This window comes from Candidatus Parcubacteria bacterium, from assembly GCA_023131895.1.
Taxonomy (GTDB): Bacteria; Patescibacteriota; Minisyncoccia; order Minisyncoccales; family JAGMDC01; genus JAGLYZ01.
Genome location: JAGLYZ010000002.1, coordinates 286,275 through 329,936, shown reverse-complemented (window position 1 = coordinate 329,936; position 43,662 = coordinate 286,275). Strand labels below are relative to the sequence as shown.

The window sequence follows — 43,662 nt, the reverse complement described above, 5'->3', positions numbered from 1 at the left end:
GGTAAACAAATTAGGCTATCCAAGAAGAGCAATCTTGAGATATCCGTTGAATAGAAAGGAGGAAAAAATTATGGAAACAAAGAATGAAGCCACTATGGCTAAGTTTAGCGTCTTAAAAGAAGTTCATCCCAAAGTAGAGCCGATGCAATTGCATTCGATGAAATGTCAAGGCCAGTGCACCTGTCGTTGTTGTAAGTGAATAGAGCGGAGAGTGAAATGTAGATTTTCACTCTCCTAAATTTTTAGGAGGATATAAAATGAATGAATTGATAGCATTAAAGTCTCCCTTATCTGTAAATTTTGAAGTGACGCCCGTATGTGATTTGAACTGCGAATTTTGTTTCAATGCTGAAGTGGAATGCAAAAGAATGGAGCATCCCTCATTGAATCAAGTTAAATCTATTTTAGATGCACTTGCCAAAGCAGAGGTTTTTGAAGTTAGGCTTTTTGGAGGAGAATTTTTTATCTACCCTTATTGGAAAGAAGTGTTGGAATATGCAGATTCTCTTGGTTTTTTTCTGTCGTTTGTATCTAATGGCACACATATAAACAAAGATGTAGTAAAAAAGATGTTATTACATAGAATAGTTTGCGGTGCTATTTCATTACACGGCAAAAAAAGTATCCATGAGAAAATAACAGGGGTGGATGGTTCATTTGAGGCAACACTGAAAGGCATAAAGTCCTGCATTGATTGTGGATTGGGAATTTCTATTTTATATACCTTAACGAAAGATAACCATCGATTTATTTTTGAGACCTGCGAATGGTTAAAGATGAACGGTATCAATATAGACGAAATAAATGTGGGACGCTTGACTCCTTACGGTAGAGCAAAATCTGACTGGGATAAAGCCAAACTTTCTCTTAAAGATTACTTGATTGTTTTTTCTCAGATAGAGAAAGTTAGAAAGGAATTGGATATTTTAGCCAATTTTGGCGATGCTTTTCCTTTGTGTTTATTGCCCCAGAAATATCACGATTTTGTGGTTGGTTGTTGGCAAGGTACAGGTTTTGGGCATATTGATTACATGGGAAATGTTCGTTCCTGTTCTATCGCCAAAGGGAGTTACGGTAACATTTTAGAGACTCCGCTGATTGAAATATGGACTAATCGCCTAGCTCATTTTAGATCTTTGAAGTGGTTGCCTGCCAAGTGTCGCGAATGCGATAATTTCTGCGGTGGCGGATGTTCTGCTTCTCGTTATAATGGCGGTATGTATGCTCCGGACGAATTCATCTCACAAAATGAGGAGGTCAAAAATGAATGAAAAATTTGTGCCTAAAATAAACTGTCGGTTTAAAATTAGGCAAGATATTGATGGCTATATCGGATTTTTTCAGACAAAGGGTGTTTTGACTTTCAATGAAGTTGGAGCGTTCATCGTGAGTCAAATGACGGGAGATAAAAATATCCAAGAAATTGGGAAATTAGTCGGGGATAATTTTCCAAAAATGAAAAATCCTGCGAGTGAGGTTGTGTCTATCGCTAAGCAATTACAAGATTCAGGATTTTTCTGAGTGCGAACTGGCCAAGGGAGTAAACTAAAATTACTTTGGCCATTTTTTTATACAATCTTAAATCACAAAATAGCCAAAATTTTAATAATAGAGTAAAATAGTAATATAAAAGAATTTAAGAATTTTGTCCTATGACGATACAATTTATATATTCAAAAAAAAGAGAAAAAGAGAAATTATTACATATTCATTCGGAATATCAATGGTTTGTTGATAATAATTTTCCTATTATATTACCTAAATTTTATAAAAAACTATACCAAAGAACAAAAGGGGATAAGAAACTATTCAAAAAAGAATTAGATAAAAGGTTGGATAATATTTATGATAAAAATGTTTATAAAAAGAGAAAAGAAATAATAAGAAAAAATTGGAAAAGAAATGGAAAAGAATTTTTTAATATTTTAAGAAATTTCAATGTTAAAATAAAAGATAAATATATTTGCTATATTACTTTATATGGGCCACAAGGACAATTTGAATATCCTAATATTATTGACTTGCGAAGTAATAGAAAAATGGATATCAAAGAAGCTGATATAACGATTGCCCATGAATTGATGCATTTAATATTTTTTGATAAATTCAAAAAATTAGGATTGAATTATAAGAAGACAGAAAGTGTAATTGATATGTTTTTTTTGGAAACAAAACTAAAAACTATCTTCTCTGGATACAAATTACAAAGTATAGCTGTTCATGATAAAAGACTATTCAAAAAAATAAAAGATAGCCCTAAATAATAATTTTGCCGACAGGCAAGATAATAGTATCCAATTTCGATATCGACATCCGATGTTGACATTGTAAAATATTAATAGAAAAAAAGAAATTTAAAAAATTTTTTATATAATTATGGCTTTGCCAAAAATATACTTTATTAACATCCCGTTGCCAATAGAAGTGGATTGTATCCATGGTTTTTTATTTAAAAATAAGTGGGGATGGGGTAAGTATATTACTAAAAAACATCCTAAGATTGAAAAAGTTTATTCAATAAATGAAGAAAAAAATCAGGTTGAATTTTTGAAAAAATATATTGTTAATTACAAAAAATCCAATAAAACAATCATTATTGCTAACAAGAAAAAATATCAAAAAGCATGGGATAAGATAGAAAAGGATTATTTTGAGTTGTTGCAACAAATTATGTCTACTGAATGGCCCAAAAACAAAGAAAAGATTAAAGCTATGATTTCTATAAATCCAATCTGCCCACGTTTCTTAAATGATTGGAGTTTCTCTATATTCTATAAATACAAGAAAGTTGAAGATGCTATTGAAGTAATTATGCATGAATGTTGTCATTTTTTGTATTTTAAGAAATGGAAAGAAGTTTTCCCAAATGCTAAAAGTAAAACTTTTGAATGTCCTTATATTGAATGGCATTTAAGTGAAATTTTGGCTCCTGTGATATTAAATGATTTAAGAATTCAAAAATTACTTAAAAAGAAAGCAGATTTTTATGACGAATATAAAAAAATATATATTGGAAAGAAAAATTTGCCGAAATATTTTAAGTTATTGTATAAAAAACACACAAAGCAGCATTCCAATTTTGATGATTTTCTTCGAAAGGCGTATTTAGAAATTAAAAATCACAGAGATAAATTTAAAAATGTATAGAAAAATGAAAAAGAACAGTCAGATAATTAAAATAAAAAAGGCAACCCACAAGGATATTGGTCTGTTTTGGGATTTATTTAAGGTTAGTGTAAAAAAACAATTCCCAGAATATCCTATTAAAGCAAGAAATCTTTTTCTAAAAAAATATTATACGAAGAATAATTTAAAACAATTGGTCAAAAATAAAACAATTACCCTTCTTATTGCTATAGATAATAACGAAATTATTGGTTATCTTATAGCTAACTCTCCTTACGGTGGTGTCTCTTCTATTATATGGCTTGCTGTTAAAGATTCATCTCAAAATAAAGGTATCGGCAGTAACCTCCTGAAAAAATATGAAGCTATTGCTAAAAAACAGGGGATTCATAAAATTCTCCTTTTAATAACAGACAAACAGAGATCTAAATTTTATAAGAAAAATGGATATAAATTAGTAGGATATATTCCTCAAAGCTACTTTGGGGTAGATGATTGGTGGTTCTATAAAGAAATTCAAACTCCAAAATATTAATAGATAAATTTTAATTCTCAAAAATCGTATTTTCATTGATAAATTTTTGATAATCTCAAAAAGTAAAAAACCAATCCTGCGGTAAATCGTTGGATTTTTTTGAAAAGCTATTGACAAGGATTGTTGGGTTTGATAGAAAAAGAATAGAACCTTTTCAATGATATATAGGAATATAGAGGAAAGGTTGCATTGAAGGATTGAAAAAAATTAGGAGGTGATATAAAATGGGTGGAAAAAACCATCAGCCTTGTAGAAAATACATCCCGGAGTCCACTATGCTTTCGAAAGTAACGTCAGACATCTTAGTAGAACTTGAAATGGCAAATTCGCTTTTAGAAGATGCTCTACTTACAGAAATTCATGGCAATGGAGATTCACAACAAGAAAAATATTATATGGAAGGAGCTATAGAGCATTTAATCGCTACTGACAACAGGTTAGGGAAAGCTATTGATTGTATTGACCATCTTTTGGCAAAAATGGAAAGATTAAATTTCCAAGATACAGCAGAACTTGACCAAATGATAGAACTTGAAAATGCTTTTTTAGCACAGCGAATAATCCCAGAAAGATGTTCTGCATGGAAAGGAGCAATTACTACAATCGAAGAAGGAGGATTCAGGAAAATTTTCTATCAATTCCACAGTTCTCTTGAAGAAATAAAAGAAGATTTAGGGGTGCTGATAGAAGTTTTCTATGAATGTCAAAAGTACGCTACAGAAGGTAGTCTTCTACAAGCAATTGAGTCTAACGAAATTCCTCTAAGGCAAAACTTTGTCAGAGTATATGTAGCTTATCTAAATTTTTCTGCAACTTTTGCCTGCTCCAGTATAATTTCTACTGAACTCTATCTGAAAACCCAGGGTTATCCGTCGCTAGCCGAATCTCTAATTTCTTCAAAAGAGAAGCTGCTAAAAGCATCTTCAGGGATATACTGAGTTTTACAAAAACTCTTTAGCCAACCAACAATAAAATAAAAATTACCCCGAATTTAATTTTACATTCGGGACTTTTTTTATTTTTAGAAAAATGTGTTAGAATTAAATAAATCTATGAACCAAAAAACTAAAAAAATAAAAATTGCCTTCTCATTAGATGAAAGGGTTTTTTGTCTTTTTTGTGCTTTGATTTTATGTAATGTTCATCAAAAATTTAAAGAAAAATTGCCAAAAAGTTCTTTCTATAAAAATGTCCAGAACTATCTTCAATCCTTAAACATAAGTAATATAAAAATGATGGAACAATTTTTTGATCGTGGTCATTATGTTCAATATCTTTGCTGGACTCTTCGTCAATCAGATTTTCCTGAATTTAAGCTGAAAACAAAAAATAAAGATTCTCTTCAAAAACCAAATATATGGTTTCAAGGCTTTAATCAAGTATTAAGAAAATTTTATAAAGAGGCAGAAATAAAAAAACTTTGGCAAAAATCAAAGCCGAATTATCAAAAAGTTATTTCTTTTTATAAAAGAAAAACGAATAGTCAAATCTTACAAATAATTAAGCATTTGGAAAAAGAAAATATAGAGTGGCACTTTAATGAAATTATATTAATTCCTAATCTCTTAGAAACGACTGGAGCGGGCTCTGCTCCATTGATTACTCCTCGGGCCTATATAGTTTTTGGTCCTTCTTTTGAAAAAGTGGATACGTATCTAATCATTCATGAATTCTTGCATCATTTAATAAATCCCATACTTGAAGAAAAAAAGATAAAGAAAAAATCCGAAATTTTTAAAAAATTATATCCTTTACTTACTAATTCAATATCAAGAAAATTTTATCCAAAATGGCAATGGATTATTTCTGAATATTTTGTTCGAGGACTTCAAGCAAGTTTTATCCAAAACAAAACCAAACAAGAGAAATTTTTTGCAGAAGAAAAAAAACAGGGTTTTTCTAAGATTAAATGGTTTACTTATTGCTTTTTTAAATTGAAAAACAAATATTCGCTTAAAGAAAAAATAATTGAAATTCTTAATGAACTTCAAAATATCTCTGACAAGTAGAAATAAATTTTGTGCAAATAATAAAACAAAATATTTCCTGGTTTAAAACTGATTATCAAAAGAAAAGAAATTGGATGGTGAGAAAATCTCCTCATTATGTTTTTCATTATTTCCAAAATTCTTTAGCAGAAAAAGAGATTAAAAAAATAATTGAGGTTCAAGAAGGGTGTTATAAAAAGATAATAAAAACTCTAAAATTAAAAAATAAAAAAAAGATAAATTATTATTTATACCCCTCGAAAAAAACTAAACAAAATTTAATGGGAGATGATGGGCATGGTAATGCCATTTGGTTGGAAATTAAAAAAAGAAAAGTTTGGGTTCCCAAAAAATTTGAAGTTCACTCTCTCTATGATAATAAAATTCAATGTATAGGACCTCATGAAGATACTCATTTGCTTTCTTTGCCTTTGGGAGTTTCTATATTTTTATTTTCTGAGGGTTTAGCTGAATTTATGGATGAAAGGTGGTATGGCAAAGATATAGATATTTGGGCAAAAAAATACTTAAAAGAAAATAAACTTTATCCCATTGAATTTTTAGTGGAAAATAAAAACTGGGATAAAGTCAATGATATGATTGCTTATCCCCAAGTAGGTTCTTTTGTGAGATTTCTAATTAACACTTATGGAATAGAAAAATTCAAAAAAGTATATAAAAGAACTTCACGTCAAAAGATACTAAAAGAGAATATTGAGATAATAGAAATCATTTATCCAAGACCAATAGAAAAACTGGAGAAGATATGGAGGGAATATTTAAGGCATAAAAACAGAAACTAAATTTTTTTCATTGATAAATTTTTGATAATCTCAAAAAGTAAAAAACCAATCCTGCGGTAAATCGTTGGATTTTTTTGAAAAGCTATTAACAAGGTTTATCGGGTTTGATAGGTTGAAAATAGAACCTTTTCAATGATATATTGGAATACAGAGGGAAGGTTTGAGCAAAGAAACAGGAGGTGAAAAGAATGGGTAAGAAAGAGAATGAAAAAGGACAAGGAGAAAATATGCCGAGATTAGTTACAGTTGAAGAACGGAAAGGAGTTTTGGGTACTCTACAAAAGATTTCTAATGGCGAGGGAATTGATTGCGTGCACTGTCCCTGCTATACATCGTGTACTCGATGCTGACATTAAAGTAATAGTGGGCTTGTTAAATAATGAAAGTCCACTTATTTTTTTCTAAGAAAGAAAAAGGAGGTGACTCTTATGAAAAAATACAGAATTTCTCGTTTTGTGAAGACTTTTCAGCGTGGTGCGGTAGTCGCAGTATATCATTCCACCAACATGGAATTTTTGTTTCTCGATCAAATATCAGCAAAGAAAATCATCAAGTACTTCAAATATCCCAATGATACTAAGAACCACATTTTTCAAACCTTAAAGGGGACAATATCTCAAGATATAATTTCCTTTCTTATTAAGGAACGGTTCTTAGTTCCTCAGGATTACAATGAGATTGATGTCTTCCAGAAACAAGTACAGAAACTTCAAAGAGAGCGTTTTATCCGAGTGATGTATTTGATACTTACAGATGACTGTAATTTCCAATGCACATACTGTTTTCAGAACAAAGATGAAATACAAGACCTTCAAGCAACCAGAATGAGAAAAGATGTCTGTCAGGCAGCTATAGAACTTTTATCTCGAATGAACCAGAAATATCCTATTAATCCGAAAAGAGAGATAACTATTGAACTTTATGGCGGAGAACCCTTGTTAAACTTTCCTGCTTTAGTTGTAGCTACACTATACACAGAGTACCTTATTAAAAAAAATCGTCTACCGGTAAATACAAAACTTGCAATGGTAACTAACGGATCTTTGATAACTCCTGAGATAGCCAAGTTTATTGCTGAACATCAAATTTCTATAGGAGTTTCTATTGATGGACCAGGAGAGATTCACGATGTTTATCGTATTTCTAAAAATGGAAAGGGAACATCTCAACAAGTGATTACTGCATATCGAATACTTCAAAAAGCTGGTGCCGAGGTAGGGATATCATGTACACTAACTCCTTTAGTGGTGGAACATTTTACAGAAGTACTTGATTTCTTTGAGTACGAACTCGGACTGCAAAATGGATTAGCGTTTAACATTCTTCACTACAATCCAAGGATACCAGTAGACAAAACTTACTACAAGAAAGCTGCTGAATGTTTGCTTGAGTCATTCTCGCGATTTCGAGATAAAGGAATATGGGAAGAACGGATGATGAGAAAAGCACAATCATTTGCTTATCGGAAAATTATGTTTGCTGATTGTGCTGCAATTGGACACCAATTAGTTATTTCTCCTGATGGCAAGATAGGAATTTGTCCAGATTTTATCAAATCTCGTCGATTTTTTAACAATTCGGTGTTCGATAAATCTTTTGACCCCTACCAAAACAAGGACTTTCAAGAATGGTTAAGACGTTCTCCTTTGAATATGCCACAATGTTTAGATTGCGAAGCAATCGCTATCTGTGGTGGAGGCTGTCCGGCAAGTGCAGAGGCTCGCTACGGAAGCATGTGGGATGTTGATCAAAGAATCTGTCCTCATTCCAAAAAAGGATTAGAATGGCTCATTTGGGATACCTACCAACGAGTGAAATAATTCTTTACAGAACAGTTTTTAATGGATAGAATAAAAACATCTATCCCATTTTTTATTTTATGAAGCAATCTAAACATCCTAATGTAAAATTTCTTATTGAGCCAGAAGAAGATATTTCTGTTTATTTTGCTTTTGAAAAAGAAGCTAAAATATTTGATAGGTGGTCTATTATGGAGGACTATTTTTTTAAAAAACATCTCAAAATTAAATCATTGAAGAGAATGAAAAATAAGAAAGCAAAAAAGAAATTTCTAAAAAATTATGTGATAAATTGTTATAAACATCGCAATATATTAATTAAAAAAAGAGTGAAAGAAGCCGAAAAGAGATGGAAAAAAGTTGAACAGAAATTCTTTTATCTTACTGATAAATTATTTCAAAAATATCCTTGGCCTAAGAGTGATTATAGAGCATTTGTGACAATTTGGAATATTTTTCCAAGAGATATCTCTAAGAAAACATTTCAATTTCCTTACAAAGGTAGAATTTTCAAAAAAGTTGAGGCAATCATTGCTCATGAAATACTTCATTTTTTATTTTATGATTATCTTTTTAAATACTTTCCTAAATATAAAAAATCTCAATATTCTTATTCTGTTTGGGCTCTCTCTGAGGCCTTCAACGAAGCTATAATGACAGAGCCAGAATGGAGAAAGATTTTCCATTTACAACTACAACCTTATCCAGAAACTGTAATTGTAAGAAAAAAGATTAGAGAATTAAGAAAAAATAAAAAAACCGTAAAAGAAATTTTAGAAAAATTACTTCCATTTGTAATTCAAAAATATATAAAACCACCTTCAGAATAAAAATTCCAAACTTTTAGTTTTTATTTTGAGGTAGTTATATGATTTTCATTGACAAATCTTTGATAATCTGAAAAAGAAAACAACCAATCCTGCGGTAAATCGTGGGATTTTCATTGTTATTTCAGATAAAATTTAGTAGAATTAAAGAATGAAATCAAAACCCAAAAATTATGGCAATTGAGAAAATCCTAAAATTTATCTGGAATGAATTTATTTATACAGGACATTTTCTTTCTTTAGGAGCTGTGAGTATTGTTTTCACATCGGCTATTTTATTAGGAATTAAAATAACTTGGGATTGTTTATTAGTTGTTTATTTAGGTATACATTCAGCATATCTTTTTAATCGTTATAAAGAATTAAAGATAGATCTTTCTACAAATCCAGAGAGAACCCTATATTTGCAAAAACACATTAAATATATCCCCTTTATTATTTCTTTCTATGCTCTTTTGATGACAGTTATTCTAGTATTCTTTAATAAAACATCGGTTATAATCTTCGGACTTGTACTGTTTTTAATTGGCTTGCTTTATAGTATATTTTTAAAAGAATGTACTAAAAAAATAATTGGTTTTAAAAATTACTTTGTTTCTCTAATGTGGACATTATTAATAATATTTTTAGCTTTTTATTATTTTTATCCTCTAAACCTGACCCTAATATTGATTCTGATTTTTGTTTATTTACGATGTTTTATGGATACAAATTTTTATGATATTAAAGATATTGAAAGCGATAAAAAAGAAAATTTATTAACCTTAGCTATTGTTTTTGGAAGAAAAGGATTACTTAGATTTTTGAACTTAATTAATGTTATTGCATTGTTGCCAATTATTCTTGGAGTCTATTTGGAATTATTCCCCATGTTTTCACTAATACTTCTTTTTGTTATTCCTATTACGTTTTATTTATTAAAGAAATTAGAGATAGAGAAAATAAATATTGCTTACTTATCTGAGATTGCAATTGGTACAGAAAAGATTTCATGGTCTTTCCTTGTTTTATTTGGCAAATTTTTATTATGATAAATTTTTCTTTTATTAACCAAATTTTTATTTTTTTAACTATCAGTATTGGTATTTGGATGGCTTTTTGGGTATATTTTGCCAATCGGAAAGCAAAAGTAAATAAGATGTTTTTTTTGATGACAATTTCTATCCTTCTGTGGGTTACTTTCGCCTACTTTGCTCACTTATCGAGTCAATTTCATCATGCATTGTCATTGAGAAAGTTGGCTTTCGGAGCATCATCATTTTTTTTCGTACCTGCTTATTTTTTTACAATGCATTTTCCTATAGAGGGAAAAAGATTTTTGATTTTAGACAAAATTGTTATAGGTATCGGAATATTTTTTTGTTTATGTTCTGTTTTTACTAATTTAATTGTCGAAAATATTCAAGTCAAAGAATGGGGAACCGACATTATTTTAGGCAAAGGGATAATCTATCTATATGGAGCAATGACTTTCTTAACATTTATAATTATTGCCCATCTTATAAAAAAATATTTCAAAGTTTCCAAGCAACAAAAACTTAAGGTTCAATATTTTTTAATAGGAATTCTCTTTTTTGCCTTAATGAATCTTATTTTTAATGTATTTTTACCTTTCTGGCGTGGGAGCGTTCAGTATTATCAGTTCGGTGATTATTCAACTATTTTTTTCCTCGGATTTACTGCTTTTGCTATTGCAAAACGAGAGTTATTTGAGATGAAGGTTGTTGTAACTTCGATTTTTGTGGCTTTAATTACTATTTTGTTGGCCTTGGATGCCTTGTTGTTCACTGAAGTATTTACTATTCAAGCTTTAAAAGGAATAGCTTTGGCAATTTTTCTCATTTTTGGCTATATGCTTATTAAAAGTGTTTTTGGGGAAGTTAAAAGGAGAAAAGAGTTAGAAAAATTGAGCCGGGCAAAATCAGAATTTATTTCTATGGCTTCGCATCAATTAAGAACTCCATTAACAGCCATTAAAGGTTATAGTTCATTGATATTAGAAGGCACTTATGGAAAAGCTAACGAGAAACAGAAAAAAGTTTTCAAAAATATTTTTACCTCTTCTGAAAGATTGATTAAAATCGTTAATGATTTATTAAGTATTTCTAAGATTGAGTTGGGAAAAGTAATATTAGAAAAAGAGCCAGTCAGAATTGAGAAGCTAATTGACAGCGTATATCAAGAAATGAAGCCCCTGGCCCAAGAAAAGGACCTTAAACTTATTTGGCAAAAGCCAAAAAAACCTTTACCGGAAATTAATATAGATTCTTTGAAAATAAGACAGGCCATTTTTAATATTATTGATAATGCCATTAAATACACTGAAAAAGGAAATATAACTATTAAAATCCAAAACCTAACATCTCTCAAAGGAAAGCTTTTGGCTTCCTACGGGGCAGACAAAATCCAAATTGTAATTTCTGATACTGGTAGAGGATTTACCAAAGAAGAAAAAAATCGTGTTTTTGAATTATTTGTCAGGGGTCGAGCAGGTATAGATACTTTTGTTGAGGGGACAGGGATTGGTATTAATGTTGCCAGAAAATTTGTTGAACTTCACAGTGGCAAAATCCGCGCAGAATCCCAAGGCGAAGGCAAAGGCGCCACTTTCTACATTGAACTGCCTATTACATCAAAATCAGATAATAATTTTATAAAAAGCATTTAGATATAAAAAAATGAGAATACCATATCAAGTCTTAGTACTTCCCTTTATAAGAGAAGGAGAAAAATATTATTACGCAATATTCAAAAGGAAAGATTTAAATATATGGCAAGGTATTGCGGGAGGAGGTGATGGGAATGAAAGACCCATTAAAACTATGAGGAGAGAGGCATTTGAGGAAGCATCTATTGATAGAAAGTCACGTTATATCAGGTTGGCATCTATCACTGCCATACCGGCTGTAAATATTTGTGGATTAAAATGGGGAAAAGAAATTATTATGATTCCGGAATTTGCATTTGGCATTGAGGTATCTTCAAAGAAGCTAAAAATTAGTAGCGAACATACTCAATATATATGGCTTAGTTGCAAAGATGCCATAAACAAACTAAAATACGACAGCAATAAATCAGCGCTTTGGGAATTAGACTACCGGTTGAAAAACAGGAATTTTGATGGCATAGAAAAAAATGTCCAAGCCATAAAAAGGTTTTTATAGCGGCAATTTCTCAGATATATGGGAAAGAGGTATTGCTTTTTTCACCCCAATAGAGCTAAATTGTTTTCTGACCGGTTTAGAACCCAAAAAGGGCGTTTCAAAAAATGAGCGCCCGTTTTTTTATATAGTTAATTAGCAGGCTTTTTTTACTTGTTTTTTGAGTAAAAAGATGATATTTCTAAATTAGTGAATTATGGAAGCAAAAAAATTATATCAAATTTTAGATAAGGAATTTGATTTAACACATTGTAAAGATGATTGGAGCGAAATAGACTTTAATGATTTTATAGTGATAATTTTAGAAAAAGATTTATGGGATTGGTGTTGAATAATACTCAAGATGTAAAGAAAGTTTATACTGCTGTTTTTCCGACAGACGATGTCTTGAATAAAATTTTAAATTCAGGAGAAACGAATATTTTATTATTTACTCATCATCCGATGATTTGGGATATTACTAAAATTCCTTCATTTATAAATATTAATCCAGATTTACTTCCAAAACTTAAAGAAAAAAGAATATCTCTTTATACTCTACATGTTCCATTAGATAAGAACGGAGAATATTCAACTACAACAAATTTAGCGAGAGCGTTAGGTATTATTTTGAAAAGCGAATTTTGTGAATATTTTGGAGTTAATGTCGGAATTATTGGAAAAACTAATTTTCAGACCGTAGAGGAATTAGCTAACAAAGTAAAACAGGCAGTAGGGCATAAAGTAAAATTATATAAATATGGAGCAAAAAAAATTAGAAATGGAAAAGTGGCTTTGATTGCAGGAGGTGGGAATGATCCAGAAACAATACCTCAAATTGCAAAATTTGGAATCAATGTTTTTGTGACAGGAATAACTAAGCTAAGCAGAAATTATCCACCTTCAATGAAAGCGCACGCTTTATTGAAAAGATTTAAAATAAATCTTATTGGCGCAACTCATTATTCAACAGAAAAATTTGCCTGCATTGCTATGACTAATTATTTTAGAAACCTTGGACTTGCTTGTGAGTTTATTGAGGGGAAACCCGATTTTCAAGATATGTAACAATAGATATAGAGTAATTCAAAATTAAGGACAATTAAAGATATGTGATTATACTGTTGAACAGCAGTTTTTATTTTTTTAACTTGTTTTTCAGGCAAAAAAATGATAATTTAAAATTAGTGAATCATGAAAAATAAAGAATTTGAAATTTGTGTCAGGGTTGTGATTCAACATCAGGGGAAAATTTTAGTTTGCAAACATAAAAAAAGAAATTATTATTTTTTTCTTGGCGGCCATGTTGATTTTGGCGAAAGCGTGAAAGACGCACTTTTTCGAGAATTAAAAGAAGAGTTGGATTTATCAATTAAAAATTGTAGATTTATTGGTACAGTAGAAAATATTTTTATTGAAGATGGCGAAGAACATCATGAAATTAATTTAATTTTTGATGTAGATGTTAATAAGATAATTACTAAAAGTCAGGAGGATCATATAGATTTTGTTTTAATAGATAAAGATAGGTTTATTAAAGAGAATATTCTTCCTGTTGTTTTAAAGAAAGCTGTTTTAAAATGGTTAGATGACAAAAAGATATTCTGGGCAAGCCAGATTTATGATAAATCTATTCTGTAAATTTTATGGAAAAGCAATATAAGGCAGAGAAAATTGAAGAAAAGATTTATAAGCTTTGGGAAAAAGGCGGTTTTTTTAATCCGGATAAATTACCCGGCAAAAGAAAAAAAACTTATACTATTGTTATTCCACCGCCAAATGTTACGGGCGAGCTTCATATGGGTCATGCGCTTCAAGATGTTGTGCATGATATTTTAGTGCGGCAGAAGAGAATGCAGGGTTATCGAGCTCTTTGGCTTCCGGGTACTGACCATGGTGGTATAGCTACTCAAAATAGAGTAGAGAAAGAGCTGAAGAAAAAAGGTAAAACAAGATTTGACTTGGGCAGAGAAAAATTTATAAAGCGAGTTTGGCAGTGGAAAGAAGAATACGGAAATATTATTTTAGATCAGCTAAAAAAATTGGGTTGTTCTTGCGATTGGTCAAGGAATAGATTCACTATGGATAAAGATTATGTTCGGGCAGTAGAAAAAGCATTCCTGTATTATTATAAAAAAGGTTGGATTTACCGAGGTAAAAGGGTAATTAACTGGTGCCCAAGATGCCAGACAAGTTTATCTGATTTAGAGCTTGAGTATAAAGAAAAAAAAGGAAATTTATGGTTTATAAAATACAGATTGTCTGAAAAAAAGAATAAATATGTTATTGTAGCGACTACTCGTCCGGAAACAATGCTTGGAGATACAGCAGTGTCTGTTAACCCAAAAGATAAGAGATATAAAAATTTAATTGGTAAAAAAGTTATTTTACCAATAGTTGATAGAGAAATTCCAATTATTGCCGATAGAATTATTGATACAAAATTTGGAACCGGTGCTGTAAAAGTTACTCCTGCTCACGATTTAACCGATTATGAGATTGGTCTTAGGCATAATCTAGAAAGCATTCAGGTCATTGATGAGAATGGAAAAATTACTGAAAATGCCCCTCGTTTATATCAGGGCTTAACGGTTTTGGAAGCTCGTGAGAAAATACTCACAGAGTTAGAAAAACTTGGTCTCTTGAAGAAAGTTGAAGATTATACTCATCAAATCCCAAAGTGCTACAGGTGCGGTGCTACAATAGAACTGATTCCTTCTTGGCAATGGTTTCTAAAAATGGACGACTTGGCGAAATTGTCAATTCAGGCGGTTAAAACCGGTAAGGTAAAATTTCAATCAAAAAGATGGGAAAAACCCTATCTTGAATGGCTAAAAAACATTAAGGATTGGTGCATATCAAGGCAGATTTGGTGGGGGCACAAGATTCCTTTGAAAGGGGAAACAGATGTTTTAGACACTTGGTTTTCTTCTGCTCTTTGGCCGTTTGCTGCTTTGGGATGGCCTAAAAAAACAAAAGACCTTAAAAAATTTTATCCAACTGATGTTTTAATTACAGACAGGGGAATTATAAATTTGTGGGTGACTAGAATGATTTTTTCAGGAATGGAATTTATGAAAAAACCGCCTTTTAGAAAAGTTTATATTCACGCTACAGTACTTACCAAAGCAGGAGAAAGGATGTCAAAATCATTAGGCACCGGAATAGATCCTATCAATCTTATTGAAAAATATGGAGCTGATGCTACCCGATTTGGAATTGCCTGGCAAATTACAGACCTGCAGGACATACGATTTGGAGAGGAAAATATAATAATGGGGAGGAAGTTTTGCAACAAGCTCTGGAACGCCAGCAGGTTTGTTTTGCAGCAAATCTCAAAACCAAAAGACAAGGTTCAATCCTATTGGCATCTTGCTAAGCTTGGGCGATTTAGAACTCAAAACTTAACCGAGGCAGATAAAAAAATATTAAAACAGCTAAACAGAACAATAAAATCAGTAAATAAGGATTTGGACAATTTTCAGTTCGGTCAGGCCGCTCATAAATTTTATGATTTTTTCTGGCACGATTTCTGCGATAAATATATTGAGACATCAAAGAAACAAACCACTTCTGAAACTCAGCAAGTTTTAGTTTATGTTTTAGTTAGTTCTCTTAAGTTGCTTCATCCATTTATGCCTTTTATCACTGAAGAAATTTATCAAACTCTTCCTTTAAAAGAGAAAAAGGCCTTGATTATTGAAAAATGGCCGGGATAATGTTATTTTAAAACAATAAGCTTATGGCTAAGATACTTCTTATTGAAGATGAAGAAATTTTGTCAGAGATGTATAAAGATAAATTTTCTGAAGCAAAATTTAAAGTAATTTCAGCTTTTAACGCGGAAGACGGTTTAAGATTGGCTCACAAAGAAAAACCGGATTTAATTATTCTAGATATCATTTTGCCAAGGGGCGATGGTATTTCTTTTTTGAAAGAAATGGAAAAGGACGAAGACATCTCTTCAATTACAGTTGTTGTATTGTCTAATTACGACAATCCTAAAACAAGAAAAGAAGCAAGAAAATTAGGAGCAATTGATTATTTAATAAAAACTGATTTTACACCTACTAGCTTAACAAAGAAAATAAAAGAATATTTACCCTGTTAAATCCCCGATTTATCGGGGAATTTCGCCAAAGGCGAAATTATTTAACAGGGTGAACCCAATTAGATTTATCTATTAAGCGGCAAACAAGATTTTGCCTTTTTTTAATTTAAATTTTAAGGTAGTATAAAAATATGACCAAGGAATTTATTAAAAAATTTATTCCATCATTTTTACTTGATTTTTATCATCTTTCTTTGGCTGGTTTAGGCGCTTTTTTATATGGTTTTCCATCTAAAAAAATTAAAGTTATTGGTGTTACAGGCACTAATGGAAAAACAACAGTGGTTCATTTTGCTTCCAATATCTTAGAACGAACTGGATTTAAAGTTGCCTCAATTTCTTCAATAAAATTCAAGCTTGGCGATAAAGAATGGAAAAACACCTTAAAAATGACAATGCCTGGCCGTTTGAAATTACAAAAGTTTTTGAGGCGGGCTGTAAATACTGGATGCCAGTATGTTGTTTTAGAGGTAACTTCTGAAGGTATAAAGCAGTATCGCCATCGCTTTATCGATTTTGATACGGCCGTTTTTACTAATTTAACGCCAGAGCATATAGAAAGTCATGGGTCCTTTGAAAAATACAAAGAGGCAAAAGGAAAGCTTTTTCAGGCAACCAAAGGAATACATATTATTAATTTAGATGATGAGAATGCTGAATACTTTTTAAAGTTTCCGGCTAACAAAAAATATACTTTTGGATTTGATAAAGGAGACATCAATCTTAATAATACTTCTATCAAACTCGGTTTAACAGGAGAGTTTAATAAATACAATGCTTTGGCAGCAATTTCTGTAGGATTAAGCCAGGGGATTGATTTGGAAGTTTGCCAAAAAGCCGTAGAAGAAATTAAAGGAATTCCTGGCAGAATGGAAAAAATAGTTGATAAAACATTTATAGTTATAGTGGATTATGCCCATACGCCGGACGCTTTAAAAAATGTTTATAAAACTATTCAAGAATCAATGGTAAATAGTCAACAGTCAAAAGTTATATGTGTTCTCGGTTCTGCTGGTGGTGGCAGAGATAAATGGAAAAGACTAGAAATGGGGAAAATTGCTGGCAAGTATTGCGATGAAATTATTTTAACCAACGAAGACCCTTATGATGAAAATCCAAATCAGATTTTATCGGAGATAAAATCTGGTGTTACAAGCTACAAATTACAAGTTGTAAGAATAATATTAGACAGAAGAGAAGCAATCAAAAAAGCCATGACCTTGGCGAAGTCCGATGATATAGTAATTATCACTGGCAAGGGTTGCGAGCCATGGATGTGTATCTCTAAAGGCAAAAAAATCCCTTGGGATGATCGCGAAGTTGTTAGAGAAGAGCTAAAGCACATAAATAAAAATTTATGTGCTCTGATTTAAAAAATTAAATTATGATTTCAAAAAAAGATTTTATAAAAATTCACCCTGTTAAATCTTTTGCCTTTGGCAAAAGAAAATCAAAGATTTTATTTAACAGGGTAAACAACTACTTATGGGAGATTCCAAAATCTTTTCGCAAAGATATGCGAGTGCCGGCTAGAATTTATTCTTCAGAAAAGATGCTGGAAGATATATTTAGAGATGAATCAATTAATCAGCTTATCAATGGAGCGACTTTGCCAGGGATTGTAAAATATGGAATTGCTATGCCGGATTGCCATGAAGGATATAGTGTTCCAATAGGATTTGTAGGCGCAATTAGAACTTCAAACGGTGTTATTTCGCCAGGCGCTTGTGGTTTTGACATTAACTGTGGAATGAGGGTGCTAAAATCAGAACACACAGAAAACGAAATCAAGCCGCATTTAGAAAAATTAGCAGAAGAAATTCAAAAACAAGTTCCTTCTGGTTTGGGAAGGGGAAGGAAAATTAAACTTTCTATTCAAGAAATTGATAAGATTTTAGAAAAAGGAGCGCCGGGACTAGTAGAAAAGGGATACGGAGAAAGAGAAGATGCTTTTTATTGTGAATCTAACGGAAGATTAGATTGGGCAGATGCTTCAATAGTTTCTAATCATGCTAAAGAGAGAGGAAGGGATCAAGTAGGAACGCTTGGTTCTGGAAATCATTTTTTGGAAATTCAGAAAGTGGATGAAATTTTTGATAAGGATGCAGCAGAAAAATTCGGCTTGTTTGAAAATCAAATTTTAGTAATGATTCATACAGGAAGCCGGGGGCTTGGCCATCAAGTTTGCACTGATTACTTAAAAACAATGATTCCAGCTATGGAAAGATATAATATTAAAGTTCCAGATAAAGAATTTGTCTGTGTGCCTTTTAACTCGTCAGAAGGCCAAAATTATTTTAAAGCAATGGCAAGCGCGGCAAATTATGCCTGGGCAAACAGGCAGATGATTGCTTATTATGTCCGTCTTACATGGAGAAAAATTTTGGGTGAAAAAGAAAAATTAGAATTATTATATGATGTTGCTCACAACATTATTAAAAAAGAAAAATATAAGATAGATGGCGTGGAAATAGAGCTTGCTGTTCATCGCAAGGGTGCTACGCGGGCTTTTCCGCCAGAACATCCTGAAATACCTGAAAAATATAGAGAAGTTGGCCAGCCGGTTTTAATTCCTGGTTCAATGGGAACAGCTTCTTATATATTAGTTGGCCAAAAAACAGGAGAACAAGCATTTTATTCCACTAGTCATGGAGCTGGCAGAACAATGTCTCGGCATCAGGCGATAAGGACAATTTCTGGACAAGAAGTTATAAATGAGCTAAAATCAAAAGGTATTATTGTTAAATGTTGGTCAAAAAGAGGAATTGCTGAAGAAGCGCCTCTTGCTTACAAGGATATTCATGAAGTTGTTGATGTGGTTCATAGAGCTGGTTTATCAAAGAAAGTTGCTAAACTAGTGCCATTAGCTGTTATCAAGGGAGAATGAAAAAGAAAGAAATGTCGAAATCAATTAAAAAACATATTCGTAAAGAAAAAGCCAGGATCCGCCGGGAAGTTTTAGATTTTAAAGACCAGGGAAAACAAATAAAAGAACTCTACAAAAAAATTCAATAGTTGAATTTACTATTGACTGATTTGATATTTTCTGCTAATCTTAAAGCAGTTCTTAATTAGGAGGTGAATAAAAAAATGAAGGTGTTGAAAGTACCGCCAATAGAAGATGGGACAGTGATAGATCATCTTCCTCCTTGGACAGCGTTAACAGTTTTAAGAATTTTAGGAATCAACGAAGAGAAAAAATACAGAAATGATTTGCTAGTGACTACTTCAATGAACGTAAAAAGTAAAAGATTTAAAAGAAAAGATTTCATAAAAATAGAAAACAGAGAGCTAAAACCAGAAGAAGTTGACAAGATTGCGGTTATTGCGCCGAAAGCTACAATAAATATTATTCGAGAGAAAGAAGTAATAAAAAAATGGAAAGTAGAACTTCCGGAAACAATTGATGGGATTATTTCCTGCCCAAATGATAGTTGTATTTCTAATGATAAAAAGGAACCAATATCTTCGATTTTCAATAGAGAAACAATAGAAGGTGAATTGCTAAGATTTCGCTGCGAATATTGCGGGAAAACAATTTATCCAGATGATATTTCTAAATATATAAAATAATTAGCCTGCTTTTAGCAGGTATTTTTTTGTAATAAAAAGATTGAAATATTACTTTTAATGTGTTATTTTAGAAAAAGGATAAAAGTATGGAAGAAAAAGAAAAAATTAAAAAAATAGTTAATTTCTTTTTTGAGCTGCTTCATTTAAAAAGAGTGCCTAGAAGCGGTTTAACAACAATTGGAATTAAAGATATTGATTCAGTGGCTGAACATGTTTTTGTCGCTGCTCAAATTGCTTATGTTCTTGGAAAAATGGAAGAAGCAAATGCTGAAAAAGCTGCTTTAATGTGTCTTTTCCATGATAATGGCGAAGCTAGGGTTTTTGATATAAATTTATTGCAAAGTATTTACTTAACAGACAAAGGTGTCCAGGAAAGCAAAGCTCTTTCAGATCAAATTGAAAATCTACCAGGCGGGCAAGAAATTAAAGGAATATATCAAGAATTTGAAGATAAAAAAACTCTAGAGGCAATAGTAGCTAGAGACGCTGATAAATTAGAGTTGGCAATTCAAGCAAAGCATTATCTTGAAAGAGGAGAAAAAGATGCTAAAATTTGGATTGATAAAGTTCGTTCTTCGCTCAAAACCGAATCAAGCAAGAAACTTCTTAATGTAATTGAAAATTCTGACCCAAATGGTTGGTGGAAAGAAATTCCAGAAATAAAAGAAAAGTTAGAAAAAAATTGGCAAGATTGAATAATGGAACAAGAAAATAAAAAAATTAGAATATTTTTTGGCGGATCTCTTTTTAGTATTCAAGAGAGGTTATTTAATAAATCCTTAAAACAAAATTTAGAAAAGAAAGGATATGAAGTAATTTTACCTCAGGATTTAGGTATTATTTTTGATAAAGACGGAAAAATAGATTGTAAAGCTATTTCTGAAAGAGCTAAAAAAGAAATAATAAAATGTGATATTTTATTGGCTAATTTAGATGGTCCTGATCAAGATAGTGGCACAGCAGTAGAAGTTGGAATTAGAATTGGGATAAACAAACCAGTTGTTGGCTGGAGAACTGATATTAGAACTATAGAAGAAGATTTACATTGGAATGCTATGTTTGAATTTTGCAATAAAGTTGTCTATTCTCCCGGTGAATTCGGTGAAGAAGAAGCGGGCTTTGATAAATTAGTTATAGAAATTGACAAAGCAATAAAAGACATACTTATTAAAGAAATTTAACCATATAAGTATCTTTTAGTCGGTAGCCGAGTTTGCGATAGTAGTTGCGGACGCCTATGCCGGAAATCACGGCTATTTTTTTTAAATTAAATTCTTGTTTTGTTATTTTTTCAGCTTCTTTGATTAATTTTTTACCAAGTCCTTTATGCTGGGCGCCTAAAGCTTTTTCAGAAATTGGTATCATTTGGCCAAAAGTATGAAGTTCTCTGACTATAGTTGTATTTTTTAAAACTCGTAAACGGAGCAAGCTGTATAGTTTTGTTCTTTTTTTATTTTCAAAACTTAAAAATATTTCATTAGCATCAGAAGCATTATAATTTTCACGGAATAAATGAATTTTTTCTTTAGGATCATATTTTTCTTTTACTTCCCTGCACCTGATACAGCGGCAGAATTTGTTTCTTTTCTTCAATTCTTTTTTAACCACCTGTCTTATATTAGAAATTTTACTGCCAGCTTTGATGTGATAAGCTGGTATGTCCCTGAATAATCGAGCCACCCTAACCCAATATGGCAAGATTTCTTTTATTTGAATTAAAAGATTGATTAACTGTTTATCAGAATATGGCTTATACTTGCCTTGCTTCCAAAGTTGGTAAAGTTTTGTATTTTTACAAACAACACAAGGATAAATTTTTAACCAGTCCGGCCTGAAATCTGGATTCTGAAAAATTTCTTTAAGGCATTGAAAGTCCTTATTTGAATTAGAACCAGGTAGATTAGGCATTACTTGATACATTATTTTAAAGCCAGCGTTTTTTAAGAGTTTCGTTGCCTTGATTGTTTCTTTTACTAAATGGCCTCTTTGGCATTTTTTTAAAATGTCATCATATATGGTTTGGACTCCTAATTCTACCATTGTTATTCCTAACTTTCTTAAATTAAGAATTTCATTTTTATCAATTAAATCAGGCCTTGTTTCAATTGAAATTCCAACAATTCTATGTTTGGCTTTTTCATTCTTTTTTTGCTCTTTTTCTAAAGATTTAATTTTTCGCGTTGTTTCGTGTTCATTTTCGCGTTGTTCTGCGTTGCATGCTGCAAAGCAGCGTGTGATAAACCAAGATTGATATTTTTTTGTATAAGCAGTAAAACTTGCTCCAATTATTCTTAATTCAATTTTGTCTATTGGATGACCTTGAATTTTTAAGCTTTTTAGTCTATCTGCGACTTGAAGATAAGGATTGAATTTATTTCTTTTTGCTCTTTCCACTGCTGGTTCTCCAGAAAGATAGCTTTTAGGCAGTCCCTTTTCAGTTGGACAGTAAATACATTTTCCTGGACAGGGATATGGCTTAGTTAAAACAGAGACAACTACTACGCCAGATAGGCTTCTCACTTTTCTTTTTCTTAAAATATTTTCCAAAATTTCAGACCTTTTTATGCCTTGCCCTGAGCCTGCCGAACAGGTTTTTCCCTTTAATAAATCGTGATATGCTTTTAATAGCTCAATATTAGAAGGGAAGGAAACTTTATATTTTTTTGCGATTTTTCTTTTTATTATTGCCAAATCTTCCAAAGTTTCAGATTTGTTTTTCAATAATTCTTTAATTATTAGTTCATTGATATTCATATCATAATCATAACCCTGTTGTCCCTGTAGTTCAATGGACCCCGCACTAAAATTTGTCCTCGTAGCTCAATTGGACAGAGCGTTAGCCTCCGGAGCTGAAGGTTGTGCGTTCGAGCCGCACTGGGGATACATCAAATTTAGTGCGGGGCAGGTGCCACATGAGTTTCCGGAACTCAAGATAGAAGTTCGAGTCTTCTTGGGGACACTTTTTTATGCTTGAAAAAAATAGATTTTATGGTAAGATTAAAAAAATGAAAGCATCTATTTTGTTTAGTGGTGGAAAGGATTGTTGTTTAGCTGCGATTATGTTGTCAAAGTTTTTTGAAGTAGAACTTATAATCTGTACTTTTGAAACTCTTTCAAACTGGAAAAAAGCAGAAGAAGTTGCCAAGAAATTAGAATTTCCTTTTCGGGTTCTAAAATTAGATAGAAAAATTTTAGAGGAAGTCGCAGAACAAATAGTAAAAGACGGTTTCCCAGCTAATGGCATAAAGCATATTCATCAACATGCCTTAGAAATATTGGCTGGACAGGCAGAGCTTATTGCCGACGGTGTTAGAAGAGATGATAGGGTGCCTGTTCTTTCTTTATCAGAAATCAGGCGTTTAGAAGATAAGTTTAATATTCATTATATCCAGCCATTAATGGGTTATAGCCGAAAGACGATTAATATTTTAGTAGATAAATTTTTCGAAGTTAAAGAATACAAAAGCACTGATTTTATAGGAGCAGAATACGAGTTTGAATTAAGAGAATACATTAAAAGAAAATATGGTGCTGAAAAAATCAAAGAAATTTTTCCTCAAGACCATACTCAATCAATAGTAGTAGATATAAAAGAAAAAATTTGTTAAAATAAAAATATATGAAATATAAAATAGCAGTATCAGGCGCGGCTCAAATAGGTGTTTGCTCAAAAAACGCCAAGAGATTAGCAAAAGAAGTAGGACAAGAAATTGCCAAACAAGACTGTATTTTAGTAACCGGAGCTACTACCGGTATACCTTATTTTTCTGTACAAGGATTAGAAGAAGCAGGCGGGATCAGTATTGGTTTTTCGCCAGCTGCTTCTGAAATAGCGCATAGAAAGAAGTATTGTCTTCCAAGGGTTTCTGACATTATAGTCCACACTGGTTTTGGCTATGCTGGCAGGAATCTTTTAATGACTAGAGCAGCAGACGCTGTAATTATAATATGCGGCAGAATGGGCACGCTTAATGAATTCACAATAGCTTTTGAAGACCAAAAACCAATAGGGGTTTTGGAGGGAACTGGAGGCACGGCAGATATTATAAAAAATTTAATCAAGTTTCCGCATAGAGGGAAAATAAGAATTGTTTTTGAAAGAGATCCCAAAAGGCTAGTCAAAAAATTAATTAGATTAATAGAAGACTCAAAAAGGTCGAAGAAATAATACAATTAAGTATAAATTTATGCCAGAAAATAATCCTTTAGAACAAGGAAAGCTAATAGGTAAAATTACTCATTATTTTAGTAATATTAGCGTGGCAGTAATTGAATTATCTGCACCTCTTAAAGTTGGAGATGAAATTAGAATTGTCGGCGGAGAAGAAACAGATTTTAATCAAACAGTAGATTCAATAGAATACGAGCATAAACAGATTGAAAAGGCGAAAAAAGGAGATTCAGTCGGATTAAAAGTTAATGAAAAAGTAAGGGAAGGCTATAAAGTATATAAAGTTTGAGTTTAAGCGGATAAAAAATGGATAAAAGAACCAGGGTTCACCTCTTTATAAGCGGAAGAGTGCATGGTGTTTTTTTTAGAGAAAGCACTCGTATAAAGGCGCAGCAATTAGGAATAAACGGCTGGGTGAAAAACTTAAATGATGGCAGGGTAGAGGCAGTTTTTGAAGGAGAGGATGAAAAAATCAAAAAAATAATTAAATGGGCAAGGCAGGGCCCTATTATTTCCAGGGTTGATGACATTGAGATAAAAGAAGAAAAATATGAAAATAAATTTAAAAATTTTGAAATAAGATATTAATATGACTTTATTTGAAATCAGTTTGATATATTTGTTGTTATTTTTCCTTTGCTTTGTTTTTACTTTGAGATACAAAGAGCGGCTTTCTAAACATGATGGTGATTTTCCAGAGACATTAATTAAAACATTTGTTCTCTTTATATATATAGGCGGAATATTCGGTGTAGTTTTTTGTTTGCCTTTTTTTATGTCTCAAACCCAGCAAATTACACAGTCAATGGATTTGTCTTCTTTTTCCGCTTCTTTGGCAGACAACTTTGTAAATTTATTAGAACCTAAATAAAAAAATGTCATTCAAAAAAATATTTGGCTGGTTTTTATTAATAATAGGAGTTTCTATAATTTTTTCTTCTTTATATTTTTCTTATAATATTTTTACAGCTAAAACAGATATGCCAAAGATTTTTAAGATGCCGGAAGAAGATATTTCATTTTTAAAAGAAAAAGAGTTAAGCATTCAGGAAGAAATGCAGCAAACAATAGAAGAGCAAATAGGGAAGATACTTCCAGCAAGCACGATTCCTGCTCTTTTAAATCTGGTTGCTTGGTCAATTTTCGCGGGTATTATGATTCTTGGCGGCGCCCAAATCTCCGGACTGGGAATTAAATTAATAAAACAATAATCTCACGAGTAATTTTACACCTATAGACCAGTGCGTAGGTCTAAAATACATAAGAATTTTATGAAAATTATTTTATTTATTATATTTTTCATTATCGGAGGAATGTTTTTTACAGCTTCCCATATTCCTGTTTGGTTATTGGGTGGCGAAAAACCTAAGCATCCTTATTGGAAATTGTATGGGCTTATTGGAATTATCTTTTGGCTTTTGTTTACCATTTTAGCGATTACTATTTTATGAAAGAGAAAATTAAGAAACATAAGGTTCCTAAAAAAAGATTAGAGAATATTTATCATTTATTAGTAATGGGCGGCGCTGGTGAAGATGTGGCGAATAAAGTAATTTCTGATAGGAATTTATTAGAGAAATATAGATTGTTAGAGAAAAAAGGTTGTAATCCTATTGAAATAACTTTTATTATGCAGGATATAGTGGCATATAGTGATGATAAATCATATTTAGAAGCATTAAATCGTTAAGTACATCATAGAGAACAAACCTTAACTTTAGAATCAATAAAATGTTTATTAATATCAATATTAGCGGGTTAATTAGATTAAAGGAGGAATTTAAGAAATGGAAAAAAGATAGAGAAAGTAGAAAGGAAAAAAGATTAAAGCACGAAAGAAATAGTGCCATGGAACATCACGCTTATCCAACTTATCCGATGATAAAGAAAGAACAAAAGAAAACAATTGGTGATTGGGTGGAATTTATAATCTTTAATGTTCTAGTAGTTCTCCTGGGATTACTTTTTTTGATAGCGTTTTTTAGTTGGATTGGCTGGACATAATTATAGTCGGGGAAAATGAAGCTAATTCTATCTTTGAAAAGCCTATATGAAATTGACGAAATGGAGTGTAAAAGAAACAATTTGATTTAGGAATGTAAATATCTTAATATTTTAATATTATTAAACTTTCAAAAATTTATAATAAATGTTAAAATGATAAAAGAAGTTCAAATTAATAAAATTTATATCTGCTTAATATTATTTCTATTTTTTTTCATCACTGTTGATTCAATTCAAGCAAAAAATTTAAATACAGAAGATAAAACACAAATAAAAGAAGAAATAATAACAGAATTATTACAAGACGATGATTTTAAGGTTGTTATAGATAATTATTTGAAAACAAAGGAATTAAATATTATTACTTCTTTTGAACAAGCATCAGTAAGATTGGATAGATATATTAATACATTCACGTGGATTATAGGTTTAATGACAATTTTAATAGTATTGCTTGGATTTTACAGTTTTATTAAATTTGAAAAAGATTGGAGAGAATTCAAAAAAGAAAAAACAGAGGAAATAGAAAAGAAGATAAATGCAAAAATTGATGGGATTATAAAGAAAAGTGAGGCTATTCCTCCTCCTATTTTGTAGAGATTATTAATAAAAATAAATTTATTAAAATGCCAATTCTTAATATACAAAATTTAGAAACTCCAGAGGGAACCATAGAATTCAAATTTACTCCGACTAGTATTGGAACCAAAAAAACAGATATAACTGATTTAATTAGTCCAAGAACTGATGGGCGGATATTGTTATCATTGGAAGCGACCAATGGTGCTCCTCCAATATTAGAGTTAAAAGTATATTCTCCAAATCAAGAATTATTTTCTAAAGGAAAGCCTTTAATGAATTTTAGAATAGGCGAAAGAATTCATTTTGTCATTACTTGGAGTTCCACCAAACATGAGGTAATAGTATATATTAATGGTAAAGAATTTTTAAAAGTAGAAAATTTCAATATAACATTTTGACATCAGTTTTAAAATTTTCTATCATAAAATTGTATGGAGAAACGAGTTGAAGTTAATCCAAAAATAATGCGCGGTAAACCGGTGATTAAAGGAACGAGAATTCCGGTTTATTTGATATTGAATCTATTAGCAGCTAGCTATACTTTTGAGCGAGTTATAAAAGCTTATCCTCAACTTACTAAAAAAGATATTAAAGCTGCCTTGGATTATGCCCAGTTGCTTACTAAATATGAGGAGGAATTAATCCCTCGAATTTCTCATAAAAAGGTTTATGCTTAAGTTTTTACTTGATGCAAATATTTCCTACGAGACCGCAGAATTTTTGAAATCTAAGGGCTACGAAGCAAAAACCGTAGCTCATTTTGGTTTAGAGAAAGCCGAAGACATTAAAATAGCTGAAAAAGCCGTAAAAGAGAGAATGATTATCATTACTTTCGATTTAGATTTCGGTGAAATTTTTTATTTCTCAACTAAACAAAAAATTTGGGTTATTGTTTTGAAATTAAGAAATCAAACAGTAGAATCAGTAAATGAAACATTGGAGTGGCTTTTTAAAACTAAAATTTTAGAGAAAAAAGAATTTCAAAATACTTTAATGATAGTTAAGGAAGGGCGGGTAAAAATAAGAAGAAAGTTTTAGAATAAATAAAATCTAAAAGTATTTAAATGAAAGACTTTTTAAAAGCTTTAGCTGTTTTTGTTGGAACCATAATTGGAGTAGGAATTTTCGCCTTGCCTTATGTTGCTTCTAAGGCAGGGTTTTTTATTATCCTTTTTTATTTTTTACTGACTTTAGGAATAGTAATCACTATTCATTTAATTTATGGAAAAATTTGTTTAGGAACAAAGGGACTTCACCGTTTACCCGGTTATGTAAATAAATATCTTGGAACTGGCTGGAAAAATTTATCTTTTTTACTTATTTGGCTTGGCTTGACCGGCGCTTCTCTGGCTTACTTAATTGTTGGCGGAGAGTTTTTAAAATTTCTCTTTGCTCCAGCTTTTGGCGGAAGTAATTTAATTTATACTCTAATATTTTTTAGTGCTGGCAGTTACCTGATTTTTCGAGGAATTAAGAGTATATCCCAAATTGAACTTTCTCTCTTATTTATTTTTTTTGTTATCTTAATTATTTTTTTTCTAAAAGCTCTGCCTTTTATTAATATTGATTACTTAAAAACAATTGATTGGAAGTTTTTAACTTTTCCTTACGGCGTTATTCTTTTCTCTTTATATGGTTCGGCAATAATTCCAGAGTTGAAGGAAATAGTTAAAGGAGATAAAGACAAACTTAAAAAAGTTATTGTTTCTGGAATTTTAATCGCAGCTGTTGCTTATTTATTTTTTGTATTTGTTATATTCAGTGTCTGCGGCCCTTATACTTCAGAAAAAGCCATTTCTGGTTTTGCGAGGATAACTGGCAATGGCATTATTAAGCTTGGTTTTATTTTTGGAATTATAGCTTGCTTTACTTCATTTCTTACTTTGGGTTTGACTCTAAAAAAAGTTTTTTGGTATGATTTTAAATTGTCTAAAAATCTTTCCTGGGTTATAGCTTGTTTTCTGCCTTTGTTTTTGTTTTTAGCAGGTATAAGGGAATTTATCGATGTTATTGGTATTACTGGTGCTTTTGCTCTTGGGGGAGAGGGAATAATTATTGTTTTGCTTTACAAAGCTTTTTTGAAAAAGAAATTTTCTAAAAAAATGAATCCATTGTTATATTTATTGCCTTTATTTTTTCTTTTAGGCGCAGGATTTCAAATTTTCTATTTTATTTTCAAGTAAATTATGAAATTTATAGCTGACTTTCATCTTCATTCTAAATATTCAAGAGCGACCAGCCCGCAAATGGATTTAGAAAATTTAGATAAATGGGCAAAGATCAAAGGGATTAAAGTTTTAGGAACAGGTGATTTTACTCATCCAGAATGGTTTCAAAATATAAAAGAGAAATTGGAACCAGCAGAACCAGGGCTTTTTAGAATAAAAAGCCCTGGTTCGCGAAACCACGCAGGACTAAACGCGAAACTACGCGAAAAAGAGACAAGGTTTATTCTAACTTCAGAAATTAGCTGTATTTATTCTAAAAATGGAAGAGTTCGTAAAATTCATATCATAGTTTTCGCGCCTTCTTTTGAAGTTGTTGAAAAAATCAATACTCAATTGAGCGGGATTGGAAACTTAAAATCTGATGGCAGGCCAATTTTAGGTTTGGATGTAAAAGAATTAGCAAAAATCGTTTTAAATACTTCCCAAGATTGTTTAATTGTTCCAGCACATTGTTTTACTCCATGGTTTGGTATATTTGGTTCAAAGTCAGGCTTTGATTCTTTGGAAGAATGTTTTGAAGATTACACAAAGTATATTTATGCAATAGAGAGCGGTTTAAGCGCGGACCCGGCAATGCTCTGGCGAATACCTGATGGTCGAAAGGTTGCTATAATTTCAAACAGTGACGCGCACAGTGGCCCTAAACTTGGCAGGGAAGCAAATGTTTTTGATACAGAATTAGATTATTTTTCTATTATGGAAGCAATGAAATCAAAAAATCCCAAAAAGTTTCTTTACACTATTGAGTTTTACCCTGAAGAAGGAAAATACCATTATGACGGACATAGAACTTGCGAAATTAGCTTATCGCCTTTAGAATCAAAAAAATATAACAATATATGCCCTAATTGCGGCAAGCCATTAACTATTGGAGTTTTAAACCGAGTAGAAGAGTTAGCAGATAAGCCAGAGGGATTTAAACCAGAAGGAGTAGTTCCTTTTAAAAGCATGGTTCTCTTAGAAGAAATAATTGCTGAAAGTTTGGGTCAAAATACAGGCACAAAGCGAGTAGTAGCAGAGTATAAAAATCTAATTGAAAAATTTGGTCAGGAGTTTAAAATTTTATTAGATATTCCCAAAACAGATTTACAGTCAGCAACCTTGCCAGAGATTACTGAAGGAATAATAAGAGTAAGACAGGGAAGGGTTGATGTTGAGCCAGGTTATGACGGTGTTTTCGGCAAAGTCAGAATTTTTTCTAAAGCTGAGCGGAAAAAGTCGCCAAACCAGAAAACCCTATTTTAGAAATAACAAAAATGTGTTATATTAAAATAATATGAAAAACAAAATAATTTTTCTAACAATTTTAGTTGCTTTTGTTTTAATAATCCCAAATTATATTTTCGCGGACGGCGGAATGATAGTTTGGCCGCCAAAAGTTCATTTGGACCAAACAGCCCAGAATGCAATTGTTGCTTGGAATGGTGAAGAAGAAATAATAATTCTTTCTAATGACATAGAAAGTGATACAGAAGTCATTGCTTTAAGAATGGTGCCGTTGCCTTCCAACCCTTCTGAAATTAAAGAAGGGAGTTTTGAGTCGTTTGATAAAATCACAGAGATTATGAATGAAAAAATAGAAAAAATTCAAACGCCCGGTTTTGGTAGAGAAGGCGATAATAAAACAGCAGGCGTTGAAATAGAGATTACCTTTCATGAACAAATTGGAGCGCATGACGTAACAGTAGTAAAAGTGAATGATTTAGATTATTTTCTGGAATGGATTGAAAATTTTGCCGAGAAAAAAGGTTTTTCAATGACATATGAAATAAATTGTGAAGATTATACTTTTAGTACATGCCCGGATAGTTGTAAGAGAGTTTGCATAGCTAGTTATTGTTCACCAGAAGGGATTTGTACCACTGATTGTGCTGATAAACCCGGAAGTTGTGTGGGTGATAAAATTAGTACATATAAGATTTCATCAGAATTCAAAAATGGCATCTCTAATTACTTGAAAAGAGATATAAAGTATTTTGTTTTTGATGTGATAAACACTAAAGAAACAAAAGAAAGTATACAACCTTTAATTTACAAATTTGATTCTGATTATTTATATTATCCTTTAAAAGTAACTGCTATTTCTGAAATCAAAGACAGTTATGGAAAGATTCAAGTTTTCTTTATTGCTAAAGATTTTATTCCAGAAAAACATCAATCTGAATTTCCTGTTGAATTTAGCCAAGAGGAAATTAAAGAAGTGAGCGAGGAAATAGCTGATTTATTTGAATCAAGCGTAGAAGTATTATCAGTTAATTTTTATGGCAGATTGCATCAATTTAATGAAGACCTTATTTTATTTCCTTCTGGTTTATGGAAAAGGGATTTAAGTATTGGCAGTTCTGGTGAAGACGTAAAAATGCTTCAAAAGTTTTTAATAAATATAGAACTTTGGGATTCTGAAACAGAAGCAACTGGATTTTTTGGACCAATTACAAAAAATGCTTTAGCGAAATTTCAAGAAGAACAAAAATACAAAATTTTAAGACCGATTGGATTAGAAAAAGGAACCGGATATTTTGGTGAGAAAACCAGAATTTGTTTTGATGACTTTTTTATTAAAATAGACATAGACACAAAAGTGATTGTTAAATGGGTTCGTAATTTATCTTTAGGAATGAAGGGTGATGATGTTAAATCATTGCAAGAAGTTTTAATTGCTGAAGGAGTATGGCAAAGGTCGGATGTTGAAGCTACCGGCTATTTTGGCTCGATTACTCAACAAGCAGTAATTAGATTTCAAGAAAAATATAGTTCAGAGATTTTGGAACCGGTCGGATTGATTAAAGGCACTGGTTTTGTCGGTTCTTCTACCCGAGCGTATTTAGAAAACATAGAGAAATAGGGAATTTTTAACTTTAAATTTTTAACTTTAAACTTTTAACTCGCAATATGTCTTTGTTTGAAGAAAAAGAAAAAATCAATAGCAGTGAGCTTAGAGATACCTTAAGAGACCCCTCGCATGATCTGCCTACAGACAGCAAGATATTTAGTAAATATGAAAGAGAAAAGATAATGAATGAATTATTTAACAGCTGTGGCGAGGATATTAAGAAGGAGGAATTTAAAGGAGTTCTCCGTAAAGTAAGAGCTAAAGAATTTGAATCGATTAAAGATTTTGATCAGTCGGAGATAGATAGGATTATTAGATATCTAAAAGAAAAAAGCGGCATAACAGATTTTTAGTATAGACCTCTTATGATAACTTATTCAAAAGCCGGAGTTAGCAGAGAAATAAGGGATAAGGCAAAAAAATCTTTAAAGAGTTTTGAGCTTACTTACAAATTAAGTAAATATGGAAAAATAATCAAAACTCCTTTCAATGTTCTTTATCCAATTGGAAATGATAGATATCAGGTGAAGACCTGTGATGGAGTAGGAACAAAGGTCCTTTTAGCTGAATGGATTAATAAACATGATACTATTGGCCAAGATGCTGTGGCTATGGTGGCAAATGATTGTATAAGATGCGGAGCAGAACCAATAGCTATTACAGATGTGATTGATATTAAAAAGTCAGAGCCGAAAATATTAAGAGAGATTCAGAAAGGATTGATTATCGGGGTTAAAGAAGCAAATTGTCCTTTAATAGGAGGAGAGACAGCCGATGTATTAGAACTTCTAAATACTTTTTACCATATAAATTGTGATTGCGTTGGAGAAATAGAGAAAAAAGATATAATCACTGGAGAGAAAATACAACCAGGCAGTATTATAATTGGCTTTCAAAGCTCTGGAATTCATTCTAACGGCTTAACTTTAGTAAGAAAAGTGCTTTTTAAAAAATGGGGCGGTAAATTTAATGCTTTTGACAAGCTGAAAGGTTTTAAAAGAGAATTAATTTTTGAGTGTCTTAAACCAACAAAAATTTATGTTAAACCATTTTTAGAGATTGCCAAAAGATTTGAGATTTTTGGCGCTGTCCATATAACTGGTGATGCTTATTTAAAATTTAAAAAATTAAATAGAAAAGTTGGCTTTGAGTTTAATAATTTTAAACCTCAGCCGATTTTTAATTTAATCCAAGAAACAGGAAAAATCAGTTTAAAAGAAATGTTTAGAATTTTTAACATGGGCTGGGGATTTGCTATAATTGTTAAAGATAAAGACAAAGATAGAATTTTAAATTTATTAAAAAGGGAAAAAGTTGAAGCCGAGACAATTGGGAAAGTAATTAAAGAAAAACAAATTTTCATCAATTACAAAAACAAAAGAATAGCTTTGGTTTAGCAAAAGATTGACAGATTTGTAAAAATAATTAAGGTGAGAGTAAAGGACAATGAAGTCCTGCCTTGGATAAGGCAGATAGAGTTCTTTAACAAAAAAAAGAAATAAAGGAGGTAATAAAATGGAAAAAGAAAAAAGGGATATTTTTAAGAATATATCTCCGGGAGACTACCGCTATTGGAACGAGGATGTCGCATTTTATTTATCAGAGAACGGGGCAACAAAATATAAGTTATTGGTGGAAATTGCGTTGGCAAAAGTTTTATGCAGACGAGGATTGTGCAAAGAAAGCACGGTAAGAGAAATCGCATTGGCTTGCGGTAGAGTAACCACAGCAGAGATTTATGAAGAAGAAGCGCGCATTAAACATGATATTCGCGCGCTTGTGAATTGTATCACAAACAAGGTGAGTAATGAAGCCAAGCCGTTTGTGCATTTAGGAGCGACTTCGTTTGACATTATAGACACTGCTAACGCCGCCAGATATAAGGACTTTATTAAGACGATTTTTTTGCCGTCTCTTATAACATTAGAGAGAGTGCTTATAGATATAACAAGACGATATGCAAACACAGGACAAATCGGCAGGACACACGGACAACACGCAGAGCCAATAACATTTGGATTCACAATGGCAGAATATGTTAGCCGTGTTGGCGGATGCATTGTTGCTATTCAGGAACGGACATCTAAACTTGTTGGACAATTTTCAGGAGCAGTAGGCGCTTATAACGCGTCATCATTGCTTTTTGACGACCCCGAAGAGTTTGAAGCAGAAATTTTGGCTGAATTAGGGTTAGAACCCGCGAGCCATTCAACACAAATTGTTCAGCCAGAGCCATTACTGCGATTATTGCAGGAGATTATAACTCTTCTTGGCGTGTTAGCGAATTTATGCGATGATATGCGGCATTTGCAGAGGTCTGAAATTGGCGAAGTAGGCGAAGCAGTAAGCCCAAAACAAGTCGGCTCTTCAACAATGCCGCATAAACGTAATCCCATAGGATTTGAGAACGGTAAGAGCGTTTGGAAATTTACTATGCCGAGAATTATAACAGTTTTGATGGACCAAATTAGCGAACACCAGCGAGACCTTACGAATTCAGCTTCGGGCAAAACATATCCAGAGGTTTTTGCGTACGCGGCATATATGGTAAAACGTTTGACCGGAATAATGGAAAAGTTGGTGGTTGATGAAGAAAATCTCAAACGAAATCTTGCTTCGGCACAGGATTCAGTCGCAGAGCCGCTTTATATCATATTGGCTTCATTAGGGCATCCTGATGCCCACGAAAAGATACGGGGTTTAACCACCTGGGTAATGCAGGAAAGTGAATTGTCGTTAATAGAGGCAGCAAAACAAGAGACGGAATTAAAACCATATTTTACGAGAATGACAAAGCGGCAAAAAGATATTCTTTCTGGCAAATTTAAATATACAGGAATTGCGGCGCAAAAAGCGAAGAAAGTCGCTGATGAATGGGCAAAGAGATTTGACATTAAGGAGGAAAAGGATGAAAAAGCTTAGGAGGTGAAATGAAAAGAAATGGAAAAAATAGATGAAGGAAAAACAAAAGAAATTTGGCGAGCTGAACCGGGAATAGTGAAAATTATCAGCAAGCCGATTATTACAGCTGGAGACGGAAAGAAAAAAGATCCAATGGAAGGTAAAGACAAATGGGCGAACAACACGACATCAAATATTTTTGAATTGCTTAATCAGCGCAACATAAGGGCACATTTTATCAAACGAGCAGGAGAAACAGGTTTTTACGCTTTAGAATGCGATATGATACCAGTAGAAGTGGTGATTAGAAGGATTGCTAAAGGCAGTTATCTTAAGCGGAACCCAAAAATTGCGGATGGCACTGTTTTTGACGAACTGGAAGTGGAATTTTTTTACAAAGACGACGAGCTACATGACCCGATAATAGTGTTCGCTTTAGGCAATTGGTTGCTTCACGACGCGCATAAGCCAATAAACGATTTGAGTTTTATCAAATCAGTTCAGCGTGAACTCACACTTGAAGAGGCGGTATATATTAAAGAGCAAGCTAAACAGATATTCCTAATTCTGGAAAAAGCATGGAAAGAACTTGGTATTACACTTTTGGACTTCAAAATAGAATTCGGCAGGCGGAAAGACAATGGTAAAATTGTAGTCGCTGATGTAATTGACAACGATAGTTGGAGAATTCAGACAGAAGATGGCAAACAACTTGATAAACAGGTCTATCGAGAAGGCGGAGAGCTGAAGGAAGTAAAAAATCTCTATGAGATTGTCTCAAATTTGACAAACCGATTTTCTTCTCTGAATATTGATATTCGGTAAATCTACAGCCATTAATAAACCAAAAAACAAAATAGCCGTCTTGGGTTAGGTGAAAATCTAATTCTCAAGGCGGATTTTTTTATTCAGTTTGCTAAAAAGATAGAAATGTCAAGATTATTAGTTTTTTAATCTAAATATGTTAAAATTGAAGAATGGCAGGCAAAGTTTTTATCGGAACATCGGGTTGGGTCTATTCTCATTGGGATGGTATTTTTTATCCTGAAGATTTATCAGGAAAAGATAAATTGAAATATTTTTCAGAGCATTTCAAGACAGCGGAAGTAAATTATTCTTTTTATCATTTACCAAAGCCAGCTACTTATCAGAATTGGTATAAACAAACTCCTAAAGATTTTATATTTAGTGTCAAAGCAAGTCGTTTCATTACCCACATCAAACGGTTAAAGGATGTAAAAATACCCTGGAAAACTTTTTTAGAAAATGCCCTAAATCTCAAAGAAAAGCTTGGTCCGATTTTGTTCCAATTTCCTCCAAACTTTCAAGCTACTGACGAGAATACAAAAAGATTAGAAGAGTTTTTAACAATATTACGAAGTCGGACTTCGATAAATTTAAAGTATAGTTTTGAATTTCGGCATCAAACTTGGTGTAATGAGAAAATTTACAAGTTACTAAAAAAATACAACTGCGCATGGGTTATTAGTGATTCACCTTCCTTTCCAAAAGCCGAGGAGATAACAGCTGATTTTGTTTATATTAGAATGCATGGTTCTAAAATTTTATTTAGTTCGAAATATACGAAAAAAGAACTTGAAAATTTGGCTCAGAAAATCAAAAAATGGCGAAAAAAAGGTTTGGATGTTTATGTGTATTTCAACAATGATACTATGGGTTATGCTGTTGAAAACGCAAAACAACTTTTAAGTTATAGACCTCTTACAAAATAACCTTTTCTACTGCAATCCCAAAATTTTGGCTGCAAATTGTTCAGAATTCGTTGGCTATACAACATATAACCTTCTCATTCTTCACAATTTTCGCTCAAAATTTTGTGATTTCGCTACGAAAAATTATTTCGCAATAGGTCTTATGTTTAAATCTATAAACAAAGTTATAAAGATTTTAATTTGGTCTGATGTAGCTTTATTAACAGGATTTGGTTTTATAACTCCAATCTTTGCTGTTTTTTTGACTGATAATATTCAGGGAGGTAATATTGAAGTAGTCGGATTTGCCGCTGCAATTTATTGGATAATAAACTCAGTAGTTTTAATCCCTTTTGGTAAATATTTAGATAAAAATCATGGAGAAAAAGATGATATTTGTTTTATAGTTGTTGGTAATATTCTAGCAGCTTTAGCTGTCTTTGGTTATATTTTTTCTTATTTACCATGGCATATTTATTTTTTACAGGTACTTTACGCTGTAGGAATGGGAATGAATATTCCTGGTTATACTGCTATTTTTACAAGGCATATTGATAAAAATAAAGAGGCATTTGATTGGAGTGTTAGGGGTGCTTCAATTGGAATAAGCACAGGGATAGCTGGGGCATTAGGAGGAATAATCGCTCATAATTTTGGTTTTAACATTCTTTTTATTGGAGTAGGAATTTTTATTTTTCTTAGTGCATTTTTACCGATTTTAATCTTAAAAGAAATGAAGCCTAGAAGCGGGAGAATGTCTAAAATTTCTAAAATTAAAATAATCCAACCCCCGATTTCAAAAGAATAATATTGTTAAAATTTTTTAAATAGTATGCCTTTTGAAAAATCTGCTGGAGCAGTAATTTTTAGAAAAGAAAAAGATAAAATTTATTATCTTCTTTTACATTATCCTTCTGGTTCAAGATCCCAGGAAGATTATTGGGATTTTTCCAAAGGCCATATTGAAAAAGGAGAAAAAGAATTAGAAACAGTGAAAAGAGAGGCCGAAGAAGAAACAGGAATTAAAGATTTAAAATTTGTTAATGGATTTAAAGAATGGATAAAATATTTTTTTAAATTTAAGAAGGAAAACATTTTTAAGATAGTCACTTTCTATTTAGCTGAAACAAAAATAGAAAAAATAAAGCTTTCTCCTGAACATATTGGCTTTCAGTGGCTGCTATATGAGCAGGCAACAAAGCGGCTTAAATTTGATAATACTAAAGAAGTTCTCAAAAAAGCCAATGATTTTATTGAAAAAAAGCGCTACAGCAAATCAGAGACTTGATATATCAAACTAAAGTTTGTTATAATAAAGAAAAGATTTGATATATCAGACTAAAGTCTGTTATAATAAAGAAAAGAAAATTGTAATTTAAAAAAAGAATAAGGGGGGGTAAAATTGGACAAAAAAGGATATTTAGTAGATATATATAAGTTACCTGTTGGTACAGAGATAGAAGACATAGATATTGTGTTCATACCTACAAAAAAAATGATAACAGATAAAGGAATGATAAAAGAACTAAGACCGGACCACACTGGTTCATTTCATTTCCAAAGTGCTACAGTAGAAGTAAACAACGGTAACAGACAGTTAACAAATAATGGAAAAGTATTAATAGATACAGGTAATGAGTATATAAGTAGTTTTACTTATCATTTAAAAAAATAAAAAAGCTCGATGAGTTATTCAGTCGAGCCTCTTTTTTTATTTAAAAACGCGGATTTTACGATTTTACTTTCTCAACAATTTTTTTGAAAACTTCAGGATTTTTTTTAGCTAATTCTGACAAGATTTTTCTATCTAATTCAATTTTATTCTTTTTCAAACCGGCAATGAATTTGCTGTAAGAAATTCCTTGTTCGCGGCAGGCAGCATTAATTTGAATCTGCCAAAGCCGCCTGAAATTTCTTTTTTTAGTTCTTCTGTCTCTATAAGCATAAGACCATGCATGAGCCAATGCATCTTTGGCTGCCTTATATTTTGATTTTCTTCCCCATTTAAAACCCTTAGCATGCTTTAATATATTTTTTCTGCGTTTATGCGCAGTTGTTCCTCTTTTTACTCTAACCATAATTGTTTTCTACATTTTTTTATGCTCCTAATAATTTTTTTATCTTTTTTGTTTCCCATTTAGAAACCAAAACCCATTTTCTGGATTGTCTTCTTTTATTACCGCTTTTTTTTGCCAGCTGATGGTCTTGCCCGCACGGCCTCCGTAGAATCTTCCCAGTTTTAGTAATTTTAAACCTTTTTGTAATAGATTTTCTTGTTTTCATAGAATTATTGTTTAGCAATTATCATTGTTAGTCCTCTTGGTTCTTTTTTTAATTCCTTTTCTATCTTGTATGGGATAAGATTTCCTAATGTTTCTGTAAACTTATTGATTTTCTCTCTGGCAAAACCTTGCAGAGCTTTTTCTCTTCCTCGCAGACGCATTTCTATTCTGACCCTATTCCCTTGTTTTAAAAATTTCTCCGCTTGCTTGGCTCGTATTTCTAAATCATGAGGAGAGATATTAAATCCCAGTTTTATCCCTTTCATTTCTCCGCTTTTTTGTTTTTGAGCTGATTTTTTTTCCTGTTTTTTTTCTGAATATTCGTACTTTCCGTAATCCATTATTTTGCAAACAGGCGTATCTAGCTTTTCTGTAATTTGTATTAAATCTAAATTGCGCTCCCGAGCTATTTGGAGCGCTTCATTCAATTTCAAAACTCCTAAATTCTTTCCTGTCTCATCAATCACTCTTACTTCCTTTGCCCATATTCTATTGTTGACTAAAGCTCTTTTAAACAAATTATTTTATGTGGAAGTGAGGGCATCGAAGCCCTGTCCAGAAATTTTGCCAAAATATTTCTACAAATTTAGTCCATTTTGTTTTTTCGGAATACTAAATAAAAAATGAACAAAATTTCAATATTCTTAGCCTCTATATTTTTCCCAGTCCTTTGAGACAAGAGAACTGAGTATCTCGCTAAATATAACACCTGATTTTGCCCAGCGAGAATCAACAATCAGATGACTTACGATTAAACGTAAGCAGGAGCTAAAGTCGGAACACTCGGATATTCGCCAATGGCGTTAACGAGAGCCGTTTTAGCTTTAGAAAATAAGTTGACACTTATTTTTTTCTCAAAGTTTTGCGAGATTTGAGAAAACTCGACTTGCATATTTTAACTCAAATTTCTGTCGAGACCTGACACTCCCATCTTAGATTTTTTCTCTAATAATTCTTTCTTTTTCTATTTCAAACTCTCTTTTTTTTATTTTCTCTCTTTTGTCATATTCTTTCTTGCCTTTTGCCAATCCAAACAATAATTTTATTTTTCCTCTCTTAGTATACATCTTTAAAGGCATTAAAGTCAAGCCCTTTTGCTTGGATTTGCCGATTAAAGATTTGATTTCTGATTTTTTTAAAAGCAGTTTTCTGGAACGTTCTGGACTATAATTAGATGGCGCGTTTTTCGGCTGATATGGCGGAATATTAGCTCCAATTAAAAACATTTCCTGGTTTTTAATTACGACATAAGAACCCTTCAAGCTGACATGGCCGGTTTTAATTGCTTTTACTTCTTGGCCAATCAAAACAATCCCTGCTTCATAGGTTTCTAAAATTTCATAATCAAAATATGCTTTTTTATTTTGAGCAAGAATACTCATCAATTTTAGTTTAACAACTTTAAAGTCGGTTGACAAATTTAAGTTTAGGGAATATCCTAAAAATAGGAGGTAAAAATGAAAGAACAAATAAGATTGCCATTTGATGCAGTTATGTTGGTATATGAAAAAATGAAAGAGCAAGGAAAAAGCGATGAGATTTGGAATACAGAAATCTGGGATGTTTTACAAAAAGTGAAAGAAGTTTTATCTTTAAGCACCAGAGAATCTTATCATATTTTTAGAGCGGCAGCGTGGCTTAAAAATGTTCTTTCAGATAAGTATTTTCAGGATTCAGATATTCAAGAGAGAATTTCTAAAATGGTCTTTCAATATACGGAAACAGAAGAGGGCAGAGAAGTTAACAAAGTATTATCGGAGCTCTTTCAAAACTAAAAATCAAAAAATAAAAAGTTATGGGGTGTTTCTTTTCACCCTCTTTTTTTTTGTGGAGAAATAGGGTAAAGTTAAATAATAAATATGATTAGAGAGGATATAAAAAATATAGTTGAAAAGGCATGTTTTAAAGCAAAATTTTCTATAGATAGGATTGATTTTTCTATTGAGCATCCGGAACAGGAAAAATATGGCGATTATTCCACAAATATCGCTATGCAGATTAGTAAAACCCTTAAGAAAGATCCAATGGAAATAGCAAAAATTATTAATAATCACTTATTGATTATTGATCCAGAGTTTTTAGAGAAAGTTGAGATTGTAAAGCCCGGGTTTGTCAATTTTTTTATTTCTAAAGAATATTTGCAGAAACAAGTTAAAGAAATTTTAAAGAAAAGAGAAAAATTCGGAGATTTAAATATTGGTAAAAATAAAAAAATCCAAATAGAGTTTATTTCAGCAAATCCTACTGGTCCTTTAACTATTGGTAATGCCAGAGGAGGACCGTTCGGCGATGTTTTAGCAAATGTTTTAAAAAAATCAGGATTTAAAATAGAAAAAGCATACTATATCAATGATTTTGGAAAACAGATTTTAGCTCTTGGCCATTCTGTTTTAAAAGATAAAGAAGCAGTTTATAAGGGAGAATATATAGATAAGCTTCATAAACAAATAAAAGAAAAAGATCCATATAAAGCTGGACAAAAATCAGCAAAGATTATTATAGATGAAATGATTAAAAAAACAGTTCGGAAAATGGGTATTAAATATGATGAATGGTTTTTTGAAAGCCGGCTTTATAAATCAGGAAAAGTTGATGAAATAATAGAGTTTTTAAAAAAGAAAAAGCTGGTTTATAAAAAAGATGGAGCTTTATGGTTTAAATCCTCAAAGTATGGTGATAATAGAGATAGGGTGTTAGTTAAACAAGATGGTTCTAAAACATATTTAGCTGGAGATATCGCCTATCATAGATATAAATTTGAAAAGAAAAAATTTACTAAAGTGATAAATGTTTGGGGAACTGACCATTATGGAGATATTCCAGGACTAAAAGCTGGAATAGAAGCTTTAGGACATAAAGATAAACTGGAAATTATTCTACATCAGTTTGTAACTATTTTAAGAAAAGGGGAAAAACAGAGAATGTCAAAAAGAAAAGGAGTTTATTTTACTATTGATGAGTTGCTTGATGAAGTTGGTTCTGATGTAATGAGGTTCTTTTTTCTGCAAAAATCTATAAATACACATTTGAATTTTGACATAGCATTAGCTAGAGAACAGTCAGAGAAAAATCCGGTTTATTATATACAATACGCCTATGCTCGGATACACAGTATCCTCGCAAAGTCAAAATACGAAACTCCCGCCTTCGCTAAAGCTTCGGCGGGCAAGCAAAACTTAAAAGTATTAAATCATCCAACTGAATTAAAACTTATTAAACAGCTTATTAGATTTCCAGAGATTATAGAGGATACTACTAAAGATTATCAGGTTCAGAGAATTCCTCAATACGCTTTTGATTTAGCAAATGTTTTTCATCAGTTTTATCGCGATTGCAAAGTTATTACAGAAGACAAAGCGCTTTTCCAAAGCCGTTTAGCTTTAATTGAGGCGGTTAAAATCGTTTTAAAAAATGCTCTTGATTTAATGGGCATTTCCGCGCCAAAAAAAATGTAAATATGTTAGTTGAATTTTCTAAGTTAGAAAAAAAGATTATAAAATTCTGGAAAGAAAACAGGATTTTTGAAAAATCAATTGAGCAGCGAAAAAAAGCGCCCAATTTTGTTTTTTATGAAGGGCCGCCTACTGCCAATGGCAAGCCGGGTATTCATCATCTTGAAGCAAGAGTATTTAAAGATATGATTTGCCGTTATAAGACAATGAATGGCTTTAAGGTAATCAGAAAATCTGGCTGGGATACGCATGGTCTGCCAGTTGAATTGGAGGTTGAGAAAAAATTAGGGCTAAGAAGCAAGAAAGATATTGAGAAATTTGGAATTATAAAATTTAATCAAAAATGCCAGGAATCTGTCTGGCAGTATAAAAAGGACTGGGAAGATTTAACAGAGAAAATTGGTTATTGGCTGGATATGAAAAATCCTTATATTACTTACGAAACCGATTATATTGAAACCGTTTGGTGGCTCTTAAAACAGATATGGCAGAAAAAACTTTTATATAAGGATTATAAAGTTGTGCCATACTGTCCCAGATGCGGAACATCTTTATCTTCCCATGAAGTGGCGCAAGGATACAAGAAAGTCAAAGAAAACTCAATTTATGTAAAGTTTTCTATCAAAGGGCAGAAAAATACATATTTGCTTGTTTGGACTACAACGCCATGGACTTTGCCTGGTAATGCAGCAGTAGCAGTCAACCCGAAGTTTATTTATGCTAAGGTAAAAGTTAATAATGAATTTTTGATTTTGGCGAAAAACAGAATAAAAGAATCTGGCATAGAAGGCGAAGTTATAGAGGAATTTAAAGGAAAAGATTTAATCGGCCTTAAATACAAACCCTTGTATAAATTCCAAATTCCAAACATTTATAAGATAGTTGCTGGAGATTTTGTAACAACAGAGGATGGCACAGGATTGGTTCATATTGCGCCAGCATTTGGTGAGGATGATATGAACGTTAGCAAAGAAAACAATCTTCCTGTTTTGATTACGGTAGATGAGCAGGGCAAGATGATGACTTCAGGATATAAGTGGAATAATTTGTTTGTAAAAAAGGCTGATCCGCTGATTATTGAAGATTTAAAAAAGAGAAAGCTGCTTTTTAAAGAAGAACTGTATGAACATGACTATCCTTTTTGCTGGAGATGCAAGACGCCTTTAATCTACTATGCCCAGAAGAGTTGGTTTATTAAAATGACAAAAGTTAAGAGAGATTTGATTAAAAATAACGAAAAGATAAACTGGGTTCCTAAGCATTTAAAGCAGGGCAGGTTCGGCGAATGGTTGAGAGGATTAAAGGATTGGGCTATCTCCAGAGAAAGATATTGGGGAACTCCATTGCCTATTTGGCAGTGTAAAAAATGCGGTTATCAAGAAATTATCGGAAGCAAAGATGATTTATTAAAACAGAAATTCAGCACTAATAAATATTTTATTTTAAGACATGGAGAATCAGAGTGCTTCAAAAAGCATATTCTTTCTTATAAAAATAAGGGAGCTGGCTGTCCTTTGACTAAAAAAGGCAGGGAGCAAATTAAAAAAGCAGTGCAAGAGTTAAAAAAAGAAAAAATAGATTTAATATTCTCTTCT

56 protein-coding genes, 1 tRNA gene and 1 other RNA gene (1 of these 58 cut by a window edge) are annotated in these 43,662 nt (G+C 31.9%); 52 read left to right on the top strand and 6 right to left on the bottom strand.

What is annotated here, in order from left to right; translation table 11 throughout:
- The 24 genes from KAT95_02620 to KAT95_02505 form a co-directional block, all read left to right on the top strand.
- On the top strand, window positions 1–199 hold a 199-nt coding region (locus tag KAT95_02620; GenBank protein ID MCK4520740.1), incomplete at its 5' end, for a hypothetical protein.
- 58 nt (window positions 200–257) lie between these two features.
- A complete protein-coding gene (locus KAT95_02615; GenBank protein MCK4520739.1) occupies window positions 258–1,271 on the top strand; it encodes a radical SAM protein in 1,014 nt (337 codons plus the stop codon).
- Window positions 1,264–1,521, top strand: coding sequence for a hypothetical protein (locus KAT95_02610; protein MCK4520738.1), 258 nt, complete (start codon window positions 1,264–1,266; stop codon window positions 1,519–1,521). Before KAT95_02615 ends, KAT95_02610 begins: the two co-directional genes overlap by 8 nt.
- A 131-nt stretch (window positions 1,522–1,652) precedes the next feature.
- A complete protein-coding gene (locus KAT95_02605) occupies window positions 1,653–2,264 on the top strand; it encodes a hypothetical protein (protein MCK4520737.1) in 612 nt (203 codons plus the stop codon).
- 112 nt (window positions 2,265–2,376) lie between these two features.
- Window positions 2,377–3,147: a hypothetical protein gene (locus tag KAT95_02600; GenBank protein ID MCK4520736.1), complete on the top strand. Its 771-nt coding sequence runs from the start codon at window positions 2,377–2,379 to the stop codon at window positions 3,145–3,147.
- A gap of 4 nt (window positions 3,148–3,151) precedes the next feature.
- Window positions 3,152–3,661 carry a GNAT family N-acetyltransferase gene (locus KAT95_02595; GenBank protein ID MCK4520735.1) on the top strand — a complete coding sequence of 170 codons (510 nt, stop codon included), beginning with the start codon at window positions 3,152–3,154 and terminating at the stop codon, window positions 3,659–3,661.
- Between the two features lie 275 nt (window positions 3,662–3,936).
- Window positions 3,937–4,599, top strand: coding sequence for a hypothetical protein (locus KAT95_02590; protein MCK4520734.1), 663 nt, complete (start codon window positions 3,937–3,939; stop codon window positions 4,597–4,599).
- A gap of 114 nt (window positions 4,600–4,713) precedes the next feature.
- Window positions 4,714–5,670, top strand: a complete 957-nt coding sequence (locus tag KAT95_02585; protein MCK4520733.1) for a DUF4932 domain-containing protein — start codon at window positions 4,714–4,716, stop codon at window positions 5,668–5,670.
- Between the two features lie 11 nt (window positions 5,671–5,681).
- Window positions 5,682–6,452 carry a hypothetical protein gene (locus KAT95_02580; GenBank protein ID MCK4520732.1) on the top strand — a complete coding sequence of 257 codons (771 nt, stop codon included), beginning with the start codon at window positions 5,682–5,684 and terminating at the stop codon, window positions 6,450–6,452.
- Window positions 6,453–6,640: 188 nt separating this feature from the next.
- Window positions 6,641–6,802: a hypothetical protein gene (locus KAT95_02575; GenBank protein ID MCK4520731.1), complete on the top strand. Its 162-nt coding sequence runs from the start codon at window positions 6,641–6,643 to the stop codon at window positions 6,800–6,802.
- Between the two features lie 78 nt (window positions 6,803–6,880).
- Window positions 6,881–8,272, top strand: a complete 1,392-nt coding sequence (locus tag KAT95_02570; GenBank protein ID MCK4520730.1) for an SPASM domain-containing protein — start codon at window positions 6,881–6,883, stop codon at window positions 8,270–8,272.
- 59 nt (window positions 8,273–8,331) lie between these two features.
- Complete coding sequence (locus KAT95_02565) at window positions 8,332–9,081, top strand: hypothetical protein (protein MCK4520729.1); 750 nt, start codon at window positions 8,332–8,334, stop codon at window positions 9,079–9,081.
- A 170-nt stretch (window positions 9,082–9,251) separates the two neighbouring features.
- The gene (locus tag KAT95_02560) at window positions 9,252–10,109 is read left to right on the top strand and encodes a UbiA family prenyltransferase (protein ID MCK4520728.1); all 858 of its coding nucleotides are present in this window, start codon (window positions 9,252–9,254) and stop codon (window positions 10,107–10,109) included.
- Window positions 10,106–11,746, top strand: coding sequence for a hypothetical protein (locus KAT95_02555; protein MCK4520727.1), 1,641 nt, complete (start codon window positions 10,106–10,108; stop codon window positions 11,744–11,746). Before KAT95_02560 ends, KAT95_02555 begins: the two co-directional genes overlap by 4 nt.
- Before the next feature lie 10 nt (window positions 11,747–11,756).
- Window positions 11,757–12,242, top strand: a complete 486-nt coding sequence (locus KAT95_02550) for an NUDIX domain-containing protein (protein MCK4520726.1) — start codon at window positions 11,757–11,759, stop codon at window positions 12,240–12,242.
- 312 nt (window positions 12,243–12,554) lie between these two features.
- The gene (locus KAT95_02545) at window positions 12,555–13,286 is read left to right on the top strand and encodes a Nif3-like dinuclear metal center hexameric protein (GenBank protein MCK4520725.1); all 732 of its coding nucleotides are present in this window, start codon (window positions 12,555–12,557) and stop codon (window positions 13,284–13,286) included.
- A gap of 126 nt (window positions 13,287–13,412) precedes the next feature.
- Window positions 13,413–13,859 carry an NUDIX domain-containing protein gene (locus tag KAT95_02540; GenBank protein ID MCK4520724.1) on the top strand — a complete coding sequence of 149 codons (447 nt, stop codon included), beginning with the start codon at window positions 13,413–13,415 and terminating at the stop codon, window positions 13,857–13,859.
- A gap of 5 nt (window positions 13,860–13,864) precedes the next feature.
- Complete coding sequence (gene valS / locus KAT95_02535; GenBank protein MCK4520723.1) at window positions 13,865–15,937, top strand: valine--tRNA ligase; 2,073 nt, start codon at window positions 13,865–13,867, stop codon at window positions 15,935–15,937.
- A 23-nt stretch (window positions 15,938–15,960) separates the two neighbouring features.
- Window positions 15,961–16,329 carry a response regulator gene (locus tag KAT95_02530; protein ID MCK4520722.1) on the top strand — a complete coding sequence of 123 codons (369 nt, stop codon included), beginning with the start codon at window positions 15,961–15,963 and terminating at the stop codon, window positions 16,327–16,329.
- A gap of 131 nt (window positions 16,330–16,460) precedes the next feature.
- Window positions 16,461–17,702: a UDP-N-acetylmuramoyl-L-alanyl-D-glutamate--2,6-diaminopimelate ligase gene (locus KAT95_02525; protein MCK4520721.1), complete on the top strand. Its 1,242-nt coding sequence runs from the start codon at window positions 16,461–16,463 to the stop codon at window positions 17,700–17,702.
- A gap of 11 nt (window positions 17,703–17,713) precedes the next feature.
- Window positions 17,714–19,216 (top strand): RtcB family protein, encoded by a 1,503-nt coding sequence (locus KAT95_02520; protein MCK4520720.1) that lies wholly within the window; start codon window positions 17,714–17,716, stop codon window positions 19,214–19,216.
- 203 nt (window positions 19,217–19,419) lie between these two features.
- Window positions 19,420–19,902 (top strand): aspartate carbamoyltransferase regulatory subunit, encoded by a 483-nt coding sequence (locus KAT95_02515; GenBank protein MCK4520719.1) that lies wholly within the window; start codon window positions 19,420–19,422, stop codon window positions 19,900–19,902.
- Window positions 19,903–19,988: 86 nt separating this feature from the next.
- Window positions 19,989–20,597, top strand: a complete 609-nt coding sequence (locus KAT95_02510; GenBank protein MCK4520718.1) for an HD domain-containing protein — start codon at window positions 19,989–19,991, stop codon at window positions 20,595–20,597.
- A 3-nt stretch (window positions 20,598–20,600) separates the two neighbouring features.
- Window positions 20,601–21,083 (top strand): nucleoside 2-deoxyribosyltransferase, encoded by a 483-nt coding sequence (locus KAT95_02505; GenBank protein ID MCK4520717.1) that lies wholly within the window; start codon window positions 20,601–20,603, stop codon window positions 21,081–21,083.
- On the opposite strand, the gene KAT95_02500 is transcribed toward KAT95_02505, so the two are convergent.
- Window positions 21,070–22,656 carry a tRNA uridine(34) 5-carboxymethylaminomethyl modification radical SAM/GNAT enzyme Elp3 gene (locus KAT95_02500; protein MCK4520716.1) on the bottom strand — a complete coding sequence of 529 codons (1,587 nt, stop codon included), beginning with the start codon at window positions 22,654–22,656 and terminating at the stop codon, window positions 21,070–21,072. The two genes, KAT95_02505 and KAT95_02500, sit on opposite strands and share 14 nt — an antisense overlap.
- A gap of 55 nt (window positions 22,657–22,711) precedes the next feature.
- Here KAT95_02500 and KAT95_02495 point away from each other — a divergent pair.
- The 25 genes from KAT95_02495 (at window position 22,712) to KAT95_02375 (ending at window position 38,008) form a co-directional block, all read left to right on the top strand.
- A tRNA-Arg gene (locus tag KAT95_02495) sits at window positions 22,712–22,785 on the top strand.
- 122 nt (window positions 22,786–22,907) lie between these two features.
- Window positions 22,908–23,510 (top strand): alpha hydrolase, encoded by a 603-nt coding sequence (locus KAT95_02490; GenBank protein MCK4520715.1) that lies wholly within the window; start codon window positions 22,908–22,910, stop codon window positions 23,508–23,510.
- 11 nt (window positions 23,511–23,521) lie between these two features.
- Window positions 23,522–24,070, top strand: a complete 549-nt coding sequence (locus KAT95_02485) for a hypothetical protein (protein ID MCK4520714.1) — start codon at window positions 23,522–23,524, stop codon at window positions 24,068–24,070.
- A 19-nt stretch (window positions 24,071–24,089) separates the two neighbouring features.
- Window positions 24,090–24,362: a hypothetical protein gene (locus KAT95_02480; GenBank protein MCK4520713.1), complete on the top strand. Its 273-nt coding sequence runs from the start codon at window positions 24,090–24,092 to the stop codon at window positions 24,360–24,362.
- A 17-nt stretch (window positions 24,363–24,379) separates the two neighbouring features.
- Window positions 24,380–24,661: an acylphosphatase gene (locus KAT95_02475; GenBank protein ID MCK4520712.1), complete on the top strand. Its 282-nt coding sequence runs from the start codon at window positions 24,380–24,382 to the stop codon at window positions 24,659–24,661.
- A 1-nt stretch (window position 24,662) separates the two neighbouring features.
- Window positions 24,663–24,944, top strand: a complete 282-nt coding sequence (locus KAT95_02470) for a hypothetical protein (GenBank protein ID MCK4520711.1) — start codon at window positions 24,663–24,665, stop codon at window positions 24,942–24,944.
- A gap of 4 nt (window positions 24,945–24,948) precedes the next feature.
- A complete protein-coding gene (locus tag KAT95_02465; protein ID MCK4520710.1) occupies window positions 24,949–25,284 on the top strand; it encodes a hypothetical protein in 336 nt (111 codons plus the stop codon).
- 60 nt (window positions 25,285–25,344) lie between these two features.
- Entirely contained in the window at window positions 25,345–25,524 is a 180-nt protein-coding gene (locus KAT95_02460) for a hypothetical protein (GenBank protein ID MCK4520709.1), read from the top strand.
- Window positions 25,521–25,763, top strand: coding sequence for a hypothetical protein (locus KAT95_02455; GenBank protein MCK4520708.1), 243 nt, complete (start codon window positions 25,521–25,523; stop codon window positions 25,761–25,763). Before KAT95_02460 ends, KAT95_02455 begins: the two co-directional genes overlap by 4 nt.
- 41 nt (window positions 25,764–25,804) lie before the next feature.
- Window positions 25,805–26,077, top strand: coding sequence for a hypothetical protein (locus KAT95_02450; protein ID MCK4520707.1), 273 nt, complete (start codon window positions 25,805–25,807; stop codon window positions 26,075–26,077).
- 153 nt (window positions 26,078–26,230) lie between these two features.
- The gene (locus KAT95_02445) at window positions 26,231–26,674 is read left to right on the top strand and encodes a hypothetical protein (GenBank protein ID MCK4520706.1); all 444 of its coding nucleotides are present in this window, start codon (window positions 26,231–26,233) and stop codon (window positions 26,672–26,674) included.
- 29 nt (window positions 26,675–26,703) lie between these two features.
- Window positions 26,704–27,057, top strand: coding sequence for a hypothetical protein (locus tag KAT95_02440; GenBank protein ID MCK4520705.1), 354 nt, complete (start codon window positions 26,704–26,706; stop codon window positions 27,055–27,057).
- A 33-nt stretch (window positions 27,058–27,090) separates the two neighbouring features.
- Window positions 27,091–27,336, top strand: a complete 246-nt coding sequence (locus KAT95_02435; protein MCK4520704.1) for a DUF433 domain-containing protein — start codon at window positions 27,091–27,093, stop codon at window positions 27,334–27,336.
- Window positions 27,329–27,697, top strand: coding sequence for a DUF5615 family PIN-like protein (locus tag KAT95_02430; protein ID MCK4520703.1), 369 nt, complete (start codon window positions 27,329–27,331; stop codon window positions 27,695–27,697). Before KAT95_02435 ends, KAT95_02430 begins: the two co-directional genes overlap by 8 nt.
- Before the next feature lie 26 nt (window positions 27,698–27,723).
- Window positions 27,724–28,842 carry an amino acid permease gene (locus KAT95_02425; GenBank protein MCK4520702.1) on the top strand — a complete coding sequence of 373 codons (1,119 nt, stop codon included), beginning with the start codon at window positions 27,724–27,726 and terminating at the stop codon, window positions 28,840–28,842.
- Window positions 28,843–28,845: 3 nt separating this feature from the next.
- Window positions 28,846–30,132, top strand: a complete 1,287-nt coding sequence (locus tag KAT95_02420; protein ID MCK4520701.1) for a DNA helicase UvrD — start codon at window positions 28,846–28,848, stop codon at window positions 30,130–30,132.
- Between the two features lie 31 nt (window positions 30,133–30,163).
- Window positions 30,164–31,732, top strand: a complete 1,569-nt coding sequence (locus KAT95_02415; protein ID MCK4520700.1) for a DUF2330 domain-containing protein — start codon at window positions 30,164–30,166, stop codon at window positions 31,730–31,732.
- A gap of 47 nt (window positions 31,733–31,779) precedes the next feature.
- Entirely contained in the window at window positions 31,780–32,073 is a 294-nt protein-coding gene (locus KAT95_02410) for a hypothetical protein (GenBank protein ID MCK4520699.1), read from the top strand.
- Between the two features lie 12 nt (window positions 32,074–32,085).
- Complete coding sequence (gene purM, locus KAT95_02405) at window positions 32,086–33,117, top strand: phosphoribosylformylglycinamidine cyclo-ligase (protein MCK4520698.1); 1,032 nt, start codon at window positions 32,086–32,088, stop codon at window positions 33,115–33,117.
- A 118-nt stretch (window positions 33,118–33,235) separates the two neighbouring features.
- Entirely contained in the window at window positions 33,236–34,642 is a 1,407-nt protein-coding gene (locus KAT95_02400) for an adenylosuccinate lyase (GenBank protein ID MCK4520697.1), read from the top strand.
- Window positions 34,643–34,660: 18 nt separating this feature from the next.
- Entirely contained in the window at window positions 34,661–35,446 is a 786-nt protein-coding gene (locus tag KAT95_02395; protein MCK4520696.1) for a phosphoribosylaminoimidazolesuccinocarboxamide synthase, read from the top strand.
- 152 nt (window positions 35,447–35,598) lie between these two features.
- Window positions 35,599–36,354: a DUF72 domain-containing protein gene (locus KAT95_02390; protein ID MCK4520695.1), complete on the top strand. Its 756-nt coding sequence runs from the start codon at window positions 35,599–35,601 to the stop codon at window positions 36,352–36,354.
- A gap of 142 nt (window positions 36,355–36,496) precedes the next feature.
- Window positions 36,497–37,141 carry an MFS transporter gene (locus KAT95_02385; protein ID MCK4520694.1) on the top strand — a complete coding sequence of 215 codons (645 nt, stop codon included), beginning with the start codon at window positions 36,497–36,499 and terminating at the stop codon, window positions 37,139–37,141.
- Window positions 37,142–37,165: 24 nt separating this feature from the next.
- Window positions 37,166–37,621 carry an NUDIX domain-containing protein gene (locus tag KAT95_02380; GenBank protein MCK4520693.1) on the top strand — a complete coding sequence of 152 codons (456 nt, stop codon included), beginning with the start codon at window positions 37,166–37,168 and terminating at the stop codon, window positions 37,619–37,621.
- Window positions 37,622–37,735: 114 nt separating this feature from the next.
- Entirely contained in the window at window positions 37,736–38,008 is a 273-nt protein-coding gene (locus KAT95_02375; protein ID MCK4520692.1) for a hypothetical protein, read from the top strand.
- 55 nt (window positions 38,009–38,063) lie between these two features.
- On the opposite strand, the gene rplT is transcribed toward KAT95_02375, so the two are convergent.
- From rplT to smpB, 5 genes are all read right to left on the bottom strand, one after another.
- A complete protein-coding gene (gene rplT, locus KAT95_02370; GenBank protein MCK4520691.1) occupies window positions 38,064–38,411 on the bottom strand; it encodes a 50S ribosomal protein L20 in 348 nt (115 codons plus the stop codon).
- 19 nt (window positions 38,412–38,430) lie between these two features.
- Window positions 38,431–38,616 (bottom strand): 50S ribosomal protein L35, encoded by a 186-nt coding sequence (gene rpmI, locus KAT95_02365; GenBank protein ID MCK4520690.1) that lies wholly within the window; start codon window positions 38,614–38,616, stop codon window positions 38,431–38,433.
- 4 nt (window positions 38,617–38,620) lie between these two features.
- Window positions 38,621–39,133 carry a translation initiation factor IF-3 gene (infC, locus tag KAT95_02360; GenBank protein MCK4520689.1) on the bottom strand — a complete coding sequence of 171 codons (513 nt, stop codon included), beginning with the start codon at window positions 39,131–39,133 and terminating at the stop codon, window positions 38,621–38,623.
- Between the two features lie 8 nt (window positions 39,134–39,141).
- Window positions 39,142–39,544, bottom strand: a transfer-messenger RNA (tmRNA) gene (ssrA, locus tag KAT95_02355).
- Window positions 39,545–39,547: 3 nt separating this feature from the next.
- Window positions 39,548–39,997: an SsrA-binding protein SmpB gene (gene smpB / locus KAT95_02350; protein MCK4520688.1), complete on the bottom strand. Its 450-nt coding sequence runs from the start codon at window positions 39,995–39,997 to the stop codon at window positions 39,548–39,550.
- A gap of 75 nt (window positions 39,998–40,072) precedes the next feature.
- Here smpB and KAT95_02345 point away from each other — a divergent pair, with 75 nt between their 5' ends.
- The 3 genes from KAT95_02345 to KAT95_02335 form a co-directional block, all read left to right on the top strand.
- Window positions 40,073–40,390, top strand: a complete 318-nt coding sequence (locus tag KAT95_02345; GenBank protein MCK4520687.1) for a hypothetical protein — start codon at window positions 40,073–40,075, stop codon at window positions 40,388–40,390.
- A gap of 84 nt (window positions 40,391–40,474) precedes the next feature.
- Complete coding sequence (locus KAT95_02340) at window positions 40,475–42,070, top strand: arginine--tRNA ligase (GenBank protein MCK4520686.1); 1,596 nt, start codon at window positions 40,475–40,477, stop codon at window positions 42,068–42,070.
- Window positions 42,071–42,072: 2 nt separating this feature from the next.
- Window positions 42,073–43,662: the start of a class I tRNA ligase family protein gene (locus KAT95_02335; protein ID MCK4520685.1), read on the top strand. The gene runs 1,839 nt beyond the window's last position; the window shows 1,590 of its 3,429 coding nt (coding positions 1–1,590); its start codon is at window positions 42,073–42,075; its stop codon lies off the right edge, out of view.

Bases quoted from the DNA above. Each gene is read 5' to 3' on its own strand.
- KAT95_02615 (MCK4520739.1), top strand. From the start codon at position 258: ATGAATGAATTGATAGCATTAAAGTCTCCCTTATCTGTAAATTTTGAA.
- KAT95_02610 (MCK4520738.1), top strand. From the start codon at position 1,264: ATGAATGAAAAATTTGTGCCTAAAATAAACTGTCGGTTTAAAATTAGG.
- KAT95_02605 (MCK4520737.1), top strand. From the start codon at position 1,653: ATGACGATACAATTTATATATTCAAAAAAAAGAGAAAAAGAGAAATTA.
- KAT95_02600 (MCK4520736.1), top strand. From the start codon at position 2,377: ATGGCTTTGCCAAAAATATACTTTATTAACATCCCGTTGCCAATAGAA.
- KAT95_02595 (MCK4520735.1), top strand. From the start codon at position 3,152: ATGAAAAAGAACAGTCAGATAATTAAAATAAAAAAGGCAACCCACAAG.
- KAT95_02590 (MCK4520734.1), top strand. From the start codon at position 3,937: ATGCTTTCGAAAGTAACGTCAGACATCTTAGTAGAACTTGAAATGGCA.
- KAT95_02585 (MCK4520733.1), top strand. From the start codon at position 4,714: ATGAACCAAAAAACTAAAAAAATAAAAATTGCCTTCTCATTAGATGAA.
- KAT95_02575 (MCK4520731.1), top strand. From the start codon at position 6,641: ATGGGTAAGAAAGAGAATGAAAAAGGACAAGGAGAAAATATGCCGAGA.
- KAT95_02570 (MCK4520730.1), top strand. From the start codon at position 6,881: ATGAAAAAATACAGAATTTCTCGTTTTGTGAAGACTTTTCAGCGTGGT.
- KAT95_02565 (MCK4520729.1), top strand. From the start codon at position 8,332: ATGAAGCAATCTAAACATCCTAATGTAAAATTTCTTATTGAGCCAGAA.
- KAT95_02560 (MCK4520728.1), top strand. From the start codon at position 9,252: ATGGCAATTGAGAAAATCCTAAAATTTATCTGGAATGAATTTATTTAT.
- KAT95_02555 (MCK4520727.1), top strand. From the start codon at position 10,106: ATGATAAATTTTTCTTTTATTAACCAAATTTTTATTTTTTTAACTATC.
- KAT95_02550 (MCK4520726.1), top strand. From the start codon at position 11,757: ATGAGAATACCATATCAAGTCTTAGTACTTCCCTTTATAAGAGAAGGA.
- KAT95_02545 (MCK4520725.1), top strand. From the start codon at position 12,555: ATGGGATTGGTGTTGAATAATACTCAAGATGTAAAGAAAGTTTATACT.
- KAT95_02540 (MCK4520724.1), top strand. From the start codon at position 13,413: ATGAAAAATAAAGAATTTGAAATTTGTGTCAGGGTTGTGATTCAACAT.
- valS (MCK4520723.1), top strand. From the start codon at position 13,865: ATGGAAAAGCAATATAAGGCAGAGAAAATTGAAGAAAAGATTTATAAG.
- KAT95_02530 (MCK4520722.1), top strand. From the start codon at position 15,961: ATGGCTAAGATACTTCTTATTGAAGATGAAGAAATTTTGTCAGAGATG.
- KAT95_02525 (MCK4520721.1), top strand. From the start codon at position 16,461: ATGACCAAGGAATTTATTAAAAAATTTATTCCATCATTTTTACTTGAT.
- KAT95_02520 (MCK4520720.1), top strand. From the start codon at position 17,714: ATGATTTCAAAAAAAGATTTTATAAAAATTCACCCTGTTAAATCTTTT.
- KAT95_02515 (MCK4520719.1), top strand. From the start codon at position 19,420: ATGAAGGTGTTGAAAGTACCGCCAATAGAAGATGGGACAGTGATAGAT.
- KAT95_02510 (MCK4520718.1), top strand. From the start codon at position 19,989: ATGGAAGAAAAAGAAAAAATTAAAAAAATAGTTAATTTCTTTTTTGAG.
- KAT95_02505 (MCK4520717.1), top strand. From the start codon at position 20,601: ATGGAACAAGAAAATAAAAAAATTAGAATATTTTTTGGCGGATCTCTT.
- KAT95_02500 (MCK4520716.1), bottom strand. From the start codon at position 22,656: ATGAATATCAATGAACTAATAATTAAAGAATTATTGAAAAACAAATCT.
- KAT95_02490 (MCK4520715.1), top strand. From the start codon at position 22,908: ATGAAAGCATCTATTTTGTTTAGTGGTGGAAAGGATTGTTGTTTAGCT.
- KAT95_02485 (MCK4520714.1), top strand. From the start codon at position 23,522: ATGAAATATAAAATAGCAGTATCAGGCGCGGCTCAAATAGGTGTTTGC.
- KAT95_02480 (MCK4520713.1), top strand. From the start codon at position 24,090: ATGCCAGAAAATAATCCTTTAGAACAAGGAAAGCTAATAGGTAAAATT.
- KAT95_02475 (MCK4520712.1), top strand. From the start codon at position 24,380: ATGGATAAAAGAACCAGGGTTCACCTCTTTATAAGCGGAAGAGTGCAT.
- KAT95_02470 (MCK4520711.1), top strand. From the start codon at position 24,663: ATGACTTTATTTGAAATCAGTTTGATATATTTGTTGTTATTTTTCCTT.
- KAT95_02465 (MCK4520710.1), top strand. From the start codon at position 24,949: ATGTCATTCAAAAAAATATTTGGCTGGTTTTTATTAATAATAGGAGTT.
- KAT95_02460 (MCK4520709.1), top strand. From the start codon at position 25,345: ATGAAAATTATTTTATTTATTATATTTTTCATTATCGGAGGAATGTTT.
- KAT95_02455 (MCK4520708.1), top strand. From the start codon at position 25,521: ATGAAAGAGAAAATTAAGAAACATAAGGTTCCTAAAAAAAGATTAGAG.
- KAT95_02450 (MCK4520707.1), top strand. From the start codon at position 25,805: ATGTTTATTAATATCAATATTAGCGGGTTAATTAGATTAAAGGAGGAA.
- KAT95_02445 (MCK4520706.1), top strand. From the start codon at position 26,231: ATGATAAAAGAAGTTCAAATTAATAAAATTTATATCTGCTTAATATTA.
- KAT95_02440 (MCK4520705.1), top strand. From the start codon at position 26,704: ATGCCAATTCTTAATATACAAAATTTAGAAACTCCAGAGGGAACCATA.
- KAT95_02435 (MCK4520704.1), top strand. From the start codon at position 27,091: ATGGAGAAACGAGTTGAAGTTAATCCAAAAATAATGCGCGGTAAACCG.
- KAT95_02430 (MCK4520703.1), top strand. From the start codon at position 27,329: ATGCTTAAGTTTTTACTTGATGCAAATATTTCCTACGAGACCGCAGAA.
- KAT95_02425 (MCK4520702.1), top strand. From the start codon at position 27,724: ATGAAAGACTTTTTAAAAGCTTTAGCTGTTTTTGTTGGAACCATAATT.
- KAT95_02420 (MCK4520701.1), top strand. From the start codon at position 28,846: ATGAAATTTATAGCTGACTTTCATCTTCATTCTAAATATTCAAGAGCG.
- KAT95_02415 (MCK4520700.1), top strand. From the start codon at position 30,164: ATGAAAAACAAAATAATTTTTCTAACAATTTTAGTTGCTTTTGTTTTA.
- KAT95_02410 (MCK4520699.1), top strand. From the start codon at position 31,780: ATGTCTTTGTTTGAAGAAAAAGAAAAAATCAATAGCAGTGAGCTTAGA.
- purM (MCK4520698.1), top strand. From the start codon at position 32,086: ATGATAACTTATTCAAAAGCCGGAGTTAGCAGAGAAATAAGGGATAAG.
- KAT95_02400 (MCK4520697.1), top strand. From the start codon at position 33,236: ATGGAAAAAGAAAAAAGGGATATTTTTAAGAATATATCTCCGGGAGAC.
- KAT95_02395 (MCK4520696.1), top strand. From the start codon at position 34,661: ATGGAAAAAATAGATGAAGGAAAAACAAAAGAAATTTGGCGAGCTGAA.
- KAT95_02390 (MCK4520695.1), top strand. From the start codon at position 35,599: ATGGCAGGCAAAGTTTTTATCGGAACATCGGGTTGGGTCTATTCTCAT.
- KAT95_02385 (MCK4520694.1), top strand. From the start codon at position 36,497: ATGTTTAAATCTATAAACAAAGTTATAAAGATTTTAATTTGGTCTGAT.
- KAT95_02380 (MCK4520693.1), top strand. From the start codon at position 37,166: ATGCCTTTTGAAAAATCTGCTGGAGCAGTAATTTTTAGAAAAGAAAAA.
- rplT (MCK4520691.1), bottom strand. From the start codon at position 38,411: ATGGTTAGAGTAAAAAGAGGAACAACTGCGCATAAACGCAGAAAAAAT.
- rpmI (MCK4520690.1), bottom strand. From the start codon at position 38,616: ATGAAAACAAGAAAATCTATTACAAAAAGGTTTAAAATTACTAAAACT.
- smpB (MCK4520688.1), bottom strand. From the start codon at position 39,997: ATGAGTATTCTTGCTCAAAATAAAAAAGCATATTTTGATTATGAAATT.
- KAT95_02345 (MCK4520687.1), top strand. From the start codon at position 40,073: ATGAAAGAACAAATAAGATTGCCATTTGATGCAGTTATGTTGGTATAT.
- KAT95_02340 (MCK4520686.1), top strand. From the start codon at position 40,475: ATGATTAGAGAGGATATAAAAAATATAGTTGAAAAGGCATGTTTTAAA.